The following is a 56,610-nucleotide window of genomic DNA, read 5'->3' on the forward strand; positions in this document are numbered from 1 at the left end:
GCGTTTGCGGGCGGTGAGGAGAACCGTGGACCGGACGGCCGACAAGGTCATGTCGATGAGGGAGGCCGTCGCCGTCACTTCGCCCTACCCGGCCGCCGACGGGACCGCCGAGGAGATCTACGCCGGACCGCCCGTCCACCCGGACGTGACGATCATCCGCGCCCAGCGCGCCGACCGCCGGGGGAACACCCGGATCGGGGGTCTCACGGGCGTTCAGGCCGAGGCGGTCCACGCGGCGGAGAAGGCGGTCGTGGGGGTGGAGGAGCCGGTGGCGGACGAGGTGGTCCGCGCGGACCCGAACCGCGCGGTCGTCCCGGCCCACGCGGCCGACGCGGTGGCCGTCCGCCCGCGCCGCGCACAGCCCGGGACGGCGTCGGTGACCAACCGCGGCTGGTCGCCGTGCACCCCGGAGTGAGCGTCGAGCAGGTGCGGGCCGCGACCGGCCGGGAGCTGAAGGCGGACGGCACGCATCCGACGGTGGACCCGCCGCCGGATGCGGAGCTGCGGCTGCTGCGCGACGATGTCGACCCGCACCGCGTCTACCTCCGCTGACCCCTGTCGTCCCCTCCCCTTCCCGCTGTCCGCTTTCCCTGTCCACTTCCCTGTTCACTTCCGCCGAAAGGGCCCCAACTGCCATGCGTATCAGGATCGTCGGAGCCGGGGCCATGGGCCGCGGCATCGCCCAGTGGGCGGCCAGCGCGGGACACACCGTGGAGCTGGGGGACGTACGGGCCGAAGCGGTGGAGGAGGCCGTGGGGTTCGTCGCCTCGATGCTGGAGCGGGCGGTGGCCAAGGGCCGGATGTCCGCGGCCGACCGGGACGCGTCCCTGGCGCGGCTGGTGCCGCTGGCCGACCCCTGGGCGGCCGGGCCGGACGTGGAGCTGGTCGTCGAGGCCGTGCGGGAGGATCTGGAGACCAAGGCCGAGGTGTTCGGGAAGTTGGAACGGGCGCTGCCCCCCTCCGCCGTCTTCGCGACCAACACCTCCTCCCTGTCGGTGACCCGGATCGCGGCGACCCTCCAGGACCCTTCGCGCCTGGCCGGGCTGCACTTCTTCAACCCGGTGCCGCTGATGCGGGTCGTGGAGGTGGTGCCGGGCGCGGCCACCCGCCCGGAGATCCCGGCCGCGCTGACCGAGCTGGTGGAGGGGTGCGGGCACCGGGCGGTGACCGTGGCCGACACTCCCGGCTTCCTGGTCAACCACGCGGGGCGCGGTCTGGTGACGGAGGCGCTGGCGCTGGTGGAGGAGTCGGTGGCGGACCCCGCCGGCATCGACCGGATCGCGCGGGACGTGCTGGGGCTGCGGATGGGCCCGTTCGAGCTGATGGACCTGACCGGGCTGGATGTCACGGCCGCGGTGATCGACTCGATCTGGCAGGGCTTCCGGTACGAGGACCGGCTCCGCCCCTCGTACCTCACACCGAACCGGGTGGTGGCCGGGCTGCACGGCCGCAAGACCGGGCAGGGGTGGTACGCGTACGGGGAAGGAGCCGAGGGGCCCGCTCCGGAACCGGCGGTGACCGGGGACGGGGAGCGGCCGGTGTTCCTGGCCCCGAGCGGATCGGCGGAGACGGCTCCGTACGTGGACGCCCTCGCCGGTGCCCTGGAGGCGGCGGGGGTCCGGGTCGAGCGGGGCGGGGGGCCGTCCGCCGAGGCTCTGGTGCTGGTGCCGGTCTGGGGGACGACGGTGTCCGGGGCGGTCCGGTCCGGCGGGCTGCCGCCGGGGCGGACCCTGGGCGTGGAGGTACTGCCCGCGGCCGGGCGGCGGCGGGTGCTCGCGGTGACGGCCGCCACCGATCCGTCGGCGGCCCGGGACGCGCGGGCGGTGCTGGCGCGTGCGGCGGGCGGCGAACCGCACGCCGTGACGGTGGTGCGGGACACGGCGGGCTCGGTCGCGCAGCGGCTGCTGTCGTCGATCGTGGCGGTGGGCGCCTCGATCGCGGAGCGGTCGCTCGCGACCCCCGCCGACATCGATCTCGCGGTGACGACCGGGCTCGGCTATCCGGCGGGACCGCTGGCGTGGGGCGAGCGGATCGGGGCTCCCCGACTGCTGGAGCTCCAGCGGGCCCTGCACGCGACGACGGGCGACCCGCGCCACCGGCCGACACGCTGGGTGACCGAGCGGGCGGACCTGGGGCTGGCGCTGACCGACCCGGGGACCGCGGTGGGCGCCTGCTGGGGGTGACCCCGGTCCGGACGACGGTGCCGGGACGGCTGGAGGGCCGTTCCTGGTGGCGCGGGGGCGTTCCTCGGGCATGCCCCACGCCGACGCGGGGTCAGAGCGGCGGGCGCCCGCAGTTGTCGCGGGGGGGCTCGGTGTCCTCGGCCGGTTCTCCACGCTCGGTGTGCTCGGCGCGCTCGGCCTGCTTGCCGTTCTCCCTGCCGCCCTTGCCCTCCTTGCCCTCCTTCGGCTCCTTCGGCTCCTTCGCTTCCCTGGGTTCCTTGGGTTCCTTCTCCCACTCCCAGGTCGACTGCAGCCGGGACTTGACGTCGTCCGGTGGCAGGAAGCGCGACCAGCGTTCCGGGAACTCCGAGGGCATGTACGCCGGACCGTCCTCCTCCTCGTCGTCCTCGTCGTCAGCCCCGACGGGGGCGGACGGGCGGGTACGGGCGACGAACTCGGCGGCCTGGGCGGCCCGGACGCGCTCGGTGGCCTCGCGGGCGGCGGCGGTGGCGAGCGAGGGCCACACCCGGTCGATGGCCGCGTTGACCGCCGCGCCGACAAGTACGGCGAAAGCGGAGATACCGATCCAGAGCAGGACGGCGATCGGTGCCGCCAAGGAGCCGTAGATCGTGGGGCCTTCGACCGTGTTGGTGAGGTAGATCCGGAGCAGGAAGCTGCCGAGCACCCACATCCCGAGCGCCACGAGCGCCCCCGGCACGTCCTCGATCCAGGGCGAGCGGACGGGAACGGAGACGTGGTAGAGCGTCGTGAGGAACGCGATCGTCAGCAGTATCACCACCGGCCAGTAGAGGACGGCGACGACCTCGGTGCCCCACGGCACCCACTCGACCACCCGGTCCGGACCGACGACGAGGAGCGGCAGCACCACCGCGCCCAGCAGCAGGGCGACGACGTACAGCAGGAAGGCGAGCAGCCGGGTCTTGACGATGCCGCGGTGGCCGTCGAGGCCGTACATGACGGTGATGGTGTCGATGAAGACGTTCACCGCGCGGGAGCCGGACCACAGGGCGATGGCGAAGCCGATGGAGATGATGTCGGGTCGGGTGCCGGTGGTGACGTCGGCCAGCAGCGGTTTGGCGAAGTCGTTGACGCCGCGCTCGGAGAGCACGGTCTGGGAGGCGGAGAGGATGTTGCGCTCGATGGAGGCGACCGTCTCCGTGGCCGTCCACTCGTCGACGTAACCGAGCAGCCCGATCAGACCGAGCAGCAGCGGGGGCAGGGACAGCAGGGTGAAGAAGGCCGCCTCGGCCGCCAGCCCGAGGATCCGGTACTCGATGCACGAGTTGACGGTGTCCTTGAGCAACTGCCACGCCATGCGCCGCTTCGAGACGTTGCGGTAGAGCACTCGGGCCCGGTGGAGCCGGCCCGGTTGCCGCTCGGGTGTTTCCTTTGCTGCCTGCACCTCCTTACCGTATCGGCATGGCAGCCACCACCCACACAGTGACCAATCAGGTTCCGCCGCTGGTCGGCTACGACGTCTTCGCCGCCGACCGGGCCCTCTCCGAGGCCGTCGATCGGCACATCGAGCCGGGCGTCCTGCCCGTGGCACGGGAGGAACTCGGGGTGCTCGGGCGGTCCGCGGGCTCCGTGCAGGCCCAGGAGTGGGGTGCGCAGGCGAACGGACATCCGCCCGTTCTGCGCACCCATGACCGCTATGGGAACCGGATCGACGAAGTGGAGTTCCATCCGGCCTGGCACCGGCTCCTGGGGCACGCGGTCGCCGCCGGGCTGACCGACGCCTGGGGCCGTCCGGCCGGTCATGTCCGGCGGGCGGCCGGGTTCCTGGTCTGGACGCAGGCCGAGGCCGGGCACGGCTGCCCGCTCTCGATGACGCACGCGGCGGTGCCCGCGCTGCGGACCGACCGGGTGCTGGCGGCCGAGTGGGAGCCCCGGCTGACCTCGTACGTCTACGAGGAGGGGCTGCGGCCGGCCCACGAGAAGGCCGGGGTGCTCTTCGGGATGGGCATGACGGAGAAGCAGGGCGGCACCGACGTACGGTCCAACACCACCCGGGCGGAGCCCGTCGCCGGGGAGGGCGAGTACCTGCTCACCGGGCACAAGTGGTTCTGTTCGGCGCCGATGTCGGACGGGTTCCTGGTGCTGGCGCAGGCGCCGGGCGGGCTGAGCTGCTTCCTCGTGCCGCGTGTGCTGCCCGACGGAACGCGGAACGCGTTCGCGATCCAGCGGCTCAAGGACAAGCTGGGCAACAAGTCGAACGCGTCCAGCGAGGTCGAGTTCGACGCGACCTGGGCCCGCCGGGTCGGTGAGGAGGGACGCGGGGTGCGCACCATCATCGAGATGGTGGCGGCCACCCGGCTGGACTGCGTGGTGGGTTCGGCGGCACTGATGCGGCAGGCGGTGGCGCAGGCGATCCACCACGCCACCTACCGCCGCGCGTTCGGCGGGCTGCTGATCGACAAGCCGCTGATGCGCAACGTGCTGGCCGATCTGGCGCTGGAGTCGGAGGCGGCGACGGTCCTGGCGATGCGGCTGGCGGCGGCGTACGACACGGACACCGAGGAGGAGCGAGCCTTCCTGCGGCTCGCGGTGCCCGCCGCGAAGTACTGGGTCACCAAGCGGTGCACGCCGGTCGTGGGCGAGGCGCTGGAGTGCCTGGGCGGCAACGGGTACGTGGAGGAGTCGGGGATGCCCCGGCTGCTGCGCGAGGCGCCGCTCAACTCGATCTGGGAGGGCTCGGGGAACGTCCAGGCGCTGGACGTGCTGCGGGCGCTCCAGCGGGAGCCGCGGGCGCTGGACGCGTTCCTGCGGGAGGTCGGCAAGGCGCGCGGGGCCGATCACCGGCTGGACGCGGCGATCAAGGACCTGCTGACGGAGCTGGCGGACCTGGAGGGGATCGAGGCGCGGGCGCGGCGGCTGGTGGAGCGGATGGCTCTGGTGCTCCAGGGGTCGCTGCTGGTGCGGTGGGCGCCGCCGGAGGTCTCCGACGCGTTCTGCGCTTCGCGGTTGGGCGGGGACTGGGGCACGGCGTTCGGGACGCTGCCGCACAGTCTGGATCTGGCCTCGGTGGTGACCCGGGGCCGGCCGGTCGCGGAGTAGGCGCCGACCCGGGGAAGCGACGGAGGGTGGTGCTGCGCCGACACGGCACCACCCTCCATGCTTGAACCGCGCCGCTCGCCGGGCACGGGCCCGGCGTACGGCACGCCGCCACTCTCGTACGTTCTGGTGGGGCATCGCCAGAGTTGCAAAGGGTTGCAACCATTGTGTGGACTGCGCAGCGGTTCCGTCCGGGCAGCGGCAGGATGGGGCCGGAGAGTGTGGAGTGCCGCGGGGGGAAACAGGTGGGGGCCATGAGTCATACGGGTTCTGCCGGGGTGGTGCGGGTGGTCGGCCAGGAGGCGGACCGCGCGACCCGGCTGCTCCACCGGGCCAGGGAAGCCCGGCTGGCGGGCGAGCGTACCGCCGTCGCGCCACGGGCGGAGATCGACGCCTCCTGGAACCGGGTGGTGCGCAGCGGCATCGACCCCGAGCAGTCGCCGGAGAGCGAGCTGCTGCGGGCGGAGGAGATCGAGCACCGGCGGCACAGCACGGCGCTCGGTGAGGTGATGCCGGTGCTGCGGGCAGGACTCGCCTCCATCGCGGACGCCGCGCAGCAGATCATGGTGGTGACCGACGCGGAGGGCCGGGTGCTGTGGCGCCAGGGCAACAGTGCGGTGATGCACCGGGCCCATGACATCTGCCTGGAGGAGGGGGCGGCCTGGGCGGAGGCGGCGACGGGGACGAACGCGATCGGTACGGCGCTGGCCGCCCGCGCGCCGATCCAGGTCCACTCGGCCGAGCACTTCATCCGGGCCCTGCACAACTGGACGTGTGCGGCGGCCCCGGTCCGTGATCCGCGCGACGGGCGGCTGGTGGGGATCGTCGACATCAGCGGTCCGGCCACCACCTTCCACCCGGCGACCCTCGCCCTGGTGGACTCGGTGGCGCGGCTCGCGGAGGCCGAGATCCGCACCCGGCACCTGGGGGCGATCGAGCGGCTGCGGGCGGTGGCGGCGCCGATCCTGTGCCGACTGGGGGGCAGGGCGCTGGCGGTTGACTCGCACGGGTGGCTGGCGGCGGTGACGGGGATGCCGCCGGTGGACCGGCTGCCGCTGCCGAAGTCGCTGCGGCCGGGCCGGGTGTGGCTGCCCTCGCTCGGCATGTGCCGGGTGGAGCCGCTGCCGGGGGGCTGGCTGGTGCAGGTGACGGACGGGGCGGCGGAGGGGGCGCCGCGCCGGGTGGTACTGGACCTGAGCCGGCCTCGGGCGCTGGCCGTGCATCTGGTGGGGCCGCTGGGGACCTCGACGCAGCGGCTCTCGCCGCGCCACGCGGAGCTGCTGTTCGCGCTGGCGGTGCACCGGGAGGGGCGTACGGCCTCCGAGCTGGCGCAGGACATCTTCGGGGACCGGACGCGGACGGTGACCGTACGGGCCGAGGTCTCCCGGCTCCGGCGCCATCTGGCGGAGGTGCTGGCCCACCGCCCCTACCGCTTCGGGGACGGGGTGGAGGTGGAGGTGGTGCACCCGGAGCACCCGGCCGACCTGCTGCCGCGCTCGAAGGCGCCGGTGGTGACGGGGGCGCGGCAGGGCGCCGCACCGGGGTGACCGGGGCATACCTGCTCGCGCGGGGCTCCTTGGCCCGACTGCACGCTCCGGGCCGACTGCGGGCTCCGGGTCGACGGCGGTCGGTGGGCGGGGGCTCCGTCCCGACGGGGGGCTCCGCCCCGACCGGGGGGCTCTGTCCCGACGGGGGCGGTGGGCGGGGGTGCTGTGCTCGCGGCGGCAGCGGCATGGTTGTCTGACCGGTATGAGCAACGCAGCGCAGCCCCCCGCATCCGACACCGGGACGACCACCGAGGCCACCGGCCGGGCCACCACCGAGGTCACCGTCTGGTCGCTGGAGCAGACCTCGCCCGCCGATCTGCGGCCCGCCGCCGTGCCGGAGGGTGATCTGCGGATCGTACGGTCCGAGGTGCCGCTGCCCGAGTTCAACCGCTTCCTCTACACCGCCGTGGGCGGCGACATCCGGTGGACCGACCGGCTCGGGATGACGTACGCACAGTGGCGCGAGGAGCTGGAGCGGCCCGGGGCCGAGACCTGGGTGGCGTACGCGAGCGGGACGCCGGCCGGGTACGTCCAGCTGGACCCGCAGGACGACGGTGCGGTCGAGATCCTGTACTTCGGGCTGATCCCGGCCTTCCGTGGACGGCGGATCGGCGGTCATCTGCTCTCGTACGGGGTGGCGCGGGCCTGGGACCTCGCGGAGCGGTGGCCGGACCGGCCGGCGACGAAGCGGGTCTGGCTGCACACCTGCTCCAAGGACGGCCCGTACGCGATGGACAACTACCTGCGCCGGGGCTTCCGGCTCTTCGCCACGAAGACCGAGGTGGAGCCGGATGTGGCGACCCCCGGACCGTGGCCGGGAGCGTACGGCGCCTGAGCCCGCCGCGAAAGCCGCTGCCGGGCCGTCACGGGGCCGGCGGCGGCCCCGCACAGGGGCGATTTGTCCCCATTGCCGTCGGCACGAGCTGTGACTGACACCACATCGTCTCGCTCTTCGAGACCATCTCGTCCACATCATGGACAGTGGTGGACTGGCCCGAGATCCGCGTGACACGCTTCCGTCATGTCTGGAACTGGAATTGCCTTGGTGAGTCGACGCCACGTCGACCTCTGCCGCATGTCCAGCGCCATCTGTCCGGCGGGCTGAGAGTCCCAGCGCCGCCGCACTCCTCTTACCTCTGAGACCGCCCCGCGCACCGCCGCGCCTTCGCGCGAGTGCGCTGCTCAGAGCCGCCCTCCTGCAGTCCCGAAGGACGTACCTGTCATGGCCGCTACCCCGGAACAGCCTGCGACCACCACGCCCCGCCGCAAGGCCGGACGCCACCGTGGCGAGGGACAGTGGGCCGTGGGCCACCACACCCCGCTCAACGGGAACGAGCAGTTCAAGAAGGACGACGACGGTCTCAACGTGCGGACGCGTATTGAGACGATCTACTCCAAGCGCGGCTTCGACTCCATCGACCCCAACGACCTGCGCGGACGCATGCGCTGGTGGGGGCTCTACACCCAGCGCAAGCCCGGTATCGACGGCGGCAAGACAGCCGTCCTGGAGCCGGAGGAGCTGGACGACAAGTACTTCATGCTCCGCGTGCGCATCGACGGCGGCCGGCTGACCACGCGGCAGCTGCGGGTGATCGGGGAGATCTCCCAGGAGTTCGCGCGCGGCACCGCCGACCTCACCGACCGGCAGAACGTGCAGTACCACTGGATCCGGATCGAGGACGTGCCGGAGATCTGGCGGCGGCTGGAGGAGGTCGGCCTCTCCACCACCGAGGCCTGCGGTGACACGCCCCGCGTGATCCTCGGTTCGCCGGTCGCGGGCATCGCGGAGAACGAGATCATCGACGGCACCCCCGCCATCGAGGAGATCCAGCGCCGGTTCATCGGCAACCCCGACTTCTCCAACCTGCCCCGCAAGTTCAAGTCGGCGGTCTCCGGCTCCCCGCACCTGGACGTGGCGCACGAGATCAACGACATCGCCTTCGTCGGGGTGAACCACCCCGAGCACGGCCCCGGCTTCGACCTCTGGGTCGGCGGCGGCCTCTCCACCAACCCCAAGCTCGGAGTGCGGCTCGGCGCCTGGGTGCCGCTGGAGGAGGTGCCCGACGTCTACGGCGGGGTCATCGGGATCTTCCGCGACTACGGCTACCGGCGGCTGCGGACCCGCGCCCGGCTGAAGTTCCTGGTCGCGGACTGGGGCGCGGAGAAGTTCCGCCAGGTCCTGGAGGACGAGTACCTCCAGCGCAAGCTGGTCGACGGCCCGGCGCCCGAGCAGCCCGCCCAGACCTGGCGCGACCACCTGGGCGTGCACCGGCAGAAGGACGGCCGCTTCTACGTCGGCTTCGCCGCACGGGTGGGCCGGGTCGACGGCACCACGCTCACCAAGATCGCGGAGGTGGCCGAGGAGCACGGCTCCGGCCGGGTACGGACCACCGCCGAGCAGAAGATGATCGTGCTGGACGTCGCCGAGGACCAGGTGGACTCCCTGGTCTCCGCGCTGGAGGCGCTCGACCTCAAGGTCACGCCCTCCCCGTTCCGGCGCGGCACGATGGCCTGCACCGGCATCGAGTTCTGCAAGCTGGCGATCGTCGAGACGAAGGCGCGCGGCGCCTCCCTCATCGATGAACTGGAGCGCCGCATCCCGGAGTTCGACGAGCCGATCACCATCAACATCAACGGCTGCCCGAACGCCTGTGCCCGGATCCAGGTCGCGGACATCGGCCTCAAGGGCCAGCTGATGCTGGACAGGGAGGGCAACCAGGTCGAGGGCTACCAGGTGCACCTGGGCGGGGCGCTCGGCCTGGACGCCGGGTTCGGCCGCAAGGTCCGCGGCCTGAAGGTCACCTCGGCCGAGCTGCCGGACTACGTCGAGCGGGTGCTCGGCAAGTTCCAGGAGGAGCGCGAGGAGGGCGAGCGCTTCGCCACCTGGGCGGCGCGCGCCAGTGCGGAGTCGCTGTCATGAGCGAGCGAGCCGCCCCGTTCCACTGCCCGTACTGCGGTGACGAGGACCTGCGCCCCAACGAGAGCGGCCACGGGGCCTGGGAATGTGCCTCCTGCAACCGTGCGTTCCAGCTGAAGTTCCTGGGGCTGCTGGCCCGGGGGGTTCAGCGCAACGACGGTGAAGGGGAACGGATATGACGGATGCTCTGCTGAGCGGGGAGCTGACGGACCGGGAACTTCGGGAGCTGGCCGAGCGGGCGGGCCGGGAGCTGGAGGACGCCTCCGCGACCGAGATCCTGAAGTGGGCCGCCGACACCTTCGGCCCGCGCTTCTGCGTCACCTCCTCCATGGAGGACGCCGTGGTCGCGCATCTGGCCTCGCGGGTGATGCCCGGCGTGGACGTGGTCTTCCTGGACACCGGCTACCACTTCCCGGAGACCATCGGGACCCGGGACGCTGTGGACGCGGTGATGGACGTCAACGTCATCACGATCACGCCCCGGCAGACGGTGGCCGAGCAGGACGCGGAGCACGGCGAGAAGCTGCACGACCGCGACCCCGACCTGTGCTGCGCGCTGCGCAAGGTCAAGCCGTTGGAGGACGGCCTGACCGCGTACGCGGCATGGGCGACCGGGTTGCGCCGCGACGAGTCCCCCACCCGGGCGAACACCCCGGTGGTGGGCTGGGATGCCAAGCGCCGCAAGGTGAAGGTCTCCCCCATCGCCCCCTGGACCCAGGACGACGTGGACGCCTACGTTCTGGAGCACGGGGTGCTCACCAACCCGCTGCTGATGGACGGTTACGCCTCCGTCGGCTGCGCGCCCTGCACCCGCCGGGTGCTGGAGGGCGAGGACGCACGGGCCGGCCGCTGGGCCGGACGGGGCAAGACCGAATGCGGGCTGCACGGGTGATGACGACTGATCAGGAGAGTTCGATGAGCGTGACGGAGACGGGAGCCACCATCTGGCTGACCGGTCTGCCGAGCGCGGGCAAGACCACCATCGCGTACGAGCTGGCCGGCCGGCTGCGCACCGAGGGCCACAAGGTGGAGGTGCTCGACGGCGACGAGATCCGGGAGTTCCTCTCCGCGGGGCTCGGCTTCTCCCGTGAGGACCGGCACACCAACGTGGCCCGGATCGGCTTCGTCGCCGAACTCCTCGCCGCCAACGGCGTGAAGGTGCTCGTCCCCGTCATCGCCCCGTTCGCCGACAGCCGCGAGGCCGTCCGCAAGCGGCACGCCGCCGAGTCCACCACCTATCTGGAGGTGCATGTCGCGACGCCCGTCGAGGTGTGCTCCGTACGCGATGTGAAGGGGCTGTACGCCAAGCAGGCGGCGGGCGAGATCAGTGGTCTCACCGGGGTCGACGACCCCTACGAGGCACCGGAATCGCCCGACCTGCGGATCGAGTCGCACCAGCAGACCGTGCAGGAGTCAGCGGCGGCGCTCCACGCGCTGCTCACCGAGAGGGGCCTGGCGTGAGTGCCGTCACCACCACCGTGTCCGAGGACACCGCGAACCCGTACGCGCTCAGCCATCTGGACTCCCTGGAGTCGGAGGCGGTCCACATCCTGCGTGAGGTGGCGGGGGAGTTCGAGCGGCCGGTGATCCTGTTCTCCGGCGGCAAGGACTCCATCGTGATGCTGCACCTGGCGCTCAAGGCGTTCGCGCCCGCGCCGGTGCCGTTCTCGCTGCTGCACGTGGACACCGGGCACAACTTCCCCGAGGTCCTGGAGTACCGCGACCGTACGGTGAAGAAGCACGGGCTGCGGCTCCATGTCGCCTCGGTGCAGGAGTACATCGACGCCGGGAAGCTCCGCGAGCGCCCCGACGGCACCCGCAACCCGCTCCAGACCGTGCCGCTCACCGAGGCGATCCAGCAGCACCGCTTCGACGCGGTGTTCGGCGGCGGGCGGCGCGACGAGGAGAAGGCCCGGGCCAAGGAGCGGGTGTTCTCGCTGCGGGACGAGTTCTCCCAGTGGGACCCGCGCCGCCAGCGCCCCGAACTGTGGCAGCTCTACAACGGGCGGCACGCTCCGGGCGAGCACGTGCGGGTCTTCCCGATCTCCAACTGGACCGAGCTGGACGTCTGGCAGTACATCGAGCGCGAGGGGATCGAACTGCCGCAGATCTACTTCGCCCACGAGCGCGAGGTCTTCTCCCGCAACGGCATGTGGCTCACGGCCGGCGGCTGGGGCGGTCCCAAGGAGCACGAGCCCGTCCAGACCCGGATGGTGCGCTACCGCACGGTCGGGGACATGTCCTGCACCGGGGCCGTCGACTCCGACGCCACCACGCTGCACGCCGTGATCACCGAGATCGCCGCCTCCCGGCTCACCGAGCGGGGAGCGACCCGCGCCGACGACAAGATGTCCGAGGCCGCGATGGAAGACCGCAAGCGCGAGGGGTACTTCTAAATGACCACCACAGCCGAGCAGTCGAGCGCCACCACCCTGCTGCGCTTCGCCACCGCCGGGTCCGTCGACGACGGCAAGTCCACCCTCGTGGGCCGTCTGCTGCACGACTCCAAGTCGGTCCTCACCGACCAGCTGGAAGCCGTCGAGCAGGCTTCGCTGAGCCGCGGCCAGGAGGCCCCGGACCTGGCGCTTCTCACCGACGGGCTGCGGGCCGAGCGCGAGCAGGGCATCACCATCGATGTCGCCTACCGCTACTTCGCCACCGCCCGCCGCCGGTTCATCCTCGCCGACACCCCCGGGCATGTGCAGTACACCCGGAACATGGTCACCGGCGCCTCCACCGCCGAGCTGGCCGTGGTCCTGGTCGACGCCCGCAACGGGGTCGTCGAGCAGACCCGCCGCCACGCCGCCGTCGCCGCCCTGCTCCGCGTCCCGCACGTGGTGCTGGCTGTCAACAAGATGGACCTGGTCGACTACGCGGAGCCCGTGTTCGCCTCCATTGCAGAGGAGTTCACCGCGTACGCCGCCTCGCTCGGCGTCCCGGAGATCACCGCGATCCCCATCTCGGCGCTGGCCGGGGACAACGTGGTGGAGCCCTCCGCGCACATGGACTGGTACGGCGGGCCGACCGTCCTGGAACACCTGGAGACCGTCCCGGTCAGCCACGACCTCACCGCCTGCCACGCACGCTTCCCCGTCCAGTACGTCATCCGCCCCCAGACCGCCGAGCACCCCGACTACCGCGGATACGCCGGCCAGATCGCAGCCGGGGTCTTCCGGGTCGGCGAGGCCGTCTCCGTACTCCCCTCGGGGCGTACGACCACGATCACCGGCATCGACGCGCTCGGCGAGAGCGTCGACATCGCCTGGGCACCGCAGTCGGTGACGCTCCGGCTGGCCGACGACATCGACATCTCGCGCGGCGACCTCATCGCCCCGGCCACCGACATGCCGCCGGTGACCAAGGACGTCGAGGCGACCGTCTGCCATGTGGCCGACCAGCCGCTCTCGGTGGGCCAGCGGGTGCTGCTCAAGCACACCACCCGCACGGTCAAGGCGATCGTCAAGGACATCCCCTCCCGGCTGACCCTGGACGACCTCTCCCAGCACCCGGCCCCCGGTCAGCTGGTCGCCAACGACATCGGACGGGTCGTCGTGCGGACCGCCGAACCCCTCGCGCTCGACACGTACGCCGACTCCCGGCGCACCGGTTCGTTCCTGCTGATCGACCCGGCCGACGGGACGACGCTCAGCGCCGGCATGGCGGGCACCGCGTTCGCCGCGGCCGCCGAGCCGGTCGTGGCCGCCGACGACGCCGCATGGGACTTCTGATGGGCGACGACTTCTTCTCCACCTTCGCGAAGGAGGGCGGCCGGGTGGGCAGCGGCGCACTCGGAAGCGGCGAGGGAGGCGTGGGGCGATGTGCGTGATGACGTACGCGTACCGCTCGCGCGCCCTGAACCCGCAGCACCCGTACCGCCGAAGACCTGCCGACCTCCCGGCCGCGCCCCCCTGACCAGCAGCGGGACGCGAGCACCGGGCCGACGAGAGGACAGCCCCCGTGCCTGCCCCCCGTTCCACCGTTCGCCGCTCCACGGCCGCCGTCGCGGCCCTGTCGCTTCTCGCGCTGGCCGCCACCGCCTGTGGCTACGGTTCCCAGAGGGTCGACGACGGCGCAGGGAGAGCGAATGTCCCCGACGGCGGGAAGAAGCTCTCCGCCGACACCGTGAAGATCGGCTACTTCCCCAACCTGACGCACGCCACCGCCCTGGTCGGTATCCAGGAAGGCACCATCCAGAAGGAACTGGGCGGCACCAAGGTCGAGTCCACCACCTTCAACGCGGGTCCGTCCGAGATCGAGGCGCTCAACGCCGGGTCGATCGACATCGGCTTCATCGGCCCCTCCCCCGCCATCAACGCCTACGTCAAGTCCCAGGGCAAAGGACTGCGGATCGTGGCGGGTTCGGCCTCCGGCGGCGTGAAGCTGGTCGTCGACCCGAAGAAGATCAAGACGTTGGACGACCTCAAGGGCAAGCGGATCGCGACCCCGCAGATCGGCAACACCCAGGACGTGGCCTTCCTCAACTGGATCTCCGAGAAGGGGTGGAAGGTCGACCCGCAGAGCGGCAAGGGCGACCTCTCCGTCGTCCGCTCGGACAACAAGGTGACGCCCGGCGCCTACACGTCCGGTTCGCTGGACGGAGCGTGGGTTCCCGAGCCGACCGCGTCCAAGCTGGTCTCCGAGGGCGCCAAGGTGCTGCTCGACGAGAAGGACCTGTGGCCGGACAGGAAGTTCGTGATCACGCACATCATCGTGTCGCAGAAGTTCCTGGACCAGCACCCCGATGTCGTCGAGGCCGTGATCAGGGGTTCGGTCGCCACCAACAAATGGATCAAGGAGAACCCGGCGGAGGCCAAGGCCTCCGCCAACAGGGCGCTGGAGAAGCTGAGCGGCAAGCCGCTGCCCAAGGAGATCCTCGACCCGGCGTGGGAGTCCATCGAGACCACCGACGACCCGCTGGCCACCACTCTCAAGGCGCAGGCGGAGTTCTCGGTCAGGGCCGGTCTGCTGAAGGACGCGGACCTCAAGGGCATCTACGACCTGGGTCCGCTGAACCAGATCCTCAAGGCCGACGGCCGGCCCGAGGTCGCCGACGCCGGTCTCGGCGTCAAGTAACCCACCCGTACCGGACCCAGGATTCCCAGGAGGTGACGACCATGGCGACCACCACCCTCACCAAGGCCGAGGACCGTACGACGGTCGAGCACGCCGCCCGTCTCTCGCACGTCTCGAAGTCCTTCGCCGGACCCACGGGGCGGCAGCTCGTGCTGGACGACATCTCGCTCGCTGTCGCTCCGGGTGAGTTCGTCACCCTCCTGGGAGCCTCCGGGTGCGGTAAGTCGACGCTGCTCAATCTGGTGGCCGGGCTCGACCGCCCGTCCGCGGGAACCATCGAGACCCCCGGCGGGCGTCCGGCACTGATGTTCCAGGAGCACGCCCTCTTCCCGTGGCTCACCGCGGGCAAGAACATCGAACTGGCCCTGCGGCTGCGCGGGGTGCCGAAGTCGGGGCGGCGCACCGAGGCCGAGCGGCTGCTCGAACTCGTCCGGCTCGGCGGCGCTTACGGCAAGCGGGTGCACGAACTCTCCGGCGGTATGCGGCAACGGGTGGCGATGGCCCGCGCGCTCGCCCAGGACAGCCAACTGCTCCTGATGGACGAGCCGTTCGCGGCCCTGGACGCCATCACCCGTGATGTGCTGCACGACGAGCTGACCCGGATCTGGCGCGAGACGAGCACCTCGGTCCTCTTCGTCACGCACAACGTGCGCGAGGCCGTGCGGCTCGCGCAGCGCGTCGTGCTGCTCTCGTCCCGGCCGGGCCGGATCGCCCGGGAGTGGACGGTCGACATCGAGCAGCCGCGCCGCATCGAGGACACCGCCGTGGCGGAGCTGTCCGTCGAGATCACCGAAGAACTGCGTGGGGAGATCCGCCGACATGGCCAGCACTGACATCACGTCCGACCGGAAGCGGCCGGGCGGACCGGGCTCCCCCGCCGGCGCCAAACCCGACGACATCGCCGGCCTGGAGGCCGGTCTCGACGCCCTGGACGCCGTGCAGATCCGCCGCACCCCGGTCCGCGAGGTCCTCAAGGCCAAGGTCCTGCCGCCCCTCGTGGCGGTGGCACTGGTGCTGATCGTCTGGGAGCTGCTGGTCCGGGCCGAGGTCACCGAGGTCTACAAGCTGCCGCCGCCCTCCGCGGTCTGGGACAGCGCCCGGGAGATGTGGCTCAAGGGCACACTCCTGGAGGTCGTCTGGACCAGCGTCTCGCGCGGTCTGCTCGGCTTCCTCCTGGCGGTGGCCATCGGTACGCCACTGGGGCTGCTGGTCGCCCGGGTGAAGCTGGTCCGGGCGGCGATCGGGCCGATCCTGTCCGGGCTCCAGTCCCTGCCGTCGGTCGCGTGGGTGGCCCCGGCGGTCATCTGGCTCGGGCTGAACGACAGCATGATGTTCGCGGTGATCCTGCTGGGCGCGGTGCCCTCGATCGCCAACGGGCTGGTCTCGGGCGTGGACCAGGTGCCGCCGCTGTTCCTGCGGGCGGGCCGTACGCTGGGTGCCACCGGCGTCCGGGGGACCTGGCACATCGTGCTCCCGGCCGCGCTGCCCGGCTATCTAGCCGGGCTCAAGCAGGGCTGGGCGTTCTCCTGGCGCTCGCTGATGGCCGCCGAGATCATCGCCTCCTCCCCTGAACTGGGGCTGGGACTCGGGCAGTTGCTGGAGAACGGCCGCAGCAACTTCGACATGCCCGGGGTCTTCCTCTCGATCCTGCTCATCCTGTTCGTCGGCATCGCGATCGACCTGCTGATCTTCAGTCCGCTGGAGCGGTGGGTGCTGCGCAGCCGCGGCCTCCTCGTCAAGAACTGAGTCGCACCATGTCCCACCCGGCCCTCCTCGTCATCGCCCACGGCAGCCGCGACCCGCGGCACGCCGCCACCGTGCACGCGCTCACCGAGCGGGTCCGGGCCGAGCGGCCGGGACTCCGGGTGGAGACGGCTTTCCTGGAGTTCAACGCGCCTTCCGTGCCCCGGGTGCTGGAGCGCCTGGCCGCCGAGGGGGCGGACGAGGTCGTCGCCCTGCCCCTCCTCCTCACCCGGGCGTTCCACGCCAAGACCGACATCCCCTCGGTCCTGCGCGAGGCCCGCGCCCGGCTGCCCCGCCTGCACATGCGCCAGGCCGACGTGCTCGGCCCGTCCCCGCTGCTCGACGCCGCCCTGGGACGGCGGCTGCGGGAGGCCGGGGTCCGTCCCGGCGACCTCCCCCGGACCGGGCTCGTCCTGGCCTCGGCGGGAACCACAGACCCGGAGGCGATCGCAGTGATCGCTGAAATCGCGCGGGAGCTGCGGCACACCGGTTGGTGCGCCGTGCGGCCTGCGTTCGCCTCCGCTGCCCTTCCCCGTACCGAGGACGCGGTACGGGCCCTGCGCGCCGAGGGAGTCGCCCGGGTGGCGGTGGCCCCGTACGTCATCGCCCCCGGCCGGCTCCCGGACCGCATAGCGGCGGGCGCGGAAGCCGCCGGGGCGGACGTACTGGCCGATGTCCTGGGCCCGGCCCCGGAGTTGGCACGACTGCTGCTGGACCGGTACGACGAGGCGCGGGTGCCGGTGGGGGCGTCGCTGTCGGCGTGAGGCCCCCGCACTCCGGTGGGCGTCAGTCGTAGGACAGCCCGCCCGTACGGCTGCGCTTGAGCTCGAAGAAGCCCTGGTGGTTGGCGAGCACCCGGAAGCTGTCGAAGAGCTCGGCCGCCTTCTCGCCGCGCGGGATCGCGTTCAGGACCGGGCCGAACCAGACCGTGCCGTCGACGTGCATCGTCGGGGTGCCGACGTACGCGTCCCGCTCCGGCTCCTTGCCCGCGTCGTGGCTGCGGGCCACGTCTTCGTCGTACGCCGTCGAGTGCGCGGCCTGCGCCAGCTCGGCGGGGAGCCCCGTCTCGGCGAGGGAGGCGGCGATCACCGCATCGAAGTCCTCCTCCTTGTGCTGGTGGATGCGGGTGCCGAAGGCGGTGTAGAGGTCCCGCAGAACCCCGTCGCCGTGGGCGGCGGCCGCGGCGACGGCGACCCGGACCGGGCCGATCGACTTGTCGACCAACTCGCGGTACCAGGGCGCCAGTTCGTTGCCCTCGTTGTGCAGGTACAGACTCATGGGGCGGAAGCGGAGGTCGACGTCGCGCAGCTGCTCCACCTCCAGCATCCAGCGGGAGGCGATCCAGGCGAACGGGCAGGCGGGGTCGAAGAAGAAGTCGACGGTCGTACGGTCGTGGGTGCTCATGACCGCGAGCCTAGACAGTGAGGGGCACGGGCCCTCGGGCCAATCGGAATCGGGTGTGATGGGCCATTGCCCACCCGTGCCCCCGGGTGACGCTGACCGAACGGCCGATCAGGCACGGTCGACGGGCAACGGGCCCCGTACCGACATCACTTCGCGAGATGGCGGTGGGCAGATATGCCGAGACGGCCGGGTCCCGGGCGGTGGGCGGGGCGCCGTGGCGGCGAGGCGTACGTGCGGCCCGTCAGGCGAGTGCCCTGCCCGGCTCGTCCGGGTCCGGGGTGTGGTGGCGGCCGACGGGGATCACCAGCGGGGTGCGGCTGACCGGGTCGGTGGTCACCTGGCAGCGCAGGCCGAAGACGTCCTCGACCGTTGCGGCGGTGATCACGTCGGCGGGGGCACCCTCCGCGACGATGCTGCCCTTCTTCATCGCGATGACGTGATCGGCGTACCGGCAGGCCTGGTTGAGGTCGTGCAGGACCATGACGATCGTGCGCCCCTCCCGGCGGTTGAGGTCCACGACGAGGTCGAGGACGTCGATCTGGTGGGCGAGGTCGAGGTACGTCGTCGGTTCGTCCAGCAGGAGGACCGGAGTGCCCTGGGCGACGGCCATGGCGATCCAGGCGCGCTGGCGCTGGCCGCCGGAGAGGGCGCTGCCGCGCTCCCCGATCCGCCCGGCGGTGCCTCCGGGCAGGGTGGCGGCGACCTCGTCGACGGCGGCGGCGTCCATGGCCGGGTGCGGGTCGGCTCCGGCGGGGGAGGCGGCCGTGACGTTGTCGAGGAGGGTGCCGTCGAAGAGTTGGGCGTCGTGCTCGGCCACCAGGAGCGTGGAGCGCAGGGCGGCGGGCGCGAGTTCGGTGAGGGGGGGGTGCCGTCGAGTTCGATGCGCCCCCGGTCGGGATCGCAGCGGCGGCCGAGGCAGCGGAGCAGCGTGTCCGCGTCGGCGGTGTCGGTGACGACGATGCCGACATGCTCGCCGGCCCGGACGGTCAGGTCGATCCCGTCGAGCCCGCCGTGCCCGATTCGGTGCAGGCGGAGTTCACCGGAGGCGGGAGTGGAGGCGTAGGCGGGATCGTCGGTCCCGGCAGCGGGGGCGTCAGGGCGGGCGGGCGGTCCGGCGGTATCGGCGCCCGGGCCGGATGCGCCACGCGGAGCAGCGCCGGGAACGGCTGGTTCCGCCGTGCCGCCCGCCGTACCGCCCGGAGCGGCCAGCACGTCCGCGATCCGGGCGGCGGACGCGCGGGCCTTGGCGAGTTCGGCGCCGACCCACGCCAGTACGGCGATCGGTCCGGGCAGGAAGAGGGCGAGGCCGACGGCGGAGACGAGGGCCCCAAGGCCGATGGAACCGCTGAGCACCAGCCGGCCGCCCACGAGGGCGACCAGCGCGATGAAGGCGCCGGTCAGGGTGAGCATCAGGCCGGTCTGGAGGGTGGCGGCGCGGGCGGCGCGCACGCTGGCCTCCAGGGACGCCTGGCTGGTCGCCCGGTAGCGGACGACGGCGGCGCGCTCGGCCCGGAGCCCCTTGAGCACCCGGACCCCGGCGACCGGATCGGCGGCGACCCCGGAGGCGTGGGCGGCGCGCTCCTGTTCTGCCTCGCTGCGGTGTTCCAGCGGGCGGGCGAGGAAGTGGCCCAACGCCATGAGGACCGGGGCGCCGACCAGGGCGAGGAGGCCGAGCGGGACGGAGGCCCGGAGCAGGAGGACCGCGCCCGCGACGACTCCGACGACGGCGGCGATGCCGAGGGTGAGCGCCATGTTGAGGGCTCCGACCCGCCGGGCGTCCTCGGTGGCCACGTTGACCAGGGCCCCGGGCGGCCGTCCCGCCTCGGCGCCGCCGTGCGGGGCGAGGACCCGGCGTACGACGTCGAGGCGCAGCCGGTGCGCGGCCTGCTCGGCGGCGCGCTCCCCGGCCCGGGCGCCGCGGAAGCCGTACGAGAGCATCGCGTAGACGACAGCGAGGACGACCAGCCACAGGGCCAGCGCGCCCCCGTCGGGCCGGACCACGGCCCGGTCGACGATGAGCCCGATGAGTACGGGCACGAGCGCTTCGCCGGTCTGGTGGGCGGCGCCCAGCAGCGAACCGACGACGACGTCCCGGCGCTGCCCTGCGACGGCACGGCGGATGACACCGCGCCCGGACGTGTCAGCCCCCACCCACCTGCTCCTCCTAGCGTGTACCGGACAGAGAGAAAGGGGCGATTCCCGGCTACCCACCTCCAGCCAAACTAAGGTAAGGCTAACCTGAATTCACCAAGGCCGGGACCCCCGGCCCCCTTGGATCTGCCGTCAGACTGCCGTCGTCGCCCCGAGGGCGACGGCGCGGCGTCCGGTGCTGGCGATCGCAAGGCGCCGGAATGGTCGTGCAGCGGAGCTACCAGGGCATCTCGGCAACGCCGAGAGCGCGCGTGCCGGATGTCGCGCGGCAGGCGGCAGGCGGCAGGCGGCAGGCGGCAGTGTGACGACAAGCCCCGGGGCGCCTCTCCACTCGGGCGGAGGCCCGGTCCCCCGCACATCGGGAGCAGCCCGGGCCTCCGCGCACCGGAGGCGGCTCAGGCCTCCGCGAACGGGTCGTCGGCGAACGGGGTCGCCTGGTGGAAGTAGAGGCGCCACCCCGCTTCGGTCAGCCGCCACAGGGAGCTGCGGTGGGAGCGGAGCCCCTTGGACTCGGTGTCGAAGGTGAGGTGCACCAGGTCCGAGCAGAGCTCCACGCCCTGCATCCGGGAGGCGGTGAGCGGGCCGGGGCGCGGGGCGTCCTCGGCGGTGAGCGCCTCGATGATCGTCTCGCGGTCCCAGAGCCGACCGCTGGCGCCGACCTCCCGGAACTCCGGGTGCAGCAGGGCGGCCAGGAGGTCCACGGAGGCGCGTACCACCGGGTCCAGCAGGCGGAGTTCACCTTCGATGGCCGCGCCGACGGCGGGCGACGGCTCAGACACGGGTCATCTCCACGAGTTTCGCCACGGTGTTCCAGTTGCGGGTGGTGGCGGTGAGGCCCTGCGTCAGGCGGGGGCGCGCCAGCACCTCGGCCAGCTTGGAGCGGCCGAGTCCGTCGGGGGCGTACAGGTAGAGGCAGCGGTCACCTGGCTGGAACGACTCCGGCAGATAGGCCTGCGCGTCGAGTGCGGCGAAGCGGTCACCGTCCACGGGGCGGTCGAAGTAGGTGACGTGGAGCTGCTTGCCCTCCAGCTCGGCGGCCGGGTAGGGACAGGCCTCGGCGACGGCGGCGAGGTAGGTGCCGCTGCGGACGACACAGCCGACGGGGAAGCCGAACCGCTCGTGGACGGCCTGCTCCAGCTCGGCGGCGAGGACGCCCTCGTCCTCGGTCGCGCTGCTGAAGACGGCGTTGCCGCTCTGGAGGTGGGTGGCGATGTCGGCGTGCCCCAGTTCACCGAGGACGGCGCGCAGTTCGGGCATCGGGACCCGCTTGTGGCCGCTCACGTTGATGCCGCGCAGCAGCGCCGCGTACTTCGTCGTCATGGCCCCTCACACTAGAGCGATCCTCCGCCCGACGCGCAGCCGCCGCGCCCCGTGGGGGGAGGGCGCGGCGACGGCTGTACGCGAGGGGTGCGGCCGGACGGTGGCGGTGGGGCGCCACCGTCCGGCAGGGGGGGTACTACTCGACGATCTTGAGGAGCTTGTTCGCCGTGCCCTCGGTCGCGTTGGAGATGGCGTCCGGGGTGGCTCCCTCGGTCAGCGCGGTGGCGACCGCCTCCGGGGAGGCGTCCGGGTTGCCCGCCAGATAGACAGCGGCGGCGCCGACGACGTGCGGGGTCGCCATGGACGTGCCGGAGATGGTGTTGGTACCGGTGTCGCTGTCGTTCCAGGTCGACGTGATGTCCGAGCCCGGGGCGTAGATGTCCACGATGGAGCCGTAGTTGGAGAAGGACGACTGCTCGTCGGCCTTCGTGGACGAGGCGACGGTGATCGCCTCGGGCACACGGGCGGGCGAGACCCGTCCGGCGTCGCTGGACTCGTTGCCCGCGGCCACGCCGAAGGTGACACCCGCGGCGATGGCCTTCTGGACGGCCGCGTCGAGGGCCGGGTCGGCGCCGCCGCCGAGGCTCATGTTGGCGACGGACGGACCGGACGCGTTGGCGGCGACCCAGTCGATGCCGGCGATGACCTGCTCGGTGGTGCCCGAGCCGTTGTCGTCCAGGACGCGGACGGCGACGATCTTGGCCTTCTTGGCGACGCCGTGCGAGGCCCCGGCGATGGTGCCCGCCACGTGGGTACCGTGCCCGTTGCCGTCGTCGGCGTCGTCGTCGTTGTCCACGGCGTCGAAGCCGGAGGCGGCGCGCCCCTCGAAGTCCTCGTGGGTGACGCGGACCCCGGTGTCGATGACGTACGCGGTGACGCCATCGCCCGCGGTGTCGGGGTAGTTGTACGCGTTGTCGCCCGCGGTGTCGGTCTGGTCGACGCGGTCCAGACCCCACGACGGGGGGTTCTCCTGGGTGGCGTTGATGCTGAACTTCTTATTCTGCACCACCTTGGCGACGGCCGGGTCGGCGGCGAGGCGCTTGGCCTCGGTCTCCGAAAGGCCGCTGGCGGAGAAGCCGTTGATGCTGGAGGAGTAGTTGCGCTGGAGCTTGCCGCCGTACTCCTCGGCGAGCTTGGACTTGTCCGCCTTCTCGCTCAGCATGACGATGTAGCTGCCGGCGACGGCGGTCTCGGCGTCCGCGCCGTAGACCGTGCCCATGGGGGCCGGCGAGGCTCCGGCGAACGAGGTTCCGAACAGGGTGACTCCGGCTGCGGCTGCCACGGCGGTGATCGCGGCGGTCAGCTTGGTCCGGCGAGTGACGGTGCGCTGGTGCTTGGCCATGAAGAGGGGTCTCCTCGTCAATCTCTGTGGGGGGATTGACCTCCGGCCGGAAGTTCTCCGGGGGTTGACTCGAAACCCTGACCGATTGACGAGCACAGATCAAGACCCCCTTGCAGCTGTGACTTACTCAACAAGGTTGCGTAATAAGGAATCGGCCATGCCGGGGCACGGCGGGCAGCGAGCGGCGTCGCCCCGGCAACAGGGGCGGAACGACGGGTCGGCAGGAGAGCGCGTACTCAGGGAAACACCAGGTCACGGGCGGGTGCGAGGGGAGCCTCCCTCCGCGCACGGCCTGCGCGTTCGCCCGGAACCGGCACCGCCGGGCGCAGATGGGTATGCGTGAAGACCTGTGAACGTGCGTGAAGAAGTGCGCAAGAGGGGTGAAGTCCCCTGCCGGAGGTGTGGAGTCCCCCGGGGGATGCGTGCAGATGCAACGACTACGCGCTTCGCACATACGGACGCCCCGGCAGGGGCCACCACACTTCGCGGTGGCCCCTGCCGGGGCGGACAACGTCCGGATATCAGTCCGGTCGATCCGGTCAGCGGGGCGGCAGAGGCGATCGGCTCCGTGCGACGCGGCGGACCGACGCGCCGGTTCGGAGCACCGGTTCGGCGCGGCGGACCGCTGCGCCGGTTCGGCGTGCCGCCGTGTCGAACCGTCAGCGGGGCAGTTCGGCTTCGACGAGGTCGGCCGCCCGGGGCGTGCCGCCCTCCTTCGCCATCCGCTCACGCAGCCGCGCCGCCCGCTCGGCCACCTCCGGGTCGGCGGCCAGGGCTAGCACCGCCTCGCGCAGCGTCGTCGCGTCGGCCTCCTCCATCGGGACGTGCCGGGCCACACCGAGCGCCTGGAGCATGTCGGCGTTGGCGAACTGGTCGACGGCCTGCGGTACGGCCACCATCGGCGTCCCCGTGGCGAGCCCCTCCTGGCTGCCGCCCGCCCCGGCGTGGGTGATGAACGCGTCGGCCTGCTTCAATACCGCCAACTGCGGTACCCACGCGTGCACTTCCACATTCGCCGGCACGTCACCCAGCTCGGCGGGGTCGACATGCGCGCCGACCTGGAGCACCACGTGCCAGCCGGGCAGACCGCCGAAGGCCGCCACACACTCCCGGTAGAAGGCGGGCTGTTTGGTGAACGAGGATCCGAGCGAGACCAGGAGCACCTTCTCGGCCCCGGCCGGCCGCTCCCACTCCCCCTGGTCGGCCCGGTCGCCCTGACAGGCGCCGACGAAGGTGAACATCCCGCGGTCCACCCGGTCCGCGTTGGGCTGGAGCGCCTCGGGGATCAGGACGAGGCCACGGCGCGGGCGGGCCACGAAGTCGTCGATGGAGAGATGCCCCAGGCCGTTCTCGGTGAGCCAGCCCGCGAAGCGGTCGTAGTACGCCTTCCCGCGCTCGGTCTGCTTCAGCTCGGCGGTCATCGGCTCACCGACCTCCTTCTCGTACCCCTCCCAGGGCACGAGGTTGGGCCAGAGGGAGACGGCGGGGACGCCCCAGCGGTGGGCGAGGACGCGGGCGGGATAGGAGGTGATGTCGTGCAGGACGAGATCGGGTTCGTCCCCGTCGAAGGCGGCGGCGAGCTGCGGCAGCGCCTGCACGGCGTCGTCGAGGAACGGTTCGAGGTTGTCGATCAGCTCGGTGCCCCAGGCGTCCGGATCCTCCTCGGTCGGCAGGGTCGAGGTGTAGATCACCGGCTCGGCGCCGGTGGCGGCGATGTTCGCGGCGAACGAGGCGGGGATCGCGTAACTGACGCGGTGCCCGCGACTGACGAGCTCCCGGATGACGTCGAGGCTCGGGTTCACATGTCCGTGGGCGGCGATGGAGAACATGGCGATGTGGGCACGCGGTGATTCGGGCATGCGCTTCACCATAGACGAGACGAAACGTCTCGTCTAGTCTCATCCGCGCGCCGCCTCGCCCGTCACGCGGATGGACCGGCCCGGACCGCTCCTTGGCGCGACGGATGTCACGCACGCGTCCTCTTCACCACCTTGGTGGATTCCCTCCCGTTCTGGCCGCACTGATGCCTCCGTCATCGCACTGACGGGCCGCGGGTTGGTGGAGGTCGGCTGCGCGGATGCGAAAATCGCACCCATGGACGAGATGCGTGCGCGCGAGGTGCTGTCGGCAGCCAGTTTCCCCGGTACGGCGGAGCTGCTGGCGCTGGGCGAGAACGCGGTGTTCGCGGCCGACGGCCTGGTGGTGAAGGTCGGCCGGGACGCCACCGGCCACCCGGAGCTGGCGGCCCGCGCGGAGCGGGAGGTGGCGGTCGCCGAGTGGCTCGCGGCGTCGGGCGTCCCGGCGGTCCGGACCGCCGAGCCCGGGGTGCGCCGGGTCGAGGGCCACCCGGTGACGGTGTGGCACCGACTGCCCGCCCCTGTACGCCCCGCCGAACCGCGCGACCTGGCGCCTCTGCTCTCCCGGGTGCACGCGCTGTCGGCGCCGGCGGGCTTCACCCTCCCGCGCCGCGAGCTGCTCGGCGGAGTGGAGCGCTGGCTGACCCTGGCGGGCGACACGATCGACCCGGCCGACGCCGACTACCTCCGGGCCCGCCGCGACGGCTTCGCGGCCGCGGCCGCGGCCCTGACCCCGCACCTGCCTCCGGGCCCGATCCACGGCGACGCGCTCCCCCGCAACATCCACATCGGCCCCGGGGGCCCGGTCCTGGTCGACCTGGAGACCTTCTCCACGGACCTACGGGAACACGACCTGGTCGTCCTCGCCCTCTCCCGCGACCGCTACGGCCTGCCCGCCGCGGCCTACGACGCCTTCACCACCGCGTACGGCTGGGACGTCCGGGAGTGGGAGGGCTGCACGGTCCTCCGCGGCGCCCGCGAAACCGCCAGCTGCGCCTGGGTCGCCCAGCACGCCCCGACCAACCCGAAGGCGCTCACGGAGTTCCGCCGCCGGGTGACCTCGCTCCGCGACGGGGACGCGGAGGTGCGGTGGTATCCGTTCTGACCCCGCCCGCTCCCGGGCGGGGTCACCGCCCCCGGGGTATCACCGGCCAGGCCCGCTCCACCACCGCTTCCGGGTCGGCCGTGCGGCGGAGGTAGGCCTGGAGGGAGGCGGACTGTTCGGCGGCGGCGCGGACCTGGAGGGCGTGGAGTTCGGTGGGGGGCAGGGCGCTGACCGGGCGGTGGCGCTCGCCCATCCGCCGGACCACACGGACCGCCGCCACCGCGTCGGCCGTCGCGTCGTGGGCGTCGGAGAGGGTCACGCCGTAGTGCTCGCAGAGGGCCTGGAGGGCCCGTTTGCCCTTGCGGTACCTGTCGACGTGCTTGTCGATCACCAAGGGGTCGATGACGGGCGAGGGGGTGCCGCCGATGCGTTCGTCGACGGACGCCAGGCCGTACCTCGCACATTCGCGGTCCAGGAGCGAGAGGTCGTAGCGCGCGTTCATCACCACGAGCGGCACGCCGGAGCGCAGCACGTCGGCGACCGCGTGGGCGATCTCCTCGACCGCCGAGGCGGCACGGGCGCCGTGCCTGCGGGCGTGGTCGGTGGCGATGCCGTGGATCGCGGCGGCCTGCTCGGGTATCACCACCCCCGGGTCCAGCAGCCAGGTCCGCTGCTCGGCGACCGTGCCGTCAGGCTCCAGCCGGACCAGTGCGGCGGTGACGATCCGGTCGCTCTCGACGTCGGTCCCCGTCGTCTCCAGGTCGAAGCCGACCAGCGGTCCCTGATGCCAGCTCATCCCGATACCTCCTTCGTGGCGCTCCCCCGTGGTGCTCCCCCCGAGTGATGACCACCTTCGCATGCGCCACTGACAACCACGGGGACGGGTGGCGGGTGCCCTACGACACCGGGCGCGAGTCCGTCCAGACCGATTCGAACTCCTCGCGGTAGGTCTCGAAGAGGCCGCTCTCGCTGTCCTGTCCCGCCCGCACCACCGTCCGCCGCCCGCCGCCGCGCAGCACCAGCACCGGCGCCTCCATGCCCCGGGCCCGCCGCAGATAGGGCTGGACGACGCCCACCGCGTCCGCCCCGTCGCCGTCCACCAGGTACGCGGTGAAGCGCGGGGTCTCGTCGAAGACCTGGATCTCGAAGGCGCCGGGGTCGCGGAGCTTGGAGCGGACCCGTCGCATGTGGAGGATGTTCATCTCCACCGAGCGGCTCAGCTCGCCCTTCTTGAGGCCCAGTTCCCGCTCCCGCCGCTTCACGGCGCTGCTGGCCGGGTTGATGAAGAGCAGCCGGACCCGGCACCCCGACTCCGCCAGCCGGACCAGCCGGCGGCCGGAGAAGTTCTGGACGAGCAGGTTGAGGCCTATGCCGATGGCGTCCAGTCGGCGCGCGCCGCCGAACAGGTCCTCGGCCGGCAGCTGGCGCTGGAGCCGGACCCGGTCGGGGTGGACGGAGACCACGTCGGCGTACCGGTCCCCCACCAGCTCCTCCACCGCGTCGACCGGCAGCCGGTCGGCGGACGCCACCCCCGCCCCGCTGCCCAGGATGTCCAGCAGCCGGGCCGAAGCACGCTCCGCCTGGGCGAGCACCGCCTCGTTCAGCGCGCGGTTGCGGGAGACGACGTTACGGGCCACCTCCAGCTCGTCCAGGGCCAGCTCCACATCCCGCCGGTCGTCGAAGTACGGCTCGAAGCACGGCCAGTGCTGGACCATCAGCTCGCGCAGCTGCGGGAGGGTGAGGAAGCTGAGGACGTTGTCGTCGGCCGGGTCCAGCAGGTAGCCCTTGCGCCGTGAGACCTCGCGTACGGCGACGGCGCGCTGCACCCACTCCTGCCCGGCGGGCCCCGCGGCGGCCACCACCCAGTCCTCGCCGTGCACCGGCTCGTAGATCGGCCGGAGTACCGCGGCGACCACCGCACGCAACCGCTGTTCGACCAGATTCAGCCAGATATAGGCGCGCCCGGCCCGCTGTGCGCGGGTGCGTACCTCGCTCCAGGCCTCGGCGCCCCAGTCCAGCTCGGCGCCGATCTCCATGGGCTGCGCAAGGGACACCGCCCCGGGCGGCGCATCGGTCGATTCCCCCTCGTGACCTGCGTCACCTGGGGGTAGCTCGAACCCTCCCGAGCTCACCCGTCTACCGCCTTCCACTCCCCCACCCAACGATCAAGGAAGGGTACTCCGGGAGCGGGATCCGGTGCAGCCCGATGGCCGGGCCGGTTTCCCAACTCCCCTGTTTCAGCGGCCTGTTCTTTGCGGTGAGATCGGGTGGAGTGAGCTGATTCATAGCGATTGGCGAACCCGGTGAAGGCCGCATTCCGGACGCCCGCCGACCGAGCGCGTCCGCAATCGCGTCCGGGGCGGCACCCTGGTGCCCGAAGTTGACCGGTGTGGCCGGAGACGGGCGACAGGACTGGGCCGCACCGCGCGACGTACTAGGTACGCGCCCCCCTTTCGGGGAGTATTCGGGGGTAACCGTCAGGGGGTAACAGGCCGAGGAAGGCCGACACACCCGGATCAGAAATGGAAGAGTTCTGCCTATGCAGGTCTGGCCGGGACACGCTTACCCCCTCGGCGCCACGTACGACGGCGCCGGCACCAACTTCGCGGTCTTCTCCGAGGCCGCCCACCGGATCGAGTTGTGCCTGCTGCACGACGACGGTTCGGAGACGGCGGTGGAGCTGCGCGAGACCGACGCCTTCGTGCGCCACGCCTATCTGCCCGGGGTGATGCCCGGTCAGCGGTACGGCTTCCGGGTGCACGGGCCCTACGAGCCCCAGCGCGGGCAGCGGTGCAACTCCGCGAAGCTGCTGCTCGACCCGTACGCACGTGCGATCGCCGGGCAGATCGAGTGGGGCGAGGCGGTCTACGGGTATCCGTTCGGGCGGCCGGACGCCCGCAACGACCTCGACTCGGCGCCGCACACCATGACCTCGGTGGTGGTGAACCCCTACTTCGACTGGGGCGACGACCGGCGCCCCCGTACGGACTACCACCGGACGGTGATCTACGAGGCGCACGTCAAGGGCCTCACCATGCTCCACCCGGGGCTCCCGCCCGAACTGCGCGGTACGTACGCGGGGCTCGCCCACCCGGAGGTCATCGCCCACCTCACCGAACTGGGCGTCACCGCGATCGAGCTGATGCCCATCCACCAGTTCGTCCAGGACCACCGCCTGGTCGACATGGGGCTCGCCAACTACTGGGGCTACAACACCATCGGCTTCTTCGCCCCGCACAACGCCTACGCCTCCTGGGGCGAACGCGGCGAACAGGTGCTGGAGTTCAAGCAGGCGGTCAAGGCCCTGCACCAGGCGGGTATCGAGGTCATCCTCGACGTCGTCTACAACCACACCGCCGAGGGCAACCACCTCGGCCCCACGCTCTCCTTCCGCGGCCTGGACAACGCCTCGTACTACCGGCTGACCGACGACCAGCGGTACTACATGGACACCACGGGCACCGGGAACTCCCTGCTCATGCGGTCCCCGCACGTCCTCCAAATGATCATGGACTCACTGCGCTACTGGGTGACCGAGATGCATGTGGACGGCTTCCGCTTCGACCTGGCGGCGACGCTGGCCCGCCAGTTCCACGAGGTCGACCGGCTCTCCTCCTTCTTCGACCTGGTCCAGCAGGACCCGGTGGTCAGCCAGGTGAAGCTGATCGCCGAGCCGTGGGACGTGGGCGAGGGCGGCTACCAGGTGGGGAACTTCCCGCCGCTGTGGACCGAGTGGAACGGCAAGTACCGCGACACCGTCCGCGACCTGTGGCGGGGCGAGCCGCGCACCCTGGCGGAGTTCGCCGGGCGGCTGACGGGCTCCTCCGACCTCTACCAGGACGACGGGCGCCGCCCCCTCGCCTCCATCAACTTCACCACCTGCCACGACGGCTTCACCCTGCACGACATGGTCTCGTACAACGAGAAGCGGAACGACGCCAACGGCGAGGGCAACCGGGACGGCGAGAGCCACAACCGCTCCTGGAACTGCGGGGTGGAGGGCGAGACCGACGACCCGGAGGTCCTTGAGCTGCGGGGTCGGCAGATGCGGAACTTCATCGCCACGCTGATGCTCTCGCAGGGCGTGCCGATGCTGAGCCACGGGGACGAGTTCGCCCGTACGCAGAAGGGCAACAACAACGCCTACTGCCAGGACAACGAACTGTCCTGGATCCACTGGCCGGACCCGGAGGCCCCCGAGGACGAGGTCCGTCACAACCTCCTGGAATTCACCCGGGCCATGGTCTGGCTCCGCCGCGACCACCCGGTCTTCCGGCGCCGCCGCTTCTTCCACGGGCGGCCGGTGGAGGGCACCCACGACGAGCTGTCCGACATCGCCTGGTTCACCCCCGAGGGCGAGGAGATGACCCAGCAGGACTGGCAGGCGGCGCACGCCAGGGCGCTGACCGTCTTCCTCAACGGCCACGCCATCTCCGAGCCGGGGCCGCGCGGGGAGCGGATCTCTGACGACTCGTTCCTGCTGATGTTCAACGCGAGCGCCGGGACACTGGACTTCGCCGTCCCCGTAGGCCACGGGGAGCAGTGGCAGGTGGTCGTGGACACCGCGCGCGCGGAAGGGGTGCCTCCGGGGACCGGGCCGAAGGTGGCCGAGGGCGAACAGGTGACGATGATCGGCCGCAGCCTGACCGTGCTGAAACGGCCCGCCTGAAGCCCCGCCCACCGGAGGGGCCGGGGTTCGACGGCGGCCTGGCGAGGGCTCTGCGGAGGCTCGGCCGGGGTGACCGTTGCGTCCGGGGCGGGACAGGCCGCCCCGGACGGGGTACGTAGAGGGCCATGACGCCCACCGCCACGTACCGGCTTCAGCTCCAGCCCGACTTCCCCTTCCCGGCGGCCGAGAAGGCGGTGCCCTACCTGGCCGCGCTCGGTGTCTCCCATCTCCATCTCTCGCCCGTCCTGGAGGCGGTCCCCGGCTCCCGGCACGGCTACGACGTGGTCGACCACAGCCGCGTACGGGAGGAGCTGGGCGGTGAGGAGGGACTGCGGAGCCTCGCCGCCACCGCCCGGGAGCACGGGCTCGGGCTCGTCCTGGACATCGTGCCCAACCACATGGCCGCCGCCCCTCGCCACAACCGGCAGCTGCGGGAGGTGCTGCGCGAGGGCCGGACATCGCCGTACGCCCGCTGGTTCGACATCGACTGGGCGGCGGGCGGGGACCAGGTGCTGCTGCCGGTGCTGGCCGGTCCGCTGGGTGGTGAGCTGGACGCGTTCACCGTGGACGCCGACGCGGCGGTGCTGCGCTACGGCGAGCAGGAGTTCCCGCTGCGGGCGGGGACGGCACACCTTCCGCTGCCGGAGCTGCTGGACGCGCAGCACTACCGGCTCGCCTGGTGGCGCCTCGCCCGCACCGAACTGAACTACCGCCGCTTCTTCACCGTCTCCGAGCTGATCGGCGTCCGCGTCGAGCACCCCGAGGTCTTCGACGCCACCCACGCCAAGGTCCTCGAACTCCTCCGCGACGGCGTCCTGGACGGGCTGCGCATCGACCACCCGGACGGCCTGGCCGACCCGGCCGCGTATCTGCGGCGGCTCGACGAGGCCACCGGCGGCCGCTGGACGGTCGTCGAGAAGATCCTCACCGGCGACGAACACCTCCCGCCCGGCTGGGCAGTGGCCGGGACGACCGGCTACGACGCCCTGCACCGGATCGACGGGCTGTTCACCGACCCCTCGGGCGCGGCGGAGCTGCTCGGCCACTACCGGGAGTTCGCGGGCCCGCCCGGGGATCGCGGCGGCTACTGGAAGGCGACCGTCCGTCGCGCCGCCTACCGGGTCGCGACCCACGAGCTGGCCTCCGAGACCGCCTGGCTGACCCGCCTGGCGTCCTCCGTCTGCGCCGCCGACCCCGCCCTCCGCGACCACGCCCCCTGGGCGCTGCGCACGGCGATCCGGGAGCTGCTGGTCCGGATCCCGGTCTACCGCCCGTACGTCACGGCGGGCGTGGAGCCGGCCCGCATCGCGGAGGAGACCCTTCCGGACGATGCCGTGCGGGATGCGAAGGCGGTGTTCTCCGTGCCGGAGGAGGCGACCGCCGTCGATGCGGTACGGGATCTGGCGCTCGGGCGGCTGGGCGGCGGGGAGGAACAGGCGTCCTTCTGCGCCCGGTTCGCGCAGACGGCCTCCGCGCTGCACGCCAAGTCGGTGGAGGACACGGCGTTCTACCGCTACGTGCCGCTGATCTCGGCGACGGAGGTGGGCGGGGACCCCGGGCGACCGGCCGTGAGCCCGGCGGAGTTCCACGCCTTCGCCACCCGGATCGCCCGGGACTGGCCGGCGACAGGCACCGTCCTGACCACGCACGACACCAAGCGGAGCGCCGATGTGCGGGCCCGGATCGCGGTCCTGTCGGAGTGCCCGGACCGGTGGGCGGAGCTGGTGGGCGAGCTGGCAGAGGCCACGCCCGTCGCTCCCCCGGACCCGCAACTCGCCTGGCAGGCCTGGCAGTCGGCCTACGGCTGCGCGCCGCTGCCCGCCGAGGAGGTGGCCGCCCGGCTGGAGCCCGCGCTGCTCAAGGCGGTGCGGGAGGCAGGGCTCTTCACCAGCTGGACGGAACCGGACACGGCGTACGAGCGGGCGGTGACGGACTTCGTGGCGGCCGGGCCGGGCAGCGCTTCCGGTACGGCCCGGCGGCTGGTGACCGCGTTCGCCCGGTCGCTGGCCCCGCATGTACGGGCCAATGTGCTGGGGGCGGCGCTGGTGCAGCTGACGATGCCGGGGGTGCCGGACCTCTACCAGGGCACGGAGGGCGAGTACCTGGCACTGGTCGACCCGGACAACCGGCGCCCGTTCCGGCGGCCGGAGGGCCCGGAGGAGGAGAAGCATCTGGTGACGGGGGCGGCGCTGCGGCTGCGGCGGGAGCGGCCGGAGGTGTTCGGGGAGTCGGGGACGTATGTACCGCTGGCGGCGCGGGGTCCGGCGGCCGGGCATGTGGTGGCGTTCTCCCGGTCCGGCGAGGTGGCGGTGGCGGTGACCCGGCTCTCGCTGCGGCTGGCGGAGGACGGCGGATGGCGGGACACGGTGGTGGAGCTGCCGGACGGGGGGCCGTGGCGGGATGTGCTGGCCTTGGGGCCCGTACGGGAGTGGTCGGGGGGCGCGGTGGCGGCGGGCGAGCTGTTCGAGGAGCGGCCGGTGGCGCTGTTGCGGCGGGTGCGGGAGTGACGCCGGGTCAGCCCGTAGCCGCCCCGTCGGCGACTACGGGCCTGCTGCCCGGGCGGGAGAGAACCGGCCGCGAGCCGGGAGGGCTCCCGGGTCGGGAGGGCTCCCGGGTCGGGAGGGCGGGCCAGGTCGGGAGGGCGGGCCAGGTCGGGAGGGCGGGCGGGCGGCGGTAGAGCCGCCCGGATCGGAGGAACGGCAGTAGAGCCGCCCGGATCGGGAGGCCTGCCCGCGCTGGGAAGCCTGCCCGGGTCGGGGGGCCTGCCTCTGCCGGAAGGCCTGCCCGGGGCGGGCCGGCTGCCCGGATCGGGCGGGCTCAGGAGGGACGTACGAGCAGGGTCCTCGGCCCCCGGGTGAGCACCCCGCTCGACGTCGGACGGAAGCCCTCGGCCCAGCGGATGCGGGGCATCGCCGTCAGCAGGGCGCGCAGGCCGTGTTCGGCCTCCAGGCGGCCGAGCAGGGCGGCAGGGCAGTGGACCGGGCCGCTGAACAGCGGGTCGGCGTCGGCGCGCAGCGGGTCGAACCGGTCGGGGGCGGTGAACCGGGCCGGGTCGCGGCCCGCCGCGCCGATGAGGCAGGCGACGGCCTCTCCGGCGGGCAGCGTGCCGCCGCTGACCCGGACCTCGGTGCGGGTGCGGCGCAGCACGATCTGGACGGGCGGGTCGCGGCGGAGTGTCTCGGCCCAGGCCCGGCGGAGCAGCATCCCGGCCCCGCCGCCCGCCACGGCGGCGAGCAGGTCGGGGTCGTCCAGCATGTTGGCGAGGAACGAGGCGAGGGCCCGTTCGCGGAGCCCGGTGTGCCGGGCGCAGTCGTCGGCTCCGCCGCCGGGCCGGGGCGGGGCGCTCAGCTCCGAGTAGGAGAGCCCGGCGGCGACGGAGTCGGCCCCGGCGGGCAGCCAGCGGCAGAACTCCCCGACCAGGTCCGCCCGGTCGCGCCCGGCTATGCGCCGGGCCAGGACGTAGGCGGCGCGCTCGACGGCGGCGGCGATGGCGGAATCCACTGGGTCGGGGGCCGCTTCGCCCTCGGGCGGTTGGCACGGGGGCAGCGGGGTGCAGACCAGGCTCCCCCGGCAGAGCCCCAGCGGCGCCGGGACCCGGCCGCGCGGGGCGCCGTCGTGCGGGTAGCCGGTGAAGCGGGGGTCGGTGAGGGCCAGGACCACGTCGTCGTACCGGCTGAGCAGCCAGGCACCGAGGCCCGGATCGTGGCCGAGCGGGAAGTCTGTGCGGAGGATCCGGTAGAGGCGCAGGCGGTACGGGTCGGTCGAGGCACCCGGTTCGAGGAGCCCAGGGTGCCCGCCCGCGAGCCGGTGCGGGCGGCGGGCGGCGGGCAGGGCCTCGGAGCGGTCGGCCGGCATCCCTCGTCGCCCCCTGCGGTCGTGGCGTCGCCTGTCGACGCATCTGCCCTCAGTGGACCTCCCCCGGGGGCGCGCCGCAGTCTGCGTACACCCGTTCGGGTGAGGGCGTGCCGGGGCGGAAGAGGAGTACACGACCGGGGCGCGGGCCCGGGAGGCCGGGGCACGGCGTGGTGGTCACCAGCCTGCCTCTCATCGCCGTCGCCGTCGCCGTCGCCGGGGGCAGGGGCAGGGTGCACGGCGCGGCGGCCTGGTGGAGGGGGTGGTCCAGCGGGCGGGCCGGGTGCGGGGCGTCCGTCTGGTCGGCCCGGACGTCCCGGAGGCGATCGCCGAGAGCCGGGGCACCAGGAGCACCGGTGCCGGAAGGGCCAATGAGGCGTGAGAGGTCCGGACGCGGTCAGGCGGGCGGGCGCGGCGCGGGGGCGGTGAGGCGGAAACTCATCCGGCCGAAGCTCACCTGGTCGCCGTCGCGCACCGGGATCGAGCCGACGAGCCGCTGGCCGTTGACGCAGGTGCCGTTGGTGGAGCCGAGGTCGCGCAGGACCCAGTGGCCGTGCTGCACGGTCAGCTCGGCGTGCAGCCGGGAGACCGTCTCGTGGTTGAGGCGCAGCCCGTTGCCCGGGTCACGGCCGATGAGCAGCGGGTACGGGCTCGGCGTGGGGAGCAGCAGCTTCGGGAGCCGCTCGGTCTGCCAGGCGCGGCGCATCCGTCCCGGAAAGGCGGATATCCCGCCGACCGCTCGGACCAGACTCTGCGAGAAGCGGCTGCCGGAGTCCAGGTCCGAGGTGAGGGCGGCCAACTCCTCGGGGCGGCGCGCGGCGAGGGCCAGCTCCATGCGTCGCATGAAGGTGTCGTGGGAGAGCTTGCCCTGCGCGGCACCTTCTCTAAGCACGCCGAGGACACGGTCGCGCTGGGCGTCCGACAGCCGCGCGGGATACGTGTGGAACTCGGGGGACGACGTCACATGGTCGATTGTCGGTCCGAGGGGGCCGAGGTGTCCAGAAGGGTCCCTCTTCCCGTCCGTTGCGACCTGCGCCGGGGCGGTCCGGCCCGCCGGTTGGCGCGTACCCGGGGGGCGGACGGCGGCCTGGGCTTCAGCCGTTCCGGGGCGCCGCCACGTCCTTGGCCAGCCACTCCAACCGCAGCCGCTGCTCGGCCGGGATCGTCGCGTCCTCGCCGCGCGGGCCCACGTTCAGCAGCAGGTTCCCGCCGTCGGCCGCCGTGGAGCGGACCAATGAGGTGAGGGCCTCGCGGCCGATGAAGGCGTCGGGCGGGGAGTTGCGGTTGTAGCCGAAGCTGTGGTCGATGCCCCGGGTGATCTCGTACGGGTCAAGGCCGGTGTAGCGGGCGTACTCCGGCGTGCGGAAGTCGAAGGCGGGGGGCCTGCGCGGGACGAACCCCTCCCCCTGGGCCACCGTGCGCCGGTCCCACCAGTTGTAGAGGGACCGGGCGCCCGGGAGGCGGAGGGCCCGCCAGTGCGGGGCGTACGGCAGCAGGCGGTCGTTGACGACGCCGTGGGGGACGGTGAAGCGGTAGTAGTCGGTGAGGGAGCGGATCTCGGCGGCGGAGGCCGGCCAGGCGATGTCGTTCCAGAGGATGTCGGGGCGGTAGCGGCGGATGAGCTCGCGCAGCTGCGCGTCGGCGTAGGCGGGGTAGCTGCCGCGCGGGACGGCGGAGAAGAGGTCGGCGGCGGTGCCGATGGGCCGGTCGTCGAAGGTCCAGTCGAGCCCGCCGGAGTAGTAGACGCCGAACCGCAGGCCCTCGGCCCGTACGGCTTCGGCGAACTCTCCGACCACGTCCCGGGTGGTGTGCCAGCCGGTGCGGTGCGGGTTCCGCGTCGCGGAGGGCCAGAGGCAGAACCCGTCGTGGTGCTTGGTGACCAGCACCGCGTACCCGGCGCCCGCCGCCCGGAAGGATCGGGCCCAGGCGGCCGGGTCCCAGGTGGCCAGCCCGTCCTCGAAGTCGCGGCCGAAGTCGGTGTAGGGGCGGGTGCCGTGGGTGGCGCGGTGGTGGGCGGCGACCGGGGATCCGGGGAAGCGGAGGGAGTTCTCGTACCACTCCGCGTACGGGGTCCAGCCGAGCGGCGCGCGCCGTCCCGCTGCCGGGAGTTCGGCGGCGGGGACATGGGGCGGGGCCCAGCCGGGAACGGAGGCGGGCGTCCAGTGAACGAAGATCCCCAGCCGGGCCCGGGACCACCATGAAGCGACCATGGCGGGAGTATTGATCATTCGGTGGGAGTCGCGTAAGCCCCCTCGACCGCCTCCTTCCGGATCTGCCGCTGTTCCTCCTGCTTCTGCTGCTTCTGGGCGCGGATCAGGTCGCGGTACCAGCCGTACGAGGCCTTCGGCGTCCGGGCGAGGGTCTCGAAGTCGACGTGGACCAGGCCGAACCGCTGCGATGCGCCCTCCGTCCACTCCACGTTGTCGGTGAGCGACCAGGTGAAGTAGCCGCGGACGTCGACCCCGGCGTCCATCGCCGCGCGCAGGGCGGTCAGGTGGCTCTCCAGATAGGCGATGCGGCGGTCGTCGGCGAGCGGCTCCTCCAGGGCGCAGCCGTTCTCGGTGATGTGGAGCGGCGGGAGGCGGTCGCCGTAGCGGCGGTGGAGCAGGGTGAGGATCTCGGTCAGCCCCTCGGGGACCACGGGCCAGCCAAAGCCGGTCTTCTCGTACCCCTCGATCTCCCTGATGCCGAAGGGGAGTTCGGCTGGGATCGCGAAGCCGGAGAAGGTCTCCAGCGCCTCCGGCCGGGGGGCGCCGACGAGGGTGGGGTTGTAGTAGTTGACGCCGTACCAGTCGAGCGGGGTGGAGATGACCTTGAGGTCGTCCGTCACCGGCCCGGGCATCAGGGCGGCGAGGCCGTCGTCCGGGTAGCGGCCGGTGAGGACGGGATCCGCGAAGAGCCAGTTGGTGAGCGTGTCGTACAGCTCCGCCCCGAAGCGGTCCTCGTCCGAGTCCCCCGCCGTCCAGACCGGGGCGTGGGAGAAGGCCGCGCCGATGTTGTCGGCACCCGCCGCGCGCAGGGCCCGGACGGCGAGGCCGTGGGCGAGGAGCTGGTGGTGGGCGGCGGGCAGGGCGTCGAAGAGGAGGGTGCGGCCGGGGGCGTGCTCGCCCAGCGCGTAGCCGAGGAGGGTGACTTCGGCGGGTTCGTTGATGGTGATCCACATCGGGACCCGGTCCGCGAGCCGTTCGGCGACGATGCCCGCGTACTCCGCGAAGCGGTAGGCGGTGTCCCGGTCGAGCCAGCCGCCCGCCTCCTCCAGCGGGAGCGGGGTGTCCCAGTGGTAGAGGGTCGGGGCGGGGGTGATGGCGTGGGCGCACAGCTCGTCGACGAGCCGGTCGTAGAAGTCGAGTCCGTCGGCGTTGACGGCCCCGCTGCCGCCGGGCACCACGCGCGGCCAGCTGATGGAGAAGCGGAACGCGTCGGCGCCGAGCCCGGCGAGCAGGGCCACGTCCTCCCGGTAGCGGGCGTGGAAGCCGGTGGCCCGGGTGGTGTCGGTGCCGTCCTTGATCCGGCCGGGCCGCGCGGCGAAGGCGTCCCACCCCGAGGGGCCCTTCCCGTCGGCGTCCACGGCCCCCTCGGTCTGGAACGCGGAGGCGGAGGCCCCCCAGAGGAAGCCGGGCGGGAACTGCGGTACGGGCATCTCGGCCTCCATGAGCCGTACGGATGAACGGAACCTGTATGAGCGGGGAGCCGACCGGGCAATGATCAGGACCAGACCTTAATGGCCGGTGACCGGCCGGTTCTAGAGGCGGGCGGTCATGGATGGTGGTGAGCCGGGCACGGAGCTGCCTCCGGATACCGAGGGGCGGCCTGACGGTCTGTTACGAACGTTGCGGACGTTACGGACGAGGAGTGGTGGATGCGGTTCGAGGTGTGGGCCCCCGAGGCGGACACGGTCGTGCTGGAGGCGGCGGAGGTCCGGTATCCGATGGAGCGCGACCCGCTGCGGGAGGGGTGGTGGAGCGCCGGGGCGGAGGCGGTGGACGGGGACCGTTACGGGTTCCGGGTGGACGACGGGCCGCTGCTGCCGGACCCCCGTTCGCGGCGCCAGCCGGACGGGCCGGACGGGCCGAGCGCGGTGGTCGACCAGGGGGCGTACGCCTGGCGCAACGGGTGGGCGGGGCGGCGGCTGAACCAGGCCGTGCTCTACGAGCTGCACGTGGGGACGTACACCCCCCAGGGCACCTTCGACGCGGCGGCGCAGCGGCTGGGCCATCTGGCGGAGCTGGGGGTCACCCATGTGTCGCTGATGCCGGTCTGCCCGTTCCCGGGCGTCCACGGGTGGGGGTACGAGGGCGTCTCGCTCTGGGCGGTGCACGAGCCGTACGGAGGGCCGGAGGGACTGAAGCGCTTTGTCGACACGGCGCATGGGCTGGGGCTCGGGGTGGTCCTGGACGTGGTCCACAACCACCTGGGCCCGTCCGGCAACTACCTGCCCGCCTTCGGCCCGTACTTCACCGACACCCACCACACCCCGTGGGGCGCGGCGGTCAATCTGGACGCGCCGGGCTCGGACGAGGTGCGGGCGTTCCTGATCGGCAGCGCGCTGGCCTGGCTGCGGGACTACCGGCTGGACGGGCTGCGGCTCGACGCGGTGCACGCGCTGGCCGACACCCGGGCGCTCACCTTCCTGGAGGAGCTGTCGACGGCGGTCGACGGACTCGCGGTCGAGCTGGGCCGGCCGCTCGGCCTGATCGCGGAGTCCGACCTCTGCGACCCGCGGACGACCACCCCGCGCACGGCGGGCGGCCTCGGGCTGCACGCCCAGTGGAACGACGACTTCCACCATGCGCTGCACACCGCGCTCACCGGCGAGTCCCACGGCTACTACGCGGACTTCGCGCGCGCCCCGCTCGCCGCCCTGGCCAAGACGGTGACCTCGGTGTTCTTCCACAACGGGACCTTCTCCAGCTTCCGGGGACGCAGCCACGGCCGCCCCGTCGACGTCTCCCGCTCCCCCGCCCACCGCTTCGTCGGCTACGCCCAGACCCACGACCAGATCGGCAACCGGGCCCTGGGCGACCGGCTCGCCTCCTCCCTCTCCCCCGGCCTCCAGGCCTGTGCGGCGGCCCTGGTGCTGACCGGGCCGTTCACGCCGATGCTCTTCATGGGCGAGGAGTGGGGGGCTCGTACGCCGTGGCAGTTCTTCACCGACCACACCGATCCGGAGCTGGCGGAGGCCGTACGCAACGGCAGGCGGCGGGAGTTCGGCGCGCACGGGTGGGCGGAGGCGGAGATCCCCGACCCGCAGGACCCGGCGACCCGCGACCGCTCCTGTCTGGACTGGGCCGAGCCGGAGCGGGGACCGCACGCACGGCTGCTCGGCTGGTACCGCGAACTCATCGCGCTGCGAAGGGCGTTGCCCGACCTCCACGATCCGGACCTGGCGGCCGTGAAGGTCGCGTACGACGAGGACGCCCGCTGGTTCGCGTATCGCAGGGGCGATGTGCGGGTCGCGGTCAACCTGGCGGACCGGCCGGTGGCGATCCCGCTGGGTCTGGGGCGTCACCGCCGGTCCGGCGGACGGGTGTTGGCGTCCTGGGAGCCGGTGGAGGCGCCGGGGGCGGACGGGGTGCTGCGGCTGCCGCCGGAGTCGTGCGTGGTGCTGGCGGACGAGTGAGTCGCGCGACCAGGGTGCGCTGCCCGGCCGGAGGGTCCGCTCCGAGCGGGCAACCGGGGGGCGTGGCGGGGTCGGAGCCCGGCGGCGGCGGGGGCCGTCGAGGCTCGGGGGTGGAGCGCGAGGACGTGGTCCGGAGAGTGAAGGCGCGCGGGCTTCCTGGCCGCGAAGCACACGCCTGCCCCCGACGGCTGTCGGCCGGGGCCGTGGGGCGGGCCCCGCGGCCCCGGCGTGGAGGTCAGTCGGCGTCGCGGGGGTCGAAGGACCTGGTGTCGACCTTCAGCGGCCGGGGGAAGGCCTCGGCGACGGCGTCCCAGCGGACGAACTTGAAGTTGGTGCCCGCACGGTCTCCGCCGGCCGGGCCGGCCTGGCCGTCGTGGGTCACGAGCAGGCCCTTGGGGAAGCTCCTGCCGAGGGGCACGTTGACCACCGTGGAACCGTCCGAGTGCTGCACGCCGTCCACGGCCCCGTCGGTGACGGCGAAGGAGCCGAGGTAGGCGTTGTCCCGCTCCCGGCCGTAGACGGCGAAGGTGTCGTCGCCCTGGCTGGACGCGAGGACGTAACCGGAGCCGCCCTTGGCGTGGTAGACCGTGACGCCCTCCACGTCGGCGCTCAGACGCTCACCTCCGAAACCGGGGTCGTTCTCCGTGTCGACGACGCACTCCTCCTCCTGCTCGTCGTACGCCCACGGTGTGCCGTAGTCACGGACGCGGTCGATCAGCTTCGGCTTCTCGAACTTCTCGTCGTCGATCCTGATGCGCCACAGACCCACGGTCTCCTGGGCGGCGTACAGCACGTGCTTCTCCTGGTCGACGGCCATGCCCTCGACCTGCGGGAGCTCACCGGGGTCGGCGCACGGGGTCCACTTCGTGCCGTTCGGCAGGGTGAAGGTGTCGGGCAGGTCGAGGGTGTCCTCGGTCTTGTAGCCGACGCGCCCGTCGCGGTCCTTGAGCTGGAGCAGCCGCAGGCGGGTCCGCTCCCGCTGGGAGACCACCACGTAGGCGTCGCCGTCGTCCTTGAAGGCGGTCAGCCCGTAGGAGGTCCGCTGCTCGTCCACCGCCGCCTCGTCGGGTGCGAAGACCGGCGCGACGTCGGCGGCGGTGACGTCCTTCAGCGGGGGGCGACCGGCCGCGACGGCGGACGGGTCGATGGCGTACGCGCGGATGCGGTCGCGTCCCCGGTCGCTGACGAGGGCCAGGTCGGTCTTCTTCCCGCCGAGCTCGAAGCCGTAGACGACATCGACGTTGTTGAAGCGACCGGCTGCCGCTCCCTCGCGCGGAGCGCGGGGAGCCGGTATGTGCTGGAGACGTCGGCCGTCGAGGCCGTAGACGTCGAGACCGGCCTTCTTCAAGGTCCCGATGACGATGCTGAGTTCGGGGTTCCTGGGATGGACCCAGACGGCCGGGTCGTCGGCGTCGGCGCTGCCGCCCTCCTTGTCGTCGTAGACCGTCGGGGTCTCGATGCCCGCTGTGACGGTCACCGGTGCCGCGGGGCCCGCCGCCAGGGCGATCGCGGCAACGAGCGAGGTCATGGTGCCGAGTGCGAAGACGCTCACATTACTCCTCGGTAGAAGCCTGAACGCCCAGACGGTAGGGGACGCCGGGGAAGCGGCCCTTACGGGAGCGTGAACGTCGCACGACCTCCCGGAGCGAGTCCGGCGTCGGCTGCCCGGGCCGGGCTCCGCGCAGGAGCGCGACCGGCCGACGGGTCAGACGCCCAGGACGGCTTTGGCGGTGAGGAAGTAGAGGATCAGGCCGGTGGCGTCCACGAGGGTGGTGACCATGGGGGCGGAGACGACCGCCGGGTCGATCCGCAGGCGCTTGGCGAGCAGCGGCATGCTGCCGCCGATGGTCGCCGCCCACCCGCAGATCAGGACCAGGGTGATGCCGACCACCAGCGCGACCCGCGCGTTCACGAAGACCGTGCCCACCACCAGCCCCAGCGCGGCCAGCAGTGAGCCCAGGACCAGGCCCACCCGGCACTCGCGCCAGATCACCTTCAGCAGGTCCGAGCCGCGGACCTCCCCGACCGCGAGAGCACGGACGCACGCGGTGGCGGCCTGGGCTCCGGCGTTGCCGCCCGCGCCGATGAGCATGGGGATGAACAGGGCCAGCGCCGCCACCTGTTCGAGGGTCGCCTCGAACGCCTGGGTCACGCCGACCGTGAGGGTCGCCGCGACCAGCAGCAGGCTCAGCCACAGCGCCCGGTAGCGGGCGAGCTGCCACACGGACGCGGCCATGTAGTGGCCGGCCCAGGGCGCGGCGCCGGCCTGACGGGCCACGTCCTCGGTGTCGGCGGCCTCGATGACCTCCACGGCGTCATCGATGGTGTACAGCCCGACAAGCCGCCCCTCGCTGTCCACGACGGGCAGGTTCAGATCGTTGGTCTCCCGCATCAGACGAGCCGCGGACTCGGCGGAGTCGGTGGCGTACGCGGAGGTCGGCTCGGTCACGACCAGCTCGGAGATCATCGTCTCCGGCGCGTTCAGTACCAGCTCGCGCAGTTCCACGATCCCGGCCAGCCGCCGCCCGGCGTCCACCACCGGCAACGTGTACACGGTCTCCGCGTCGGCGCCCTTCGCCCGGACGGTCCGCAGCGCCTGCTCCACCGTCAGGTCCTGCGGCAGCGCCACCACCTCAGGGGTCATGTAGCGGCCCACCGAGCCCTCCGGGTAGCCCAGCAGCGCGGAGGTCATCCGCCGCTCGTTCGTGCTCAGCCCCGCCAGCACACGCTTGACGACCTTGGCCGGGGCCTCCTTGAGCATCCGGGCCCGGTCGTCGGGGTCCATCCCCTCCACGAGGTCCAGGAAGGTGCGGTCCCGCAGCCCTTCGAGGATCTGCTGCTGGTCGACCGGCTCCAGCTCCTCGAACACCGCCAGCGCCCGGTCCTTGTCCAGCAGCCGGAACGCCACCCCGCCGTCGACGGCGTCCATCCGTCCGAACTCGTCGGCGATCACATGCGGCGGATGGAGGGCCAGCCACTCCTGAGCGGCATCGAGCTGCTGGTCCTTGACCAGGTCCCGGAGGGTCGCGGACGGCTCCGCGTTCGGGTCGAAGGAGACGGGGGAGACAGGGGACTCGGGCATGGCAGACCTCAGCACAGCGGGGCAGTCGGAAGAGAGGGTGTCCGTCGCGCACCACACCGCCCCGCACTCCGGCATGTCGCCGGGAAGGAGCGCTGCTACGCGGGATCTGGGCCAGGAGGTTCGCCGCGCACCACAGCACCTCCCGATCTCGTACCCACTGCTCGTACACCGCACCGACGGCCCGGCCCGACAAGCACGATACCGCGCTCCGCGTCCGCCTCCCGTCACCAGCCGCGCACCGCCGACGTGCCGGGGGACGGTCCGGGACCGGCCCGCGGGCGGGGTGCGACGCGGCTTGGGGCACGGGCGGCCCTTCCGCTCCGGCCCAGGGGGTCACTCCACGATCGCCAGCTCGCGTGCGGTGGCGTTGAGGCGACGGCCGCCGTCCTCGGTGACGGTCACGATGTCCTCGATCCGGACCCCGAAGCGGCCGGGAAGGTAGATGCCCGGCTCGACGGAGAAGCACATCCCCGGAACGAGCGGCTGCTCCTCGCCCTCGATCATGTACGGCGGCTCATGCGTGGTGACGCCGATGCCGTGGCCGGTGCGGTGGATGAACCGCTCGCCGTAGCCGAACTCGGTGATCACCGCCCGGGCGGCCCGGTCGATCTCCTGGCAGGCGGCCCCGGGCCGTACAGCGGCGCACCCCGCTTGCTGGGCCTCGCGGACGATGTCGTGGACCCGCTGCTCCTCGGCGGTGGGCTCACCGACATGGACCGTACGGGAGGTGTCGGAGCCGTACCCGTGCTTCAGGCCGCCGAAGTCCAGGACGACCATGTCCCCGCGCTCGATGGTGCGTTCCCCCGCCTCGTGGTGCGGGTTGGCGCCGTTGGGGCCGGAGCCGACGACGGTGAAGTCGACCTGGGAGTGGCCGAAGTGCGTCAGCAGCGCGGCGAGATCGGCGGCCACGTCGGCCTCCCGGCGCCCGGAGAAGCGGACCTTCAGGATCTCCTCGTAGGTGGCGTCCGCCGCTGCCCCCGCAGCCGCCAGCCGCTCCAGCTCGGCGGCGTCCTTGACCGCCCGGAGCATCGGGAGCGCCTCGGTGAGCGAGGTGTACGTGGTCTCGGGCAGCGCCCGCTGGAGGCCGAGGAGGTGCATGGCCCAGGCGTTGTCGCTGACGGCGAAGCGGCCCCGGTCGCCGAGGAGCGGGGCGGTGACCGCGTAGGGGTCGGTGCCGTCGGTCCAGTCCCGCAGGGCGAGGGCGGGTGCCCCGGTGGCGGCGGCCGCGTCGGGGGCCTCCAGGGTCGGGACGACCAGGACCGGTTCCTCACCGGCCCGCAGGACGAGGAGGGTGAGGCGCTCGGTGGAGACGGGCCGGTAGCCGGTCAGATGGACGAGGTCGGGGCCGGGCGCGACGACCACCCCGGCCAGCCCGGCCGCGGCGGCGGACTCCGCCGCCCTCGCCATCCGGGCCCGGTAGTCCTCGGCGGTGAAGGGGGCGGGGGGCGGCGCGGGCTCGTTCGGGCGGAACATCAGGGCCTCCTGGGTGAGGAGCGGCGTAGGGCACGGCTCCCTGCATCCTGCCCGCCGGACGGAGAGCGGGCCAGTCATGATCAAGCCGGTACGCGTACGGTCCGGCCGGCAGCCGTGCGGTCGAGCCGGTACGCGTACGGTCCGGCCCGGTGCCCGTGCGGTCCGGCCCGGTGCCCGTACGGTCGAGTCGGTACGCGTGCGGTCGCGGGGGCACCGTGCACTTGAGCCGACGCCCGCACGGTCATGACGGCAGCCGCACCACCACGTCGGCCCGGTCCCGGCCGCGTTGCACCAGCCGGGCGTTCGCCTCGTCGGAGCGGTCGACCCAGGCCCGCGCGTACGCCGGTGGCTTCCCGTACCGCACATGGCGCTCGACGAGCCGCCGCACCCGGACAGCCGGGTCGAGGTCCAGGTACCAGACCTCGTCCAGCAGCCCGCGCACCGGCGCCCAGGGCCCTTCGTCGAGCAGCAGGTAGTTGCCCTCGGTGATGACGAGCGGGATGTCCGGGGGAACGCGCAGGGCCCCGGCGACCGGCTCCTCCCGGGCCCGGTCGAAGGCGGGGGCGTACACGGGGTGCACCGGGTCCGGGTCGCGCAGTCGGCGCAGGAGCGCCGCGTACCCCGGCGCGTCGAAGGTGTCGGGGGCGCCCCTGCGGTCGGCGCGGCCCAGGCGGTCCAGCTCGGCGGCGGCGAGGTGGAAGCCGTCCATGGGGACGAGGGCGGCGCGCCCTTCCAGAGCCTCGGCCAGCCGCTGCGCCAGGGTGGACTTTCCGGCGCCGGGCGGCCCGACGATGCCGAGGACCCGGCGCGTCCCGGCCGCCGCGAGACGGCGCGCCCGGTCGGTCGCGGGGGTGAGGCCGACAGCTCCGGCGAGGTCCAGGACATCCATGCGGGGCATTGTGCGGGGCGAAGGAGGGAAAGCGTTAGTGTTACGTATAACCGCCACCTCGTGCCCGTATGCGCACCGCCCCGGGAAAGGACCCCCTCATGTCCCACATCGCCCTGGTCACCCTGGTCGTCCGCGACTACGACGAGGCCATCGCCTTCTACCGCGACGCGCTCGGCTTCGACCTCGTGGAGGACACCGACCGGGGCGACGGGTCCCGCTGGGTGGTCGTGCGCCCGCGCGGGGCGGCGGACGGTGCGGGGCTGCTGCTGGCCCGCGCGAAGGACGGGGCGCAGGAGGCGAGCGTGGGGGCCCAGACGGGCGGGCGGGTCGGCTTCTTCCTGCACACCGAGGACTTCGCGGCCGACCACGCCCGGATGAGCGCGGCGGGGGTGCGCTTCCTGGAGGAGCCCCGGCACGAGACGTACGGCTCGGTCGCGGTCTTCGAGGACCTGTACGGCAACCGCTGGGATCTGCTGCAGCCTGCTCCGGCCCGGCCCTGACGCGCGTACGGCAGCACCGGCGAGCCTCACGCCCGCGCCAGTCCCGCCTCCCTGACCGCCACCGCCTCCATCGCGTCCAGTACCGGCCGGATCAGCGGGTGGCCCTCGGCTCCCTGGCGTACGGCAGCGAAGACGCGGCGGGTGGGGGCGCTGCCCTCCACCGGGCGGACGACCACGCCCGTCAGCTCCATCCCGCGCAGCGCCGAGCGCGGCACCAGCGCCACCCCCGCGTCCGCCCCGGCCAGCGCCACCACCGCCCGGAAGTCGTCCGACGAGTGCTCCAGGCGCGGGGCGAAACCGGCGTACTCGCAGGCCAGGACCACCACGTCATGGCAGGGGTTGCCCGGGTACGGGCCGATCCACGCGTCCTTCGCGAGGTCCGCCACCGCCACCTGGGCCTGGTCCGCGAGGCGGTGGTCCACCGGAAGCACCGCGTCGAACGGCTCCGAGTAGAGCGGGACCCGGGTCAGGCGCCGGTCGTCCTCGGCGGGGGCTCCCCGGTACTCCACGGCCACCGCCACATCGACCTGGCGGTCCAGCACCATCGGGACGCTCGCGTCGCCCTCCGCGTCCTGGACCTTGACCCGGATGCCGGGGGCGGTGCGGGCCAGCTCGGTGAGGGCGGGGGCGAGGACGAGGCCGATGCCGCTGGCGAACGCGGCGACCGTGACCGTACCGGCGACACCGGCGCTGTAATCCGCCAGCTCCGCCTCCGCCCGCTCCAGCTGGGCCAGGACCACGTTGGCGTGGCTGAGCAGGATCTCCCCGGCGGCGGTGAGCCGGGCGCCGCGCGCGCCGCGTTCGACGAGGCGGTGGCCGGTCTCCTGCTCCAGGGCGGCGAGCTGCTGGGAGACGGCGGAGGGGGTCAGATACAGGGCGGCGGCGGCCGCGGTCACCGTGCGGTGGTCGGCCACCGCACGGAGGATTCGCAGCCGCCGCGCATCGATCATGTGCCCATTGTCCCAGGTCGCGGTGGCGGCCCGGACCTCTCGCAAGCGGTTACGCCTCCGCCTCCAGGGCCGCCCGCGCGTCGACGAACGCGTCCACGGCCCGGTTGACGTCGGCGGTGGAGTGCGCGGCGGAGAGCTGGACGCGGATGCGCGCCGCGCCCTGAGGCACGACGGGGTACGAGAACCCGATCACGTACACCCCGCGCTCCAGCAGCAGCTCCGCCATCCGGCCCGCCTTCGCCGCGTCCCCGATCATGACGGGGGCGATGGCGTGGTCGCCGGGGAGGATGTCGAAGCCCTCCTCGGTCATCCGGGAGCGGAAGAGTGCGGTGTTGGCGTTGAGCTGGTCGCGCAGGTCGCCTGCGGACTCCAGCAGGTCGATGACCTTGAGGGACGCGGCGGCGATGACCGGGGCGAGGGAGTTGGAGAAGAGGTAGGGGCGCGAGCGCTGGCGCAGCAGGGCGACGATCTCGGCGCGGGCGGCGACGTAACCGCCGGAGGCGCCGCCGAGCGCCTTGCCGAGGGTGCCGGTGATGATGTCGACGCGGTCCATGACGCCGTGCAGCTCGGGGGTGCCGCGGCCGCCGGGGCCGACGAAGCCGACGGCGTGCGAGTCGTCGACCATGACCATGGCGTCGTAGCGGTCGGCCAGGTCGCAGATCTCCTGGAGCGGGGCCACGTACCCGTCCATGGAGAAGACGCCGTCGGTGACGATCAGCCGGCGGCGGGCGCCGGACGCCTCCTTGAGCTGCTTCTCCAGGTCGGCCAGGTCGCGGTTGGCGTAGCGGTAGCGCTGGGCCTTGGAGAGGCGGATGCCGTCGATGATCGAGGCGTGGTTGAGGGCGTCCGAGATGACCGCGTCCTCCGGGCCGAGGATCGTCTCGAAGACACCGCCGTTGGCGTCGAAGCAGGAGGAGTAGAGGATCGTGTCCTCCTGGCCGAGGAAGGCCGAAAGGCGCTGCTCCAGCTCCTTGTGGACCTCCTGGGTGCCGCAGATGAAGCGGACCGAGGCGAGTCCGTACCCCCAGCGGTCCAGCGCCTGGTGGGCGGCGGCGACGACCTCGGGGTGGTCGGCCAGGCCCAGGTAGTTGTTGGCGCAGAAGTTCAGCACCTCGCCCGGGCGGCCGCCCGCGGTGACGGCGACGGTCGCGGACTGCGGGGTGCCGATCACGCGCTCGGGCTTGTGCAGCCCGGCGGCGCGGATCTCGTCGAGGGTGGTGCGCAGATCGTCGCGTACGGAGTCGAACATGCTGGATTCCTTAACAGGGATGCGAGAAGAGGTTCGAGAGATGCGAGAAGGGGTTCGACGGGTCAGGCGGTCCAGTCGAGGATGACCTTGCCGCCGAGGCCGCTCGCCGCGTCGTCGAAGGCCGCCTCGAAGTCGCGGAAGCCGTACCGGCCGGTGATCACGGGGGCGAGGTCGAGGCCGCCCTCCAGCAGGACGGACATGGCGTACCAGGTCTCGAACATCTCGCGGCCGTAGATCCCCTTGATCGTGATCATCGAGGTGACGATCCGGGACCAGTCGACGGCGAACTCCTCGGCGGGCAGGCCGAGCATCGCGATCCGGCCGCCGTGCGTCATGTTGGCGACCATGTCGCGCATCGCCTCGGGGCGGCCGGACATCTCCAGGCCGATGTCGAAGCCCTCGCGCAGCCCCAGCTCCCGCTGGCCGTCCGCGATGGTCCGGTCGGCGACGTTGAGGGCGAGGCTGACGCCGACCTTGCGGGCGAGCGCGAGCCGGGCCTCACTGACGTCGGTGATGACCACGTTGCGGGCACCGGCGTGCTCGGCGACGGCGGCGGCCATGATGCCGATCGGCCCTGCGCCCGTGATCAGGACGTCCTCGCCGACCAGCGGGAAGGAGAGCGCGGTGTGCACGGCGTTGCCGAACGGGTCGAAGATCGCCGCGATGTCCAGGTCGACGGGGACGCGGTGCACCCACACGTTGGAGGCGGGCAGGACCACGTACTCCGCGAAGGCCCCGTCCCGCCCGACGCCCAGGCCGACGGTGGAGCGGCAGAGGTGGCGACGGCCGGCGAGACAGTTGCGGCACTTGCCGCAGACGAGGTGGCCCTCGCCGCTGACCAGGTCGCCCACCGCGATGTCGGTGACGTCGGAGCCGGTCGCCGCGACCTCCCCGACGAACTCGTGGCCGAGGACCAGCGGGGTGGTGACCGCCTGCTGGGCCCAGCCGTCGTAGGCGCGGATGTGCAGGTCGGTGCCGCAGATCCCGGTACGCAGGACCTTGATCAGGACGTCCCCGGGGCCGTGCTCCGGCTCCGGCACGTCCATCAGCCACAGTCCCGGTTCGGCCTTCTGCTTGACGAGTGCCTTCACGGCTGCGGCTCCCTGCACGTGGTACGCGGGTGGTGGATACCCCGGGCCTGGGGGCCTGTCGGAGGAGCCCTGCGGCCCGGGGTGGTCTGGGGTCCCCGTTACGGGGGGGTGGACACGGCCGGACGGGACGGAGCACGCGGAACGGGTCGGGGCCCGCCCGTGCTCCACACGCCGCCTCCGGCCGTCACCGAGAAGGCTGCCGTACGGCGGGGTGCCGGGTCCATCGAGGATTTCTTAAGCACGGTCGCAGGAGATCTTCACACCTGGCCGTGGGTTCACCGACCGCTGCCACGCATCCGCCTTCGTTCCGGTGGCCCGCGATCACCGCCCCCTCCCTCCCGTCCCGCCCAGGCCCCATGAGGGGGAGAAACGCCGCCGCGCACCCCGCAACGCTCCTCGGGCCAGCACCTGACGCAGCGTAGGGAAAGGGCCCCCGTCCTTGATAACGTCGCCCCCGCGGCTGTGGACTTCTCCCCCGACCCGGTCGCGTGTGGGTGGGAGCGGGGACGGGTCGCGGCAGGACGAAGAGGGCCGACTGATGAGCCTTGCACAGGTGCACCACATCTCCGCCGCGCCCGGGGACGAGAGCGCGGAGGGCCGGTTCACGGCGGTGGGGCGCGAGGTGACGGCGGCGCTGCTGGCGGAGCTGGAACCGCTGTTCGCGTACGCGCTCCCCGACGGGGCCCCGCACCGCCCCACCGACGCCGAACTGCGCTCGCTCCCACAGGCGTTCATGTACACCGTGCTCTCGGACGGGAGCCGCCTGGTGGGCCGTACGGCGCCGGCGCGCGGCGGGTCAGGGGCCCCGGTCCGGTTCCACACGCACGCGGTGCACCTGCCTGCGGGGGTGCCGCTGCCGGGCGACCGGCTGCCGGTGGAGGCGTGGCGGTCACCGCACTGGGCCACGGTGGCACCGGCCGGTGGAGCGGTGCTCGGCGACCCGATCAGCGCGCTGCCGCCGGGCCCCGCGCCCGTACGTGAGGGCCTGGACGACTTCGCGGTGTCGCGGGGCCCTTGGCTGGCGGCGGTCCTGGCCGATCTGCGCCGGGCGAGCGAGGAGGCTTCCCCGGCGGGCGGTCCGGTGGTGCTGGTGGAGCGGCGGAGCGCGGATGTGGCGCGGTGGCTGGGGCTGGCCGCGGTGGCCCTGCCGAGGGAGAGCGTGGAGCGGCTGACGTTCACCACGTACACGCGGCGGCCGGGGAGTTCGCCGCTGCGGGTGGTGGGCGTGCTGCCCGAGGACGCGGCGGCGGCGCGGGAGGCGGGGCTGCGGGTCCACGGGGGCGCGGAGGGGCTTCCGGTGGACGGCGGCGGGGACGTGTGGGCGCGGACGGCGGCCCGGGTGTGGCGGAGCCGGGCGCCGGAGCTGTTCCAGGAGGGGCGCGGGCTGCCCGGAGACCCGTGCGCGGCGGGTCCGTTGGCGGTGGTGGCGCTCTGCGCCGGGGTCGGGCTCGGCTCCGAGGAGCGTGCGGCGGCTGCCGGTTGGGCGGCGGAGCGGCCGTACGCGCTGGATGCGAAGCGGACCGGTCAGTTGGTGGAGGCGCTGACCTCTCGGGGCATCGACGACCGGACGGGCTGTGAATTCGACGCGCTGGGGCGACTGTTCGGCGCCCTGGACGGTCAGTGCCCGACCTCGGTCACCGCGCCGCTCGCCGCGATGCTGGTGACCGAGGCGGTGCGGGGCGGCAACGGTTCGGTGGAGCTGCCGCGCCGGGACGCGTTCGCGGGGCCGGAGGGCAAGGCGGTCGCCGGGGTGCTGGGCCCGGAGATCCGGACGGAGCTGGAGGGCGGGGCGAATGCCTCCCACCCGGTGGCACGAACGGTCCAACTGCTGCGGGTGGCACGGCTGCTGGGAGTCGACGTCCGTGAGCTGCTGCCGGGCGTGGTGGCCCGTCTGGCCCTGGCACTGCTGGCGGAGCCGGAGACAGCGGAAGCGGGAGGCGCGCCCGAGTTCGCCCCGGCGCTGCTGGAGCTGCTGGACGAGCAGTTCGACGTACGGACGGCGCTGCTCGGCGCGCTGGACCGGATCGCGCCCGAGGAGCCCGGCGCGGTGGCCCGGTTCCTGGCACGGGTGGCGCTGCCGTTCACGGGGACGCAGGCGCTGCCGCATCTGCGGATGTGTGCCGAGGCCCCGGGGGCGCTGACGACGCCGGGCCGGGACCGGTCGGCGGCCTGGCACCGGGTGCTGCGGGCGGCCGGCCTCTCCCCCTTCGCCGAGCCGCTGGTGCTGCGTACGGCGGCGGGCCTGGTCTGGGCGGACCGGACCCCGACGGTCGCGGAGGCCCGGCTGCTGCTGGAGGCGGCGACCTCGGACGCGCACCGGACGGCCGGCACGTGGGGGCGCCTGGTGGACGCGGCGCTCGCCGCCCCGGCGGACGCGGAGGACGCGGAGGCCTTGGCCCACGACCTGCTGCGGGCCTTCCTCGAGGAGATCGAGGGCCGACAGCGTGCCGCACTCCAGCTCCTCGCCCTCTGCCGCGACCTGCGGACAGGCGCCCCCGAGCCCGGCTGGGCGGACCGGGTCCGTACGCTGCGCGACCGCGCGGCTCCCCTCGAACCACCCGTCCAGGAGCGGGCGTTCACCACCCTGGCCGAACGCCTGCTGGCCCCGGACCGTCCCGGCGCGGAGCTGTACGCCTTCGTCCGGAGCGACGACAGCGACCTGATCGCCGCCTACGACCGGGCCGCTCGCACCGAGCCGACCCTCACTCGAATCCGCACCCAACCCGCCTACGCGGCCGACTGCTTCACCGTCTGGACCGCCCACCCGCACGCCGGTCCCGCCTGGACGACCACATCCGCCGCCCTCCTGGAGGAGGTGCTGCGTCCGGCGGTGCGGTCCATGTCCGCCGAACTGGTCGCGGAGGTCGAGGAGACGGTGGGCCGGACCGGCAGCAGCGGCCGGGCGAACGCCTTCCGCGACTGGAACCGCTCGCGCGCCCTGGGCCGTCTGGGGCGGCGGATCGTGGGGCGGGTACGGCGGGGCTGAGGGCCCGACCCGCACACGATCAGCACGGAGACGGCCGGGCCGCCTCGGGCTGGACAGGTTGAACCGGGCGGGCCCGTGTGGGCCCGTACGGCACCGCTGCGGAGGTCGCGCGCGTGGGCGAGGCCGTGAACAGGGCCGGACGACTCGAAGCTGCCGGGCTCGCGCTCCGCGGAAGTGGGGCCATGGACACACACGCGGAGGTCGGCTGCCGTATCGAGCTGCGCGGCCGGAGGGCTGCTGGACCACATCGGCCGCGAGTGCCCCGCCGCGCCGCGCAACCCGCACGTCGCGAAGGCGGCCGCCGCCCTGCGGTGACCTCGGACCCGCCTGCCGGGCGGTCCCGGCGCGTGCCTCGCGTCCGGGGCCGCTCCGCGCCCCTCCGACAGCCACCGGTCGGCGGCCGCCGACTAGACTCGGCTTCCATGTCGAAGCCTGACGAGTTGCTCATCGATGTCGCCGCCCTGGTGGAGTCCGGGCACAGCAATCAGATGTCGCTGACCGTGGTCACCGGAGGCGCCGTGATCACCGGCCGGCTGGCCCCCGAGGCCGTCTGGCGGCAGCGGGTGTCGGAGGTGCTGGCGGACTCGGCGCAGCTGAACGAGTTCGCCGCCGTCTTCACCGCCGCCGCCCGCAAGGAAGGCCCGCCCACCCATCTGCACTTCCACGTGGCCCGCATCCTCCAGGGCTCGGTCGGAATCCCCGAGACGGGCGGGATGTACCGCGTGGCGATCGAGGACGTCAGCGCCTGGACGATGGGCGACTTCAGCTACTCCGACCGCTGACCCGCCCGCCCTCACCCCTGCCACCACCGTCCGCCGAACCAGCCCCGCGTCCGCCCGTCAGGCGGCCGCGGGGCTGCCGAGCAGTGCGGACGCCTTCTGGAGCGGCGTGAGGACGCGCCGGGGTGCGGCGGGACCGGTGGTGGGGCCCGTGGGGCCGGGGCAGGTGAAGCCCAGCCTGCTCATGGCCCGGAGCACTTCGCTCGCGCTGAAGTCGCGGCGGTCCTGCCGGGTGATGACCTGCCCGACCTGCTTGACCGGGTAGGTGCGGCGGCCGATGATCACGGACTCGCCGGTGATCTGCTCGGGCTTGATACCTCTCATCGCCTCCACGACACCGCTCTTGGTGAGGTCGAAGGGGAAGCGGGCGATGACACAGCGCATGTTGCCTCACAGAGGGAGAACAGAGGGGGCAGGGCAGGGAGGGCGGTCGACCGCGTCAGGCGGCGGCGCCGACGGGCGACGGACGCCCGCCCGTGCGCCGGGCGGCGGAGGCGGACCCTCGCCGTCCGCGCGGAGCACCGGCGCGTCGGCGCCGCTCGGCCACCGGCGCGGTGATCGTCACGGGGATGCCGGAGGGCGCCTGGGATCCCGTGATGCGGCTGAGCGCCTCCTCCCCGGAGCGGACCTGGGTGGTCCGGGGCACGATCCCGGCGGCGGTCATGATGCGGGTCATGTCGCGGCGCTGGCCGGGGGTGACCAGGGTGACGACGCTTCCGGACTCTCCGGCCCTGGCCGTACGGCCGCCGCGGTGCAGGTAGTCCTTGTGGTCGCTCGGCGGGTCCACGTTGACGACGAGGTCCAGATGGTCGACGTGGATGCCGCGCGCCGCGACGTTCGTCGCCACGAGCACGGTGACGTGCCCGGTCTTGAACTGGGCGAGGGTGCGCGTGCGTTGCGGCTGCGACTTGCCGCCGTGCAGGGCGGCCGCCCGTACTCCGCTGTTCAGCAGGTCCTGCGTGAGCCGGTCCACGGCGTGCTTGGTGTCCAGGAACATCATCACCCGGCCTTCGCGCGCCGCGATCTCGGTCGTCGCCCGGTGCTTGTCGGCGCCGTGGACGTGCAGGACGTGGTGCTCCATCGTCGTGACGGCCCCCGCGGACGGGTCGACGGAGTGGACGACCGGGTCGTTGAGGTAGCGCCGCACCAGGAGATCGACGTTGCGGTCGAGCGTGGCGGAGAACAGCATCCGCTGGCCCCCGGGCCGGACCTGGTTCAGCAGCGCGGTGACCTGGGGCATGAAGCCCATGTCGGCCATCTGGTCGGCCTCGTCCAGCACGGTGATCGCGACCTGGTCCAGCGCGCAGTCGCCGCGCTCGATGAGGTCCTTGAGCCGGCCCGGGGTCGCCACGACCACTTCGGCACCGCCGCGCAGCGCACTCGCCTGCCGGCCGATGGACATGCCGCCCACGACCGTCGCCAGGCGCAGCTTCACCGACCGGGCGTACGGGGTGAGGGCGTCGGTGACCTGCTGGGCCAGCTCGCGCGTCGGTACGAGCACCAGGGCCAGCGGCTGACGGGGTTCGGCCCGCTGTCCTGCGGTACGGGCCAGCAGCGCCAGGCCGAAGGCGAGGGTCTTGCCCGAGCCGGTGCGTCCCCGGCCGAGGGCGTCACGGCCCGCGAGGGTGTTCGGCAGCGTCGCGCCCTGGATCGGGAACGGGACGCTCACACCCTGCGCGGTCAGCGCGGCCAGCAGATGTCCGGGCATGTCGAGTTCGGCGAAGGTCTCGACGGAGGGAAGTGCGGGAGTGAGTGTCTTCGGCGGCGCGAACTCGCCCTGGACCGCGACGGGCCGTCGGCTGCGACCGTCCGAACGGGGGCGGCCGGTCCCGCCGGTCCGGCCGCGGGTGCGGGACGTACGGTCGTTGGTCCGGGGGGAATTGCTCGTACGGGTGGAGTTCATGGGAACCTTCCTTGATACGGCACGTACCAAGGAATTCCCGCAGCGGAGAAACAGCGCGGGGAATCACAGGAACGGGCCGAACGAAGCATGCGGGAAAACTCGGCCTGCCGGGCATCCGGAACGGAACCGGAGCAGATCGAAAGTAGCGAGATACGGCGGGGCCGGGCGGGGACGATGCCCTCGGCCGTCGCGCCGCTGCCGCTGCCCTGCTCGATGAGGCGGCACCCCTGGGCCGCGTTGACCACTTCAGCGCCGGCCGGAAGCCGCTGGCGGCGCTCGAAGGTTCGGGAACAGCAAGACTGCAACTGGGAATGACAGTAGCACGCCGCAATGATCCGGATACCGAGAATAATTCCGCCGCGTGGGTCTCAGCAGAAAACCTCTCCAACCGGCGGGCCGAAACCTCATACGGCGGTCACAGGTATCACGCGGCCCCGAGCACAGCGTTTCGCGACCGTGAAATCAGAAAAGGTTCCGCGGATTACGCCTCCGCAATTCTCCGACGACGCCGGTGAGCGGAAGACCGAAAAAGGGCGGTCCGGACGGCGCCCCGGGGTGGAGGTGGCCGTACATGACGCACGGCACGGACGGCAACGACAGCACGGCAGTGGGCGCAGCTGGAGCTGGAGGCGCTGAGTCTGTACACGTACGAATGCCGGTTGATTCCGGGACTGTTGCAGACGCCCGCGTACGCGCGGACGCTGTTCGCCGACCGGTTGCCGCCGCTGGACGACGAGCAGATCGAGGCGCAACTCGCGGCCCGGATGGAGCGTCAGGAGCTTCTCCGGAACCGGCCGAACACCGCGTTCACCTTCATCCTCGAAGAGCACCTGTTCCTGCGGCAGTTGGGTGGCAAGGAGCTCACAACGGAGCTGATCGACCACATCCTCGATTCCTCCGGCGACTGCGTCGAGGTAGCCGCCTGCCCCTCCACCGTCCACGTCCGGGACTCCAAGATCGAGGACAGCCCGCAGCTCGCCCTCGCCCCGGCCTCCTGGACCCGCTTCCTCTCGTACGCGGTCCAGGGCTGAGCGGGCCGGGCCGTCCCGGCCCGGTACCGTAGGTGGAGGTACAGGTACGACTCGTGAGCCTCCTGGCGGGCTGCGTGAACCCCAGGAGGAACCGGCATGACGACCAACCGTGGACGCAAGGACGTCATCCGCGACCGGATGGCGGCCACCGGCGAGTCGTACAACGTCGCCGCCCGCAACCTCAAGGCCATGAAGGACACCGCCGCCACCCGCGACGCCGTCCTCGTGCAGCGCTGGAAGCCCGCCGACAGCCTCGACGTGCCCTGCCCCTGCGGCGGGACCTGCGAGCCCGGCGAGACCTGCGACCACTGCCACGCCCGCCACCGGCACGTGAAGCGCTATCCGGGCTCCACCACCGAGGTCGAGACCTGGGCCGACCGCTACGAGTGCACCGGCTGCTCCTCCTCGTACACCCTCACCGTCCACCTGGCCGGACGGCCCTGGGGCGTCGCGGAGACGGTCGTGCGGGGCGGGTCGGGCCAGGAGGTCGTCCAGGCGACCGTCTTCCCCGGGGTCATCCACCCGCTGCTGCGGTCGGAGACCGGCGGGGACGGCTGACACCTGCGGCACGGGCCGGGACCTGAGGCGCGGGTGCCGGGACCTGAGGCGCGGGCCGGGACCGTCCTCGCAGCATGGCGGGGGGCGGCGAGGGCGATCTCACCACGGGCAAGATCACGGTCGCGGCGGGTGTGCTGGTCGGGTTCTCGATCGCGGCGGGCCGAGCCGGATCGGGCACGGCGCTCGGCCCCGCGCTCCCGGCCGATCAGGCGACCGCCCCTCCCGCGTCTCGGATCAGCTGCTGGAGCACCTTCACCGTCGTGACGTAGTCCGCGTCGTCGACGCCCTCGTGGAGGACGGCGCGGATCGCTGGGGTGTTGCGGGCCAGATCGACGCGGGCCTG

Annotated in this window: 44 protein-coding genes and 6 pseudogenes; 28 read left to right on the top strand and 22 right to left on the bottom strand. The window is 72.8% G+C overall.

Translation table 11 applies throughout. The annotated features are described in order from the left end of the window. Positions 1–73: 73 nt before the first annotated feature. The 3 genes and pseudogenes from AC0682_RS11445 to AC0682_RS11455 form a co-directional block, all read left to right on the top strand. Positions 74–373, top strand: a pseudogene (locus AC0682_RS11445) (CoA-transferase); the annotation flags it as partial. Beyond that, positions 361–552: pseudogene (locus tag AC0682_RS11450) on the top strand (3-oxoadipate--succinyl-CoA transferase subunit B); the annotation flags it as partial. The pseudogenes AC0682_RS11445 and AC0682_RS11450, both read left to right, overlap by 13 nt. 83 nt (positions 553–635) lie before the next feature. Further along, the gene (locus AC0682_RS11455) at positions 636–2,183 is read left to right on the top strand and encodes a 3-hydroxyacyl-CoA dehydrogenase (protein WP_478532413.1); all 1,548 of its coding nucleotides are present in this window, start codon (positions 636–638) and stop codon (positions 2,181–2,183) included. Positions 2,184–2,274: 91 nt separating this feature from the next. Here AC0682_RS11455 and AC0682_RS11460 read toward each other — a convergent pair whose 3' ends face one another. Further along, a complete protein-coding gene (locus AC0682_RS11460) occupies positions 2,275–3,528 on the bottom strand; it encodes a YihY/virulence factor BrkB family protein (protein ID WP_478532581.1) in 1,254 nt (417 codons plus the stop codon). 74 nt (positions 3,529–3,602) lie between these two features. On the opposite strand from AC0682_RS11460, the gene AC0682_RS11465 reads away from it, so the two are divergent. From AC0682_RS11465 to AC0682_RS11530, 14 genes and pseudogenes are all read left to right on the top strand, one after another. Further along, entirely contained in the window at positions 3,603–5,240 is a 1,638-nt protein-coding gene (locus tag AC0682_RS11465) for an acyl-CoA dehydrogenase family protein (protein WP_478532415.1), read from the top strand. Positions 5,241–5,491: 251 nt separating this feature from the next. Continuing rightward, positions 5,492–6,784: a helix-turn-helix domain-containing protein gene (locus tag AC0682_RS11470; RefSeq protein WP_478532417.1), complete on the top strand. Its 1,293-nt coding sequence runs from the start codon at positions 5,492–5,494 to the stop codon at positions 6,782–6,784. A 202-nt stretch (positions 6,785–6,986) separates the two neighbouring features. Continuing rightward, on the top strand, positions 6,987–7,619 hold the full coding sequence (locus AC0682_RS11475; protein ID WP_478532419.1) for a GNAT family N-acetyltransferase: 633 nt from the start codon (positions 6,987–6,989) through the stop codon (positions 7,617–7,619). Between the two features lie 198 nt (positions 7,620–7,817). Further along, positions 7,818–7,889, top strand: a pseudogene (locus AC0682_RS11480) (putative leader peptide); the annotation flags it as partial. A gap of 117 nt (positions 7,890–8,006) precedes the next feature. Continuing rightward, positions 8,007–9,704 carry a nitrite/sulfite reductase gene (locus AC0682_RS11485; RefSeq protein WP_478532421.1) on the top strand — a complete coding sequence of 566 codons (1,698 nt, stop codon included), beginning with the start codon at positions 8,007–8,009 and terminating at the stop codon, positions 9,702–9,704. After that, entirely contained in the window at positions 9,701–9,880 is a 180-nt protein-coding gene (locus tag AC0682_RS11490) for a hypothetical protein (protein WP_254811436.1), read from the top strand. The genes AC0682_RS11485 and AC0682_RS11490 overlap by 4 nt, the downstream gene beginning before the upstream one ends. Beyond that, positions 9,877–10,593 carry a phosphoadenylyl-sulfate reductase gene (locus tag AC0682_RS11495; protein WP_254811437.1) on the top strand — a complete coding sequence of 239 codons (717 nt, stop codon included), beginning with the start codon at positions 9,877–9,879 and terminating at the stop codon, positions 10,591–10,593. The genes AC0682_RS11490 and AC0682_RS11495 overlap by 4 nt, the downstream gene beginning before the upstream one ends. Before the next feature lie 23 nt (positions 10,594–10,616). Continuing rightward, positions 10,617–11,162, top strand: a complete 546-nt coding sequence (cysC, locus tag AC0682_RS11500; RefSeq protein WP_010059288.1) for an adenylyl-sulfate kinase — start codon at positions 10,617–10,619, stop codon at positions 11,160–11,162. Further along, a complete protein-coding gene (gene cysD / locus AC0682_RS11505) occupies positions 11,159–12,097 on the top strand; it encodes a sulfate adenylyltransferase subunit CysD (RefSeq protein WP_478532424.1) in 939 nt (312 codons plus the stop codon). The genes cysC and cysD overlap by 4 nt, the downstream gene beginning before the upstream one ends. Beyond that, positions 12,098–13,429, top strand: coding sequence for a sulfate adenylyltransferase subunit 1 (locus AC0682_RS11510; protein ID WP_478532426.1), 1,332 nt, complete (start codon positions 12,098–12,100; stop codon positions 13,427–13,429). Positions 13,430–13,658: 229 nt separating this feature from the next. Then, a complete protein-coding gene (locus tag AC0682_RS11515; RefSeq protein ID WP_478532428.1) occupies positions 13,659–14,774 on the top strand; it encodes an aliphatic sulfonate ABC transporter substrate-binding protein in 1,116 nt (371 codons plus the stop codon). Positions 14,775–14,815: 41 nt separating this feature from the next. Beyond that, positions 14,816–15,607 carry an ABC transporter ATP-binding protein gene (locus AC0682_RS11520; protein ID WP_478532430.1) on the top strand — a complete coding sequence of 264 codons (792 nt, stop codon included), beginning with the start codon at positions 14,816–14,818 and terminating at the stop codon, positions 15,605–15,607. Beyond that, positions 15,594–16,520, top strand: a complete 927-nt coding sequence (locus AC0682_RS11525; RefSeq protein WP_478532432.1) for an ABC transporter permease — start codon at positions 15,594–15,596, stop codon at positions 16,518–16,520. Before AC0682_RS11520 ends, AC0682_RS11525 begins: the two co-directional genes overlap by 14 nt. A gap of 8 nt (positions 16,521–16,528) precedes the next feature. Beyond that, entirely contained in the window at positions 16,529–17,281 is a 753-nt protein-coding gene (locus AC0682_RS11530; protein ID WP_478532434.1) for a sirohydrochlorin chelatase, read from the top strand. Between the two features lie 22 nt (positions 17,282–17,303). Here AC0682_RS11530 and AC0682_RS11535 read toward each other — a convergent pair whose 3' ends face one another. The 6 genes and pseudogenes from AC0682_RS11535 to mgt form a co-directional block, all read right to left on the bottom strand. Further along, positions 17,304–17,921 (bottom strand): mycothiol-dependent nitroreductase Rv2466c family protein, encoded by a 618-nt coding sequence (locus tag AC0682_RS11535; RefSeq protein ID WP_478532436.1) that lies wholly within the window; start codon positions 17,919–17,921, stop codon positions 17,304–17,306. 474 nt (positions 17,922–18,395) lie between these two features. Then, a pseudogene (locus AC0682_RS11540) lies at positions 18,396–20,072 on the bottom strand (ABC transporter transmembrane domain-containing protein); the annotation flags it as partial. Between the two features lie 395 nt (positions 20,073–20,467). Further along, on the bottom strand, positions 20,468–20,851 hold the full coding sequence (locus AC0682_RS11545; protein ID WP_478532438.1) for a nuclear transport factor 2 family protein: 384 nt from the start codon (positions 20,849–20,851) through the stop codon (positions 20,468–20,470). Beyond that, the gene (locus tag AC0682_RS11550) at positions 20,844–21,392 is read right to left on the bottom strand and encodes a DUF1697 domain-containing protein (protein WP_478532440.1); all 549 of its coding nucleotides are present in this window, start codon (positions 21,390–21,392) and stop codon (positions 20,844–20,846) included. The genes AC0682_RS11545 and AC0682_RS11550 overlap by 8 nt, the downstream gene beginning before the upstream one ends. Before the next feature lie 136 nt (positions 21,393–21,528). Then, on the bottom strand, positions 21,529–22,734 hold the full coding sequence (locus AC0682_RS11555) for a S8 family peptidase (RefSeq protein ID WP_478532441.1): 1,206 nt from the start codon (positions 22,732–22,734) through the stop codon (positions 21,529–21,531). 659 nt (positions 22,735–23,393) lie between these two features. Then, positions 23,394–24,636: pseudogene (gene mgt, locus AC0682_RS11560) on the bottom strand (macrolide-inactivating glycosyltransferase). A 192-nt stretch (positions 24,637–24,828) separates the two neighbouring features. Here mgt and AC0682_RS11565 point away from each other — a divergent pair. Further along, the gene (locus AC0682_RS11565; RefSeq protein ID WP_478532443.1) at positions 24,829–25,695 is read left to right on the top strand and encodes a phosphotransferase enzyme family protein; all 867 of its coding nucleotides are present in this window, start codon (positions 24,829–24,831) and stop codon (positions 25,693–25,695) included. A 22-nt stretch (positions 25,696–25,717) separates the two neighbouring features. On the opposite strand, the gene AC0682_RS11570 is transcribed toward AC0682_RS11565, so the two are convergent. Then, the gene (locus AC0682_RS11570; RefSeq protein WP_478532444.1) at positions 25,718–26,431 is read right to left on the bottom strand and encodes an exonuclease domain-containing protein; all 714 of its coding nucleotides are present in this window, start codon (positions 26,429–26,431) and stop codon (positions 25,718–25,720) included. Between the two features lie 100 nt (positions 26,432–26,531). After that, a complete protein-coding gene (locus AC0682_RS11575) occupies positions 26,532–27,767 on the bottom strand; it encodes an SAV2148 family HEPN domain-containing protein (RefSeq protein ID WP_026238151.1) in 1,236 nt (411 codons plus the stop codon). Between the two features lie 407 nt (positions 27,768–28,174). On the opposite strand from AC0682_RS11575, the gene glgX reads away from it, so the two are divergent. Both glgX and treY read left to right on the top strand, forming a co-directional pair. Beyond that, the gene (glgX, locus tag AC0682_RS11580; RefSeq protein WP_478532446.1) at positions 28,175–30,304 is read left to right on the top strand and encodes a glycogen debranching protein GlgX; all 2,130 of its coding nucleotides are present in this window, start codon (positions 28,175–28,177) and stop codon (positions 30,302–30,304) included. Positions 30,305–30,429: 125 nt separating this feature from the next. Further along, complete coding sequence (gene treY, locus AC0682_RS11585) at positions 30,430–32,811, top strand: malto-oligosyltrehalose synthase (protein WP_478532448.1); 2,382 nt, start codon at positions 30,430–30,432, stop codon at positions 32,809–32,811. 310 nt (positions 32,812–33,121) lie between these two features. On the opposite strand, the gene AC0682_RS11590 is transcribed toward treY, so the two are convergent. The 4 genes from AC0682_RS11590 to AC0682_RS11605 all read right to left on the bottom strand — a co-directional run bounded on the left by AC0682_RS11590 (position 33,122) and on the right by AC0682_RS11605 (position 37,796). Then, positions 33,122–34,159 (bottom strand): cytochrome P450, encoded by a 1,038-nt coding sequence (locus tag AC0682_RS11590; protein ID WP_478532449.1) that lies wholly within the window; start codon positions 34,157–34,159, stop codon positions 33,122–33,124. Between the two features lie 394 nt (positions 34,160–34,553). After that, positions 34,554–35,120, bottom strand: coding sequence for a DUF1707 and FHA domain-containing protein (locus AC0682_RS11595; RefSeq protein WP_478532451.1), 567 nt, complete (start codon positions 35,118–35,120; stop codon positions 34,554–34,556). Between the two features lie 130 nt (positions 35,121–35,250). Continuing rightward, on the bottom strand, positions 35,251–36,366 hold the full coding sequence (locus AC0682_RS11600; RefSeq protein ID WP_478532452.1) for an alpha-L-fucosidase: 1,116 nt from the start codon (positions 36,364–36,366) through the stop codon (positions 35,251–35,253). Positions 36,367–36,380: 14 nt separating this feature from the next. After that, positions 36,381–37,796 (bottom strand): GH1 family beta-glucosidase, encoded by a 1,416-nt coding sequence (locus AC0682_RS11605; protein ID WP_478532453.1) that lies wholly within the window; start codon positions 37,794–37,796, stop codon positions 36,381–36,383. Between the two features lie 219 nt (positions 37,797–38,015). On the opposite strand from AC0682_RS11605, the gene treZ reads away from it, so the two are divergent. Beyond that, on the top strand, positions 38,016–39,776 hold the full coding sequence (treZ, locus tag AC0682_RS11610) for a malto-oligosyltrehalose trehalohydrolase (protein ID WP_478532454.1): 1,761 nt from the start codon (positions 38,016–38,018) through the stop codon (positions 39,774–39,776). A 235-nt stretch (positions 39,777–40,011) separates the two neighbouring features. Here the strand turns inward: treZ and AC0682_RS11615 are convergent, their stop codons facing one another. The 4 genes from AC0682_RS11615 to AC0682_RS11630 form a co-directional block, all read right to left on the bottom strand. After that, positions 40,012–41,304 carry a phytase gene (locus AC0682_RS11615; protein ID WP_478532582.1) on the bottom strand — a complete coding sequence of 431 codons (1,293 nt, stop codon included), beginning with the start codon at positions 41,302–41,304 and terminating at the stop codon, positions 40,012–40,014. Between the two features lie 177 nt (positions 41,305–41,481). Then, on the bottom strand, positions 41,482–42,858 hold the full coding sequence (mgtE, locus tag AC0682_RS11620; protein ID WP_478532455.1) for a magnesium transporter: 1,377 nt from the start codon (positions 42,856–42,858) through the stop codon (positions 41,482–41,484). Between the two features lie 333 nt (positions 42,859–43,191). Continuing rightward, positions 43,192–44,331 carry a M24 family metallopeptidase gene (locus AC0682_RS11625; RefSeq protein WP_478532456.1) on the bottom strand — a complete coding sequence of 380 codons (1,140 nt, stop codon included), beginning with the start codon at positions 44,329–44,331 and terminating at the stop codon, positions 43,192–43,194. Positions 44,332–44,572: 241 nt separating this feature from the next. Next, positions 44,573–45,229, bottom strand: a complete 657-nt coding sequence (locus tag AC0682_RS11630; RefSeq protein WP_478532457.1) for a nucleoside/nucleotide kinase family protein — start codon at positions 45,227–45,229, stop codon at positions 44,573–44,575. A gap of 89 nt (positions 45,230–45,318) precedes the next feature. On the opposite strand from AC0682_RS11630, the gene AC0682_RS11635 reads away from it, so the two are divergent. Beyond that, positions 45,319–45,720: a VOC family protein gene (locus AC0682_RS11635; RefSeq protein ID WP_478532458.1), complete on the top strand. Its 402-nt coding sequence runs from the start codon at positions 45,319–45,321 to the stop codon at positions 45,718–45,720. A 26-nt stretch (positions 45,721–45,746) separates the two neighbouring features. Here the strand turns inward: AC0682_RS11635 and AC0682_RS11640 are convergent, their stop codons facing one another. From AC0682_RS11640 to tdh, 3 genes are all read right to left on the bottom strand, one after another. Then, a complete protein-coding gene (locus AC0682_RS11640) occupies positions 45,747–46,670 on the bottom strand; it encodes a LysR family transcriptional regulator (protein ID WP_478532460.1) in 924 nt (307 codons plus the stop codon). Between the two features lie 49 nt (positions 46,671–46,719). Beyond that, entirely contained in the window at positions 46,720–47,919 is a 1,200-nt protein-coding gene (locus tag AC0682_RS11645; RefSeq protein WP_254811441.1) for a glycine C-acetyltransferase, read from the bottom strand. Between the two features lie 62 nt (positions 47,920–47,981). Continuing rightward, positions 47,982–49,010, bottom strand: a complete 1,029-nt coding sequence (gene tdh, locus AC0682_RS11650) for an L-threonine 3-dehydrogenase (RefSeq protein ID WP_254811442.1) — start codon at positions 49,008–49,010, stop codon at positions 47,982–47,984. A gap of 538 nt (positions 49,011–49,548) precedes the next feature. Here tdh and AC0682_RS11655 point away from each other — a divergent pair. Continuing rightward, positions 49,549–51,996 carry a GTPase-associated protein 1-related protein gene (locus AC0682_RS11655; protein WP_478532462.1) on the top strand — a complete coding sequence of 816 codons (2,448 nt, stop codon included), beginning with the start codon at positions 49,549–49,551 and terminating at the stop codon, positions 51,994–51,996. Between the two features lie 422 nt (positions 51,997–52,418). Then, positions 52,419–52,778: a hypothetical protein gene (locus AC0682_RS11660; RefSeq protein WP_478532464.1), complete on the top strand. Its 360-nt coding sequence runs from the start codon at positions 52,419–52,421 to the stop codon at positions 52,776–52,778. Between the two features lie 57 nt (positions 52,779–52,835). On the opposite strand, the gene AC0682_RS11665 is transcribed toward AC0682_RS11660, so the two are convergent. Together AC0682_RS11665 and AC0682_RS11670 are read right to left on the bottom strand one after the other, a co-directional pair. Continuing rightward, positions 52,836–53,159, bottom strand: coding sequence for an SCO5918 family protein (locus AC0682_RS11665; protein ID WP_478532465.1), 324 nt, complete (start codon positions 53,157–53,159; stop codon positions 52,836–52,838). Positions 53,160–53,214: 55 nt separating this feature from the next. Then, positions 53,215–54,678 carry a DEAD/DEAH box helicase gene (locus AC0682_RS11670; RefSeq protein WP_478532467.1) on the bottom strand — a complete coding sequence of 488 codons (1,464 nt, stop codon included), beginning with the start codon at positions 54,676–54,678 and terminating at the stop codon, positions 53,215–53,217. 590 nt (positions 54,679–55,268) lie between these two features. On the opposite strand from AC0682_RS11670, the pseudogene AC0682_RS11675 reads away from it, so the two are divergent. The 4 genes and pseudogenes from AC0682_RS11675 to AC0682_RS11690 form a co-directional block, all read left to right on the top strand. Next, positions 55,269–55,577, top strand: a pseudogene (locus tag AC0682_RS11675) (Scr1 family TA system antitoxin-like transcriptional regulator); the annotation flags it as partial. Then, positions 55,563–55,709: a DUF397 domain-containing protein gene (locus AC0682_RS11680; protein WP_478532583.1), complete on the top strand. Its 147-nt coding sequence runs from the start codon at positions 55,563–55,565 to the stop codon at positions 55,707–55,709. The pseudogene AC0682_RS11675 and the gene AC0682_RS11680, both read left to right, overlap by 15 nt. Positions 55,710–55,805: 96 nt before the next feature. After that, on the top strand, positions 55,806–56,267 hold the full coding sequence (locus AC0682_RS11685; RefSeq protein ID WP_478532468.1) for a hypothetical protein: 462 nt from the start codon (positions 55,806–55,808) through the stop codon (positions 56,265–56,267). 74 nt (positions 56,268–56,341) lie between these two features. Then, on the top strand, positions 56,342–56,536 hold the full coding sequence (locus AC0682_RS11690) for a hypothetical protein (protein ID WP_478532469.1): 195 nt from the start codon (positions 56,342–56,344) through the stop codon (positions 56,534–56,536). Positions 56,537–56,610: the final 74 nt, after the last annotated feature.

This window comes from Streptomyces sp. NPDC043746, from assembly GCF_056436485.1.

What these genes read in the sequence shown, in the direction of transcription:
- AC0682_RS11495 (WP_254811437.1), top strand. Translation starts at nt 9,877, where the DNA reads ATGACGGATGCTCTGCTGAGCGGGGAGCTGACGGACCGGGAACTTCGG.
- treZ (WP_478532454.1), top strand. Translation starts at nt 38,016, where the DNA reads ATGCGGTTCGAGGTGTGGGCCCCCGAGGCGGACACGGTCGTGCTGGAG.
- AC0682_RS11470 (WP_478532417.1), top strand. Translation starts at nt 5,492, where the DNA reads ATGAGTCATACGGGTTCTGCCGGGGTGGTGCGGGTGGTCGGCCAGGAG.
- AC0682_RS11550 (WP_478532440.1), bottom strand. Translation starts at nt 21,392, where the DNA reads ATGACGACGAAGTACGCGGCGCTGCTGCGCGGCATCAACGTGAGCGGC.
- AC0682_RS11635 (WP_478532458.1), top strand. Translation starts at nt 45,319, where the DNA reads ATGTCCCACATCGCCCTGGTCACCCTGGTCGTCCGCGACTACGACGAG.
- cysC (WP_010059288.1), top strand. Translation starts at nt 10,617, where the DNA reads ATGAGCGTGACGGAGACGGGAGCCACCATCTGGCTGACCGGTCTGCCG.
- AC0682_RS11660 (WP_478532464.1), top strand. Translation starts at nt 52,419, where the DNA reads ATGTCGAAGCCTGACGAGTTGCTCATCGATGTCGCCGCCCTGGTGGAG.
- AC0682_RS11510 (WP_478532426.1), top strand. Translation starts at nt 12,098, where the DNA reads ATGACCACCACAGCCGAGCAGTCGAGCGCCACCACCCTGCTGCGCTTC.
- treY (WP_478532448.1), top strand. Translation starts at nt 30,430, where the DNA reads ATGACGCCCACCGCCACGTACCGGCTTCAGCTCCAGCCCGACTTCCCC.
- AC0682_RS11625 (WP_478532456.1), bottom strand. Translation starts at nt 44,331, where the DNA reads ATGTTCCGCCCGAACGAGCCCGCGCCGCCCCCCGCCCCCTTCACCGCC.
- AC0682_RS11600 (WP_478532452.1), bottom strand. Translation starts at nt 36,366, where the DNA reads ATGGTCGCTTCATGGTGGTCCCGGGCCCGGCTGGGGATCTTCGTTCAC.
- AC0682_RS11485 (WP_478532421.1), top strand. Translation starts at nt 8,007, where the DNA reads ATGGCCGCTACCCCGGAACAGCCTGCGACCACCACGCCCCGCCGCAAG.
- AC0682_RS11490 (WP_254811436.1), top strand. Translation starts at nt 9,701, where the DNA reads ATGAGCGAGCGAGCCGCCCCGTTCCACTGCCCGTACTGCGGTGACGAG.
- AC0682_RS11615 (WP_478532582.1), bottom strand. Translation starts at nt 41,304, where the DNA reads ATGACCTCGCTCGTTGCCGCGATCGCCCTGGCGGCGGGCCCCGCGGCA.
- AC0682_RS11630 (WP_478532457.1), bottom strand. Translation starts at nt 45,229, where the DNA reads ATGCCCCGCATGGATGTCCTGGACCTCGCCGGAGCTGTCGGCCTCACC.
- AC0682_RS11475 (WP_478532419.1), top strand. Translation starts at nt 6,987, where the DNA reads ATGAGCAACGCAGCGCAGCCCCCCGCATCCGACACCGGGACGACCACC.
- AC0682_RS11590 (WP_478532449.1), bottom strand. Translation starts at nt 34,159, where the DNA reads ATGCCGGCCGACCGCTCCGAGGCCCTGCCCGCCGCCCGCCGCCCGCAC.
- AC0682_RS11565 (WP_478532443.1), top strand. Translation starts at nt 24,829, where the DNA reads ATGGACGAGATGCGTGCGCGCGAGGTGCTGTCGGCAGCCAGTTTCCCC.
- AC0682_RS11645 (WP_254811441.1), bottom strand. Translation starts at nt 47,919, where the DNA reads ATGTTCGACTCCGTACGCGACGATCTGCGCACCACCCTCGACGAGATC.
- AC0682_RS11570 (WP_478532444.1), bottom strand. Translation starts at nt 26,431, where the DNA reads ATGAGCTGGCATCAGGGACCGCTGGTCGGCTTCGACCTGGAGACGACG.
- AC0682_RS11530 (WP_478532434.1), top strand. Translation starts at nt 16,529, where the DNA reads ATGTCCCACCCGGCCCTCCTCGTCATCGCCCACGGCAGCCGCGACCCG.
- AC0682_RS11535 (WP_478532436.1), bottom strand. Translation starts at nt 17,921, where the DNA reads ATGAGCACCCACGACCGTACGACCGTCGACTTCTTCTTCGACCCCGCC.
- AC0682_RS11520 (WP_478532430.1), top strand. Translation starts at nt 14,816, where the DNA reads ATGGCGACCACCACCCTCACCAAGGCCGAGGACCGTACGACGGTCGAG.
- AC0682_RS11525 (WP_478532432.1), top strand. Translation starts at nt 15,594, where the DNA reads ATGGCCAGCACTGACATCACGTCCGACCGGAAGCGGCCGGGCGGACCG.
- AC0682_RS11605 (WP_478532453.1), bottom strand. Translation starts at nt 37,796, where the DNA reads ATGCCCGTACCGCAGTTCCCGCCCGGCTTCCTCTGGGGGGCCTCCGCC.
- AC0682_RS11655 (WP_478532462.1), top strand. Translation starts at nt 49,549, where the DNA reads ATGAGCCTTGCACAGGTGCACCACATCTCCGCCGCGCCCGGGGACGAG.
- AC0682_RS11640 (WP_478532460.1), bottom strand. Translation starts at nt 46,670, where the DNA reads ATGATCGATGCGCGGCGGCTGCGAATCCTCCGTGCGGTGGCCGACCAC.
- AC0682_RS11665 (WP_478532465.1), bottom strand. Translation starts at nt 53,159, where the DNA reads ATGCGCTGTGTCATCGCCCGCTTCCCCTTCGACCTCACCAAGAGCGGT.
- AC0682_RS11465 (WP_478532415.1), top strand. Translation starts at nt 3,603, where the DNA reads ATGGCAGCCACCACCCACACAGTGACCAATCAGGTTCCGCCGCTGGTC.
- AC0682_RS11670 (WP_478532467.1), bottom strand. Translation starts at nt 54,678, where the DNA reads ATGAACTCCACCCGTACGAGCAATTCCCCCCGGACCAACGACCGTACG.
- AC0682_RS11685 (WP_478532468.1), top strand. Translation starts at nt 55,806, where the DNA reads ATGACGACCAACCGTGGACGCAAGGACGTCATCCGCGACCGGATGGCG.
- AC0682_RS11690 (WP_478532469.1), top strand. Translation starts at nt 56,342, where the DNA reads ATGGCGGGGGGCGGCGAGGGCGATCTCACCACGGGCAAGATCACGGTC.
- AC0682_RS11555 (WP_478532441.1), bottom strand. Translation starts at nt 22,734, where the DNA reads ATGGCCAAGCACCAGCGCACCGTCACTCGCCGGACCAAGCTGACCGCC.
- mgtE (WP_478532455.1), bottom strand. Translation starts at nt 42,858, where the DNA reads ATGCCCGAGTCCCCTGTCTCCCCCGTCTCCTTCGACCCGAACGCGGAG.
- glgX (WP_478532446.1), top strand. Translation starts at nt 28,175, where the DNA reads ATGCAGGTCTGGCCGGGACACGCTTACCCCCTCGGCGCCACGTACGAC.
- AC0682_RS11455 (WP_478532413.1), top strand. Translation starts at nt 636, where the DNA reads ATGCGTATCAGGATCGTCGGAGCCGGGGCCATGGGCCGCGGCATCGCC.